The organism is Streptomyces sp. NPDC048606, from assembly GCF_040650855.1.
Taxonomy (GTDB): Bacteria; Actinomycetota; Actinomycetes; order Streptomycetales; family Streptomycetaceae; genus Streptomyces.
The window spans coordinates 1-46,293 of sequence record NZ_JBEZIB010000049.1; the positions used below are offsets into that span (position 1 = coordinate 1).

The window sequence follows — 46,293 nt, forward strand, 5'->3', positions numbered from 1 at the left end:
TGCACAACCTCGCCCTCGCCGGATAGGCCTACGGGCGGTACAGCAGCCCACTATCCCCGAGGCAACTCAAAGATCATTTACGGGACAACCCTTAGTCGGCCGGCCCCGCCGCCCTCGCGGCCACCCGCCCGTACCCCCGTCCCGGAGCTCCCACGCCGCACGCCGGCCCTGTCGGCGGGGGAGCGACGTGCGCGGCGCGGGTTGAATTCGAATCACGAAAGGCCGGAATCCGGAATGTGGGGGAGTAGCGAGATGCGGAGTGGTGGATCTGGAGATCAATACGGAATTCGACCCTCAGGTTTGTTCAGCGCACAGTCGGCCGTACGGGCTTCACCCCTCTTTTCGCCATGTCTCTGTCCTGTTTCGATGCTTACGGAGATCCGGACCCACGGCTACGCTCCATCCGGCAACGGGGGGAGCCGTCGCGGGTGGGAACACCCGGAATATTTGCTGCCCCTTTTGTTGGAAGCGGTCCGCCTCGCGCACGAGATCAGACGAAGGAACTGCCATGCCCATTTCTCGTCAGCGTCCCGCGTGGACCGCCCGTGTGGCCGTGACCACCCTCGCGGTCTCGGCCGGATTGGTGAGCCCGCCCGCCGCCCTCGCGGCCACCGGCCCGGAAGCCGCAGCCGGGCGGTTCCCCTCCGTCGTGCGGCTGGCCATCGGAGCGGAAGCCGACTCCCGTGCCTGTACCGGCGTCGTGGTCGAACAGATGTGGATCGCCGCCGCCGCGAGCTGCTTCGCCACGACCCCCGGCTCCCCGGTCCCGGCCGGCAGACCCGCCCTGAGGAGCACGGCCACCCTGAGCACCGGCCAGACCGCCGAGGTCACCGAGCTCGTCCCCCGTACCGACCGCGACTTCGTCCTGGCCCGCCTGGCCGCGCCCGCCACCGGCGTCACACCGGTCAAGCGCGCCACCGCCGTACCGCCTGCCGGCACCGAACTCACCACCGCCGGCTTCGGACGGACCAAGACCGAGTGGGTCGTCGACAAGCCCCACACCGGCACCTTCATCATCGGCTCCACCGACGCCACCACCCTCACCCTCAACGGCCGGGGCTCCGACACCATCTGCAAGGGCGACGCCGGTGGCCCCCTCCTCGACCCGGCCGGCGACCTGATCGGCGTCAACAGCCGCTCCTGGCAGGGCGGCTGCCTCGGCACCCCGTCCACCGAGACCCGCACCGGAGCCGTCGGCTCCCGCACCGACGACCTCCACGCCTGGATCGAGGAATCCGTCCGCCGGACCACCCCGCGCGACTTCGACGGCGACGCCCGATCCGATGTGGTGATGGCCTACTACCACCAGAACGGTTCGGTCGGTTTCTACACCGCTTTGGGTGGAGCGGGCGGCGGTTTCGGTGACTTCTCCGTGGGTTATACGGTTCCGCCGGTGAGCTGGGATCGGTCGTCGATGAAGTTGTTCGCGGGTGATTTCAATGGTGATCGGCGTGCTGATGTGGGGATGATGTACCGCTTCGGTGATGGTGCGATCGGTATGTTCACGGGCTTGTCGGACGGTGCGGGCCACATCCAGCCCTTTACCGCGAGTGCTCGGGTGCCGGCGAGTGCGGGTTGGAACTGGGATGCGATCGATCTGTTCCCGGGTGATTTCAACGGTGATGGTCGGTCCGATGTGGTGATGGCCTATTACCACCAGAACGGTTCGGTCGGTTTCTATACTGCTTTGGGCGGTGTGGGCGGTGGGTTCGGTGATTTCTCCGTGGGTTATACGGTTCCGCCGGCGAGTTGGGATCGGTCGTCGATGAAGTTGTTCGCGGGTGATTTCGACGGTGATCGGCGTGCTGATGTGGGGATGATGTACCGCTTCGGTGATGGTGCGATCGGTATGTTCACGGGCTTGTCGGACGGTGCGGGCCACATCCAGCCCTTTACCGCGAGTGCTCGGGTGCCGGCGAGTGCGGGTTGGAACTGGGATGCGATCGATCTGTTCCCGGGGGATTTCAACGGTGATGGTCGGTCCGATGTGGTGATGGCCTATTACCACCAGAACGGTTCGGTCGGTTTCTATACCGCTTCGGGTGGAGCGGGCGGTGGGTTCGGTGATTTCTCCGTTGGTTATACGGTTCCGCCGGCGAGTTGGGATCGGTCGTCGATGAAGTTGTTCGCGGGTGATTTCGACGGTGATCGGCGTGCTGATGTGGGGATGATGTACCGCTACGGTGACGGCGCGATCGGTATGTTCACGGGCCTGTCCGACGGCGCCGGCCACATCCAGCCCTTCACGGGCAGTGCGCGCGTCCCCGCCGGTGCGGGCTGGAACTGGAACGCCATCCAACTCCCCTGACCACGCGGATCACACGCCCACGGCACGTCGTCCTCACGAAGGAAGAGACATGTTCGTACTTTCCGCACGCACGGCTCGGGCCGCCGGTTTCCTGGCCGCCACGGCCCTGATCACCCTCGGCGTCGTCCCCGCCACCCCGGCCGCCGCGGCGACGGGACCCGAGGTCGCCACGGGCAAGCACCCCTACGCGGTACGAATCGCACTCGGCGGCGAAACCGACGGTCGAGCCTGCACCGGGACGCTCGTCGACCGGTACTGGGTCCTGACCGCCGCGAGCTGCTTCGCCACCGTCCCCGGCACCACCGTCCCCGCCGGCCCACCCGCGATACGTGCCACCGCCACCCTCGGCGACGGCAGGACCCTCGGCATCACCGAGCTCGCGCCGCGCGACGACCGCGACGTCGTCCTTGCCCGACTGGCCTCACCCGTCGTCGGCGCCCCGACGGCGAAACTCGCCACCTCCGCCCCGACCGCAGGCGCCACCCTGAGCGCGGCCGGATTCGGCCGCACGAGGACCGAGTGGGTGCCCGACAAGCCACACGCCGCGGCGTTCACGCTCAACAGCTCCGACGCCACCTCCCTCACCCTCACCGGCAAGGGGACGGACGCGATCTGCAAGGGCGACACCGGCGGCCCCCTCCTGAACGCGGCCGACCAACTCGTCGCCGTGAACTCCCGCTCCTGGCAAGGTGGTTGCCTGGGCACCGCCACCACCGAAACCCGCACCGGCGCCCTCTCCGCCCGCGTCGACGACCTCGGACCCTGGCTCCGAAAGGTCACGCTCACCACCGCCTCCATCGTGAACACCCTCAGCGGCAAGTGCGCGTACGTCAGCTGGCGCACCCCCGAGAACAGCGCACCCGCCGTCATGGTGGACTGCGACCCGCAGTACACCGACCAGATCTGGAAGTTCGTGCCCGTCCCGGGCGGCGGTCACCTGATCCGCAACGAGTTCACCGGCCGCTGCCTCTTCGTCTCCTGGCGCACCCCCGACGACGGCGCACCGGTACAACAGTTCGACTGCAACCCGCAGTACAACGACCAGATCTGGAAGTTGGAACCGGTCCCCGCCGGCGGCTACCTCATCCGCAACGCCCAGACCAACCGCTGCATGCTGGTCTCCTGGCGCACCCCGGACAACGGCGCACCCGTCGTCCAGGTGGGCTGCGACCCGCAGTACATCGACCAGGTCTGGAAGCTCTGAGAGCCCGGAGGACGCGGGGGACCTGACCGGTCGGATGAGAACGCCGGCCGGTCGGGTGTCACGTGCCGAGACAGTGGCGACACTTTACGTGGTCCCCTGTCTCCGTACGTCGTACGTCGTACGGACGTCGCAGAGTGCGGCCCGGGCCGTCGCTCCCACCCGGGCCGCCCCCTCGGCCCTGTGGCTGTCAGAGGCGTCATGCACAGTGGAAGAGGCGATTCCTCGACGACCGGGGTGACCTCATGACACACGCGATCAGAGCGGAGGGTCTCACCAAGGCCTTCAAGGGCACCGCCGCGCTCAAAGGACTCGACCTCGAAGTCCCCCAGGGCACCGTTTTGGGCCTGCTGGGACCCAACGGGGCCGGCAAGACCACGGCGGTCCGGATCTTCGCCACGTTGCTGCATCCTGACGGGGGCCATGCCGAGGTCGGCGGCTACGAAGTGGTGCGCCAAGCCCGCCAGGTCCGGTCCCTGATCGGCCTCACAGCCCAGTCCTCCGCGGTGGACGACAACATGACGGGAACCGAGAACCTGGTGATGATCGCGCGCCTTCTCGGCATGACCCGCCCCGACTCGCGCGCACGGTCCGCCGAACTGCTGCGGCGCTTCCACCTGGAAGAGGCCGCGGGGCGCGCCGTGAAGACGTACTCCGGCGGGATGAGGCGACGCCTCGACCTCGCGGCGAGCCTGGTGGGGCGCCCCCGCGTCCTGTTCCTCGACGAACCGACCACCGGGCTCGATCCCCACAGCCGCGGCGAGGTGTGGGGAATGCTGCGTGGTTTGGTGTCCGAAGGCATGACCACCCTGTTGACCACGCAGTATCTGGACGAGGCCGACCGGCTCTCCGACAGCATCGTCGTCGTCGACCAGGGCACCGTCATCGCCCAGGGCGCTCCTGACGAGCTGAAGTCGCAGGTCGGTGGGCAGGTCCTCAGCGTGATGCCCGTGGAGGCCGCCGAGCTGGCGAGGGTCCGCGCGCTCGTGACGGAGGAAGCCGGCGCTCAGGCCGTGATCGAGGATCATCGCGTCATCGCCCCCGTCACCACCGACACGCTCATGCCGGGGGTGGTGCGACGCCTCGACCAGGCGGGCATCGCCGTGGCGGAGCTCACCCTGCGCCGCTCCTCGCTGGACGAGGTGTTCCTGGCCCTGACCGGTCACAAGGCACAGGCGGCCGGCCCGAAGGCGTCCGACGACGACCACACGCCCACAGGAGGTCCGTCATGACCGCCACGAACCTCCCGGGGGCGACTCCCCGTATGGGCAACCGCGTCCACGTGGGCGCGGCGCTGAGGCAGACGGCCACCATGGTGTGGCGGAGCCTGATCTCGGTGAAGCACAACCCGTTGGAACTCGTCGACTACAGCATCACGCCGATCATGTTCGTCTTCCTCTTCACGTACGTCTTCGGCGGACAGATGGCAGGCTCGCCGCAGGACTACCTGCAGTACGCGCTCGCCGGGATCATCGTGCAGAACACCCTGTTCATGAGCGTGTACACCGCGATGTCGCTCAACGCCGACCTGACGAAGGGGGTGTTCGACCGCTTGCGCAGCCTCCCCATCGCCCGCGCGGCACCCCTTTACGGACGCATCGTCGCCGACCTTGCGAAGCAGCTCTGGGCGATGCTGCTGATGATCGGTCTCGGCACCCTGCTCGGGTTCACCCTCACGGGCAGCGCCCTGGGCTTCCTGGGCGCGACGCTCCTTCTCCTGACCTTCGCCGCCGCCGTTTCCTGGACGGCCGTCCTGATCGGCATGCTGGCGGGCGACGCCGAGAAGGTACAGGTCTTCGCCTTCACGATCATCTTCCCGATCACCTTCGCGAGTACCGCCTTCGCCCGAGTGGAGACCATGCCGGGGTGGCTGCAGGCATGGGTCGAGTTCAACCCCGTCACGCACCTCTCGGACGCCTTCCGGGGGCTCCTGCTGGGCACCCCGGTCGGCTCGTCCGTCATGTGGTCACTGCTCTGGGCGGCGGGCATCACCGCGGTCTTCATGCCGCTGGCCCTGCGCGTCTACAACTCCCACGGCCGCTGACACCACCTCTCGTCCGACCGCGCTCGCGGCAGCCGATCCTCGTAGGAGCCGCGCTCGGTCACGAGTGGTCAGGCGGCGGCCGGTCCGTGCATGACCGGAGTGATGTCGCCACCGTCGCTGTGCTGCGGATCGGCACTCAGGTGGCCAGGGCGGGGACGGGAGTGGCGCCGGGGAGGTCGAGGAGGGATTTCGAGGGGAGGATCAGCTTGCCCGCTCGGGAGCCGCTGCCGACGAGGACGTGGGGGATGGCGAGGAGGCTCGGGTCCAGGAGGAGGGGCCAGTGCGGCGGGAGGCCGATGGGGGTGACCCCGCCGTACTCCATGCCCGTCGTCTCCACCACCACGCTCAGCGGCGCGAAGGAGACCTTGCGGGCGTCGAGGGCTTTGCGCGCCGCCCCGTTGAGGTCCGCGCGGGTTGCGGAGGGGATCAGGCAGGCCGCGTACCGGGTTTCCCCGCCTCGCTTCGCCGCCGCGACCACACAGTTCGCCGAGACCTCCAGCAACCCGCCGCCGTAGTGCTCCACGAACGTCGCCGTGTCCGCCCACTCCGGGTCGGTCATCGCGTGGATGATCTCCGAGGCGGCGGCGGGCCCCTGCCATTGGCGCAGGGCGGTTGCCACCGCCGGGACGAGGGCGTCGAGTCGATCCGTGGCGGGGGCGAGGTCCGTGAGGCCGTCGAAAACCGGAGGCAGGATGATCATGCTGGCCATACTGCACCACGCTCGCTGCTGCCCGCGGCTCGCGTGGTTCGACTGCCTGGTGCCAGGGTGCACTTCATGGATCGAGCAGAGGTATTGCTCATCGGAGGGCGCGCGGGCGCCGGCAAGACGACGGTGGGATAGGAGGTTGTGGCGTGCCTGCCGCAGCCGGGACGGCAGTGTCCCGGACCCGGAGGCTTTTCTCCAGGACGTAGGGTCCTAGTTGCTCACGCGGTGCGCCAGTACGGCCGAGGAAGCCGCGGCGACCTGTCTCTTCGTCCTGGCCGACGCCTACGTCACCGGCACCACGCTCGCGAAAGACGGCGGCGCGGCACTGGTGTGACACAGGCGCCACAACAGCCCTGAACGCACTCCCGCGGTGGTCGAACCGGCGCAGAAGCCACCAGGCTTCGGCACGTCGCAGCTACGACCGGCAGCGCTTCTCCGCCCCTCCAGCGCATGGAACGCGAAGTCACACTGGAGTGCTGGAACTAGAAGGGGTCCGCATCGATCACGAGCCTGCCGGTGGCGGCTGAACAGACTTCCCAGCGATCGCCGGTCCGGCGGAGGTCCAGGACGACCGCGATCGGTCCACCCGTCTTCGGCTTGAGGTCCACATTGACGGAGGCGCTGTCGCCGCTCGCGGTGGAGGAGACGATCTCGTGCTCGAAGACGGGAGTTGAGAACCCTCGGAGGGCGACCGCCGGGTCCTGCTCCACCTGCGGGCAGCCGCTCTCCGGCCCGCGCATCGGTGCGGCCCCCTCGCCACCCACCGTGTCCAGGTAGGAGTCCACCGCCTGGTGGAGCGGGCTGCGCCCCCACATGTCGGTCCCCGCGAATACCACGGTCACGACGATCGCGGCCACCACCAGCGGCACGCCCACCGAGAGGGCCACCAGCCACCGGCCGGTCCCTTGCCCACCCCGCGTCATGTATGCCCCCTTACGTCGGGACCTCGCGCCCCCGCACCCACTACCCGCAAGGACGCGACCGGACCCGCCTCCGTTCCCGCCCCGGGCTGCGAAGCGGTCCCGGCACGGTCCGGGGCGCATCCGAGCCGAGCCCCGGGCGGAAGGCCGGCTGTCCCGTATGGGGCCTCCATACCCTCGCCGCAGGCATCGGCCGTGACCGCGACGCCGTCATCGCCGGCCTCACCTTGCCCTGGAACTCCGGCGTCGTCGAAGGACACGTCAACCGGATCAAGATGCTCTAGCGACAGATGTTCGGCCGCGCAGGCTTCAACCTCCTGCGCAAACGGGTCCTGCTCGCCCCGTAGCCGTGTTGTCAGTACGTGATGCAAGGATCCGGGCGACCATACGCAAGGAGATCAGCATGGGCACCTGGGATACCGGTCCCTTCGACAACGACACAGCCGCGGACTTCGCCAACGCGCTCGACGAAGCCGAGCCCGAGGCGCGTGAAGCCCTGATCCGAGGCGTCCTCATTCGGACGATCGACGCCACCGGCTATCTCACGGAAGCGGAAGAGGCCGTGGCCGCCGCCGCTTTGATCGCGGCGCAATGCCCGGGAGGCGAACCCGTCGACATGTCCTACGGCCCGGAAAAGCCCATGCCCGTCTTCCCTTCCGACCTTCGGGTACTCGCCGACGAAGCCCTCGCCCGCATCGTCGACGACGAGGATGGGCCGGCCTCAAACCGGGTCGACCCGGAGGACTGGAAGCAGTGGCGAGCCATACTGACGCGCCTTCGCGCAGTGCTTGCCCCGCCACCCCCGTCCATTGCTCTCTTCGACGTCCAGCCGTAACGGAGCGTCACTCAGCACGGAAGCTGAGTCAGAACCACAACCCGTGAACAGAGCCATGCCGGAAGGCCACCGCAGAGTGTCCAGACAGTAGTTGATGCGGGCGAATTCAGCGGGGACAGGCGGGCGACGCCCTCGCCGCGCATCTCGGTGACGACCGGGATCTTCAACCTGCTGTGGGCGTTCTTCGTCGTGCTGATGATCGTGTGCCCCGGGTCCACGACGAGGGCGTGAACGGCATGTGGGACAAGTCGCGGCGTTCCGATGCCGGACGCGCACCCGGCGTTCATCAATCGACCGGTATATGTACGATCTGGAGTACGACGCCATCGTGGCGGCACGATCAAAGACGATCGCCCACGGGGTGGTACCCGTATACCCCGACGCCACCCCGTCCCTTCGAAGAGCCGCATCAAGGTGTCGATGCCAGTGGCTACCGGGCTCGACTGCAGGCTCTCCAAAAAGGCCCAAAGCGAATATGACTGCATATAGAGGACTTCCGGTGGACTTTTCTCATGTCATTAGCCTGCTGGGCGAGCCCCGGTTCGGCGGATTCTCGGACGCTCCCTCCGACCCGGCGTGGGATCGGCTGGAAGGCGAACTGGGGACGGTCCTCCCTGAGGAGTACAAGTCCTTCGTGTCGGCCTACGGTCCGTGCGTGCTCCACGGGACGTTCTACGTGTCGCACCCTCGGGGTGCCGCACTGAATCTCCCGGGGTTCATCAGCCGCGTGTCCCGGGAGGCGCGGGACTCCCAGGGTTACCACCCCGAGGAATTCCCGTACGCCGTCGCCCCGGAGCCCGGGGGACTGGTCCCCGTGATCGCCACGTTCGACAGCGACCTGGTGTTCCTGCGGCCGCCCGGCGACGGCGCCGACGAGTGGACCGTGATGATCCGCTGGGACACGTTCCGGTGGGAATGGCACCGCACCGGCTTCGTCGCGTTCCTGGAGCGCGTACTCGGCGAACCTGAGGAGATCCCGCTCATCAGCCGGGAATCCTTCGAATGGTCTGAGGTCCCGTACGAAGTGAGCGAGTACCAGGAAGCGGACACGCCGTCCTGAACTTCTCCGTTCCAAGACGCACGAAGACCCCGCTCAGTGGCGGGGTCTGAGAGGTTGGATTCGTCCGATGTTCCATCCCGAGATGAGCTGTGTGATGGCCTTAAGGGGGAACTCCAGGTGAGAACTACCTCTAAACGGCCGCACATCCTTGGGCCTGTGGGCCGTTCGCTTGTCCATCAGAAGGGAGGCTCGAGATCGCCGCGGCCATCGCTGTGTGGCCCGCAGTCCCAGGGCTCCTCCTGGGAAGGTTCAATTTCGGATACGTCGTGGCCCCATGCTTCGAGGGCCTTCCAGGCAATTCGCCGGTCAGGGGCGTCGCTGCTGGTGTCCAGGATGCGGCGCGCGTGCACGGCGAGGTGATCGCGGTGTTGGGCCAGCGCGGGGTGCTCGGCGAGGATGAGCGCGGCGAGGCAGGCGGCGTCGCGCACGGCCTCGTGACTGTCCTGTAGAAAGGGCGCGACGGCTCGGTAGAGCATCGGACGCAGGTCCCGGAAGCCGGCCACGAGGGTGCCGGGGGCGAGGAATCCGGGGAAGTACTGCCCAACGCGGTCTACGAAGTCGTCGGAGGCGTCGTAAACCATGGAAGCCAACCAGTTCAACAATGTCGCCCGGATGGGGACGCTGCGATACGGCCGGAGCGTCATGGTCGCCGGGTGGGTGAGGATGCCGGCGACATACGTGGCAACGGGGGCGGTGGCTTCGTAGATGGTGTTCTGGTGGCCGACCAACTCACTCAGTTCCGACAAAGCGGTGACCTGCACCTTGGGATCAGGCTCCAGCAGCCGTGCGAGGACTTCGGGCAGGCACTCGCCGTTCCCGAAAGCTGTCTGGAGCGAACGCCAATCAGTCTCCGCCAGAACTACCTGGTAGGGCGGCAAGTCAGGCTCGCGGGGCGCCCCGGCCGTGAGGCTGCTGTGAATCACAGGCCAAAGCTAGACCAGAATTCTGACACGAGTCCCGTCCGGGCCAGTTGGAAGCCGCTGCCCTTCCGGGGTGACGGGTGCGTCTGGGCCAAGCCCGGACGCCATGACAGCGCTCGTCGTCTGGCTCGACGACGCGGCTGCGAACAGGGCCGGCGCGGCGGACGACATGGTGATCAGCAACCAGGACCGCAGGTGGGTGGCGGTACGTGCGGAGCGGCTCCGTGCCACTCGCCTATATGGTTCGGATTTGATCATCGGACGGTGTGAAGAGTGAGGGGCGCGGGCGTGCGCGGTTGGAAGAGCATCATCGGAACTTCGGGGATGGTTGTGGTGCTTGCGGGGTGCGGTGGCGGGTCTTCGGAGTTGACGTCCGAGCCGCTCGGCAAGGACACGGGAATCCGTTACGAGGAGCCGCGGGTGCCCACGGTGAAGGGAATGACCTGCGACCGTGTTCGGGGTTCGCTCCGGTACGGGCTTCGTGCCCGTACCGCCGACACGTTGCCCAAGCACCAGGGCAAGAAGGATTCCGAGGAGTACACCTGCTACGGACCGGAGCGGATCAGTCTCGCCGTCCAAGGGCGCACCGTGGCCGCACCTCACATCGCCGCCGAGTACAACCTGTACGCAGCCGTCCCGGACCCGCTCAAAACCGTCAAAGACGTGTACACCAAGTCTCTGGCGCAGCAGAGCGAACGAACCCTGGTCGGCGAGGCGACGACGGTCACCACGCAGACGGCCGCACTCACCTGCCAGCAGAACGTGTGGAACTCGCACCCCATGACCACCTGCTTGTGGGCGAACCACGGAGCGGTCGGTGCGGTAGACCTCTTCCCGCCCGCCGGCCGCCACCCCGACATCTCGGAAGCGGTCAACCGCACCAAGGAACTCATCGCGACCGGCCTGGTCGAATCCCCCCGCTGACCGCATACGACCGCGGCGGACCGCACGAGCGTGCCCGCCGGCCAGCCTGATCCGCTCTTCCTGGCGGGCGGGTAGTGGTTCCTGCTCGCTGCCGTGGCCCGCCCGCCGGCCCTCAGGCGACCCCGTGCGCCAGGCGGGCCGACTCCCGCCCACTCGGCCTCGGCGACCCTTCCGGCGTATATGTCGACCACGGCACGCTGAACCTGCCCACGGCGCCCACCATCGGCGCTTCACCCCTTCATCGCTCTTACCGAGAGGATTGACATGCGGCTGCGCTGCGCTGTGCTCGACGATTTCCAGGACGTGGCCACCGTGGTGGCCGACTGGACTCCCGTGCAGGACCGGGTAGAGGTCACCACGTTCACGGAACACTTCACGACCGAAGACGAGTTGGTCGCCGCGGTATCCGACTTCGACATCATCGTGACCCTACGCGAACGCATTCCCTTCCCGGCCTTCCTACTGGAGCGGCTGCCCCGACTGAAGCTGCTCATCGCCTCGGGCATGCGCAACTCCGTCATCGACTACGCCGCCGCCACACGACACGGCGTCACCGTCTGCGGCACCGGCAGCGCCTCCACCCCACCGGTCGAGCTCACGTGGGCGCTCCTGCTGGGCCTCGCCCGCGGCATCGTCACCGAGAACAACGCCCTGCGCACCGGCGGCCCCTGGCAGTCCACCGTCGGCGCCGACCTGAACGGCCGCCGCCTGGGCCTGCTCGGCCTCGGCAAGATCGGCAGCAAGGTCGCCCAGGTCGCCCTCGCCTTCGGCATGGAGGTGACGGCGTGGAGCCACAACCTCACCAAGGAACGCGCGGACGAGGTCGGTGTCCACCTGGCGGGCTCGAAGGAGGACCTGCTGCGCACCAGCGACTTCGTCTCCGTCCACCTGGTGCTCGGCGACCGCACCCGGGGCCTGCTCGGCGCCCCCGATCTGGCCCTGCTCAAGCCGACGGCCTATCTGGTAAACACCTCGCGCGCGGACATCGTCGACCAGGACGCGCTGCTGGACGTGCTGCACGGGGGCCGGATCGCCGGGGCCGGCATCGACGTCTTCGACATCGAGCCGCTGCCCGCCGACCACCCCATGCGCACCGCACCCCGGCTCCTGGCCACCCCGCACCTCGGCTACGTGTCGCAGAGCAACTACCAGACGTACTACAGCCATGCGGTCGAGAACATCGAGGCCTATCTGGCCGGCGCACCGATCCGACACCTCGGCTGACGCCCGCTCCCCGCCGGTGGGTGGGTGTCCGCCGGCCCGGGTACGGACTTGAATACCCTTGGTGGGGGCGGACGTTCTCCGCCCTTGCGGATCGGGGGGAAAATGCGTGTAGCGGTGTATCTCGCACATCCACGTGCGGGGAGTTTCAACCATGCTGTTTTCGACGCCGTGGTGGGGGAGTTGCGCGAGCGGGGCGCCGAGGTGGTGGCTCATGACCTGTGCGCGGAGGGCTTCCCGGCGGTGCTGTCCGCCGATGAGACGGGAACGGTCGAGGAGGCGGTGCGCGCCCAGGAGGGGCAGGTGGCCCTGCACCGTGCGGAGGTGGCCACGTTGGACGCCATGATGTTCGTCCACCCGAACTGGTGGGGTATGCCCCCGGCCGTTCTCGCGGGCTGGGTGCAGCGCGTGCTCGTGCCGGGTGTCGCCTACAAGCTGGGCACTGCGGAGGGCGAACCCGTCGGGCTTCTGAAGGTGGGCAAGGCCCTCGTGCTGAACACGTCCGATACTCCGATCGAGCGGGAGGACGGAGAGTTCGGCGATCCCTTGCAGAAGATCTGGTCGGCCTGTGTCTTGCCGTACGTCGGGGTGAGCGAGGTGCGCCGGGTCGTCTTCCGGACGGTCGCCGACTCCACGGAGGAAACGCGTAGGGACTGGCTGGACCAAGCCCGTCAGCAGGCGGCCGCGCTCATGGCCTGAACCGGCAGCGGCCACCGCGGGCCCATTGCCGGATTGCGGCCCTGGTGGTCAGGGCCGCACCCCGTACGTCCGAACGTACTCCGGGGCCGAACCCACCGGCGGGGCTTTTCGCCGGCGGCCGTGGACCGCCGCCTCATCCGTTCGCGTGCGGCCAGGTGCCAGTGGGGTGCGACGGGAACGGGTGGGGGGGGGTGATGGGTGGGTGGCGGTCATCGGACGGCTGACCGAGTCGCTTGGCGCCGCGTTCTCCACCTCGGGCGCAACCGCCGGGCAGCTGGGGTGGCAGTGGATCTGGGTGTTCAGCACCGCGGTGAAGAACCCACCTGTCGAAACGGGCGTCCTTCGACTGACGGCTTTCCGACAGGATGCCTCGGCCGCCGGCGCCGCCCGGTGCCCGGCGGGCCTCTCTGCCCGGCCGGTGCTTCATTCGCCGGCCAGTCGTAGGGTCCACGCGCCGAGCGCTGTGACGTCGAGGTAGTAGGGGCCGGGTCCGTGGAGTCGGCTGGTGGCGGTGGACCGGTGCTCGCCGGCCGTGTTGAAGGGCAGGTCGACCAGTCCGCCGTCGGCGTCGAGGACGCGCACGATGAAGTGGCCCGCGCCGGTGTGGGAGCCTTCGAGGCGCAGGGTTCCGGTGGCGGTGAACGGTCCTTCGAGCCGGTCCCCGCGCCCTGCGTAGGCCTGTGGCAGGTCGGCGGGGGCGCCGCCGGGCGGTGGCCCGAGCCGTACGGTCCACGCGGAGTCGGCGTCCACCTTCAGGTAGTGGGTTCCGGGCGGGAGCGTGGCGGCGCGGGTGCCCTCGTAGGGGCCGAAGGCGGTCACGGGAAGATCCTCGGCGCGGCCTTCGGAGTCGAGGACGGTGACGGTGAAGGCGAGGCGGCAGGCGGGGCAGGAGGCGGTGACGAGGGTGAGGCCTGCGGACGTGGTGAAGTCCCCGGTGGACTGGTGCCCGGTGCCGGTGAACTCGGCCGCCACGGCTCCTGGGGTTTTGCCGGGTGCCCGCGGGGTGCCTGTGGTCGGGGTCGGCGGCGGTGCGGGGGAGTGGCCCGCCGTGGCGGGCGTGGCGGCTCCAGGAGGGTCGGGGGAGGCGCCCCGGTCCGGGCCTTCGCCGGTACGCGTCAGCAACAGGCCGGTCACGGCCAGCGCGCACAGCACGGTGAGGGCTCCCAGGAGCAGGGCCCACGGACGTCCGCGGAGCCCGTTCCGCCGCGGTGGGCGGTCCGGGTCCCGGGCCCCGTCCTGGTCTGAGTCCGGCGCGGGGCCAGGTTCCCGGTCCGGGTGCTGCAAGGGTCCCCGCGGGGGGCCGGAGGGGCGGTCCATGAACCCACGATGCGCCCTCCCGCGCCGCCCGCAACCGGGGTGGCGGTGCCGCGGCCGGCCCGGACGCCTATGTCGTCGGGCGTGGTGGCGTCCGCATCAGTGGTCGTCTCGTCGACGCGCGAGTTTCGATGGCGTTCGAGTTGGGTGGTTCCCCTGGCGGTCGGTGGTGCCGCAAAGCCTTGGGGGACACGTGGGGGGAAGCCTGGGTGGTGCCCCTATGTGGTGGGTGCCCGGCGGGAGGCTGTCTGGCACTCTGCCTGCCATGAGCGATGAAACGCATGTGCAGGAATCAGCCGAGGAGGGCATGCGTCCGTGCGCCTTCTGCAATCACCCTGTCGTGATCGACTGTCGCGACGAATGGGATTGCCAGGTGTGCGGCGTGCGCGATGAGGATCAGGTTGAGGTGGCGGGCCGGGATGCGTAGAAGGGTTCCCTCGCGGAGCATCGCGAACAGGACATCGGCCCGGCGCCTGGCGAGGCAGAGCAGGACCTGGGTGTGATGCTTGCCCTGCGCGATCTTGGGGGATGTCGTGGTGGGACGGTCCGGGTGGTGTGGGGGTCGTGGAGTAGGTCGTGTGGCTGGCCGCGCGGCTGTGGGGCCCGTTCGGTAAAGGGACGGCTTGGAGCGGGGCCCTGCGGGCCTGACGGCAAGTCTGGCGGGTCCCCTTGTGGCCCTCGGCAGGGTCCGCCGCTCCTGCGGGCCTCTACGGCCTTCTGAGCTTGAGAATCCTGAGAGGTATGTCCTCACCGAAGAGGAAAACGGTGAGCTGGAGGCAGAGATCGCTACGCTGCGGGATCGTGGCTATTGCTGATGGAGGACTGAGGGTGAACCGGGCCGTGGTGACAGATGTTTTCCCCTTCGCTCAGGGGGATAGCGCAGTTTATGTTGATCCCATCGATGGAGACTTCCGTACTGAATATCACGTGAAAATCATCCGCGGGGGAATTGAAGCCGCCGAGGCAGTCATCTTCCCTCGTGATGGGAGCGTGGCATCTGCCGGTCGAACCGGACGACGTCCGCATGCGCTGGTGAAGGGATTCGTTTGCGCGGTCGGCGACATCGTCGAAGCCGGCTGAATTCTCATCCAACTCCCGAGCAACCGATCAACATCGCGGGCACGTCTCTCCAGGCCACTTCCTTCCGCAGGACATGGACGATGCCCGCCAGTGCCACCCGGTCGGGACTGCGCGTTCGTCCAGGGGATCGGTGCCTGCGCGCCCGCGGTGCCGGCATCAAGGGCTCGACACGCTGGCACAGGTCATCGGGAACGAGATCGTCAGTCACGGGTCGAGATCTCGGCCTGGTCGAAGCGACATGAGTGCTGTGACGTCGGGCGGTCCCGGTCAGTGCACCTCGCTCGCAGGGCCGGAGCGGGCGCGGGCTGAGGTCGTCGGCGGCGGCTCCCGCAAAGCTTCAGTACAACGATGCTGGTGGGGACGGTGAGGATCATCAGGGCACCGCAGCCGACGAGGACAGCGGGTGCGCTGGTCCGGTCGAGCAGGAGGCCTCCGACGGCGGCTCCCAGAGGGGAGGCGGTCAGGAGTAGGGCGCTGCGCGCTGCCAGGACCGTGGTGAGGGAGTCGGCGGGTGCGCGGTCCTGGATCAGGGTGAAGGAGATTGCGGAGTAGGGGCCGTAGACGAGTCCGGCGAAGGCGAAGCCGAGCAAGGAAGGGACGGCGGTGTCCGCGAGGGCGAAAGGGAGCATCCCGATGCCGTGGCCCGCGATGATGCCGAGCATGGCCGGCCACAGGGGAAGCCGTTTGGCCGCGCCCAGGGCGAGGGCGCCGATGACGGCTCCGATCCCGAAAGCGGCCCAGTAGGTGCCGAGTAGCCCTGCGCCGGCGTCGAGGTCGTCGGAGACGAACAGCGGCAGGGCGACTTCGACGGGGCCGAAGGCGAAGTTGAACACCCAGGTCACGAGGAGCAGGCCGAACAGCTCAGGATGGCGGCGCAGGATGCTCAGGCCGCGTTGTGTGCCGCCGGTCACCGGGGGCGCCGGCGTCCGGGGCAGGTGGGTGCGGCCGGCCTGAAGCGCGAGCACGGCGAACGTGGCGGCGTCCAGGCCGATGATCCATGCCGGGGATACCCCTCCCACGAGAAGGCCCGCCAGGACGGGGCCCACGATCGTCGCGGTCCAGAGGCTGGTGCTGATCACACTGTTGGCCGCCAGGCGCTGGTCATCAGGGAGTAGAGGTGCGAAGAGTGCGTGCTTTCCGGCCTTGCCCCAGGCGTGCAGCAGCGAGGAGGCGCCCAGAAGCCCGACGTACACGGCCGGGGTGAGCAGCCCTGCCATGTGTGCGAGCGGGACCGCCCCGAGCAGTACTGCACGTAGCGTGGAGTCTGTGACCAGGAGTTGCCGCGCGGGCAGGGGCTCATCCACCTGCCCAAAGCCAGTGCTCCCAGCGCGCCGGGCAGGACGTAGGCGGCGACAGCGATGCCTGCCAGTGTGCCCTGGCCGCCGTCAGGGCCCAGTGCGAATGCGAGCCACGCGACCGCGACGACGGTCATGCCGTCCCCGAGGTCGGACAACGCGAAGACCGGCATCAGCCGTCGAAAGGTGCGGTCGGCGAACAGCGAACGGTAGGGGGCGGGCAAAAGATGTCCCGGTGCGACTGAGAACATGCAGGTCACCATCGCGCTTCAAGCGCGCTTGAAGTCAAGACCGGACCGAGAAGGAGGCAGGCGTGCGCTATCTACCCATCAGCGAGCTCGCGGAGCAAGCCCGTGTGCGTGCCTCGGCGCTGCGCTACTGGGAGGAGCGCGGTCTGCTGCCCGGCGCACGCCGCGAAGGCGGGCGCCGGGTATGGCCCGCCACAACCGTCCGCCGGGTAGCCCTGATCAAGATGGCGCAGCGGGCCGGCTTCACCCTCGCCGAGATTACGCAGCTGCTGGCCGAAGACACCTCACCGTCCGCAACTCGTCAGTGGCGGGAGATGGCTACACGCAAGCTGCCCGAACTCGATCGTCACATCGCGCAGACCCAGCCCCTACGCCAGGCAGTTGCGGACTGTCTGGAGTGCGGTTGCATGAAATTCGATCAGTGCGTACTGCTCGACACCACGCACATGGAGTCCTGACCGCAGACACTCGACGGCCATGCAACTACCCGGCGACCTGCTGAGCCTTGCGCTCGGCGGAGTTGGCGATGTCGGCGGCGAGGGCCGTGGCCTGCTGCAGCGCGGTGCGGTGGAGTTCGAGCGGTGCTGTGATCCGCAGGGAGTGGCCCTGGCCGCGGCGGATGGTCCGGCCGGAGGCGAGCGCGGTGCGGATGGCCTTGTCGCCGCCGGCGAGCAGATGGTCGGCGAGCAGGCCGCGCGGGTCACGCCCACCGGATTGTCCTGGCTGGACTTGGTGGCGCGGTGGTTCGCCGAGCTGGCCAACAAGCAGATACGGCGAGGCGTTCACAAGTCCGTCCAGGCCCTGGAGAAGGACGTCCGGGACTGGATCGCCACCTGGAACAGCGACCCGAAACCCTGCGTCTGGACCAAAACCGCGGACGGCATCCTCGAACGCCTCGCCGGCCATCTGAACGGAATTCCAGACTCAGAACACTAGAAGTAGCCCTTCGTGCCATCGACCAGCTCCCGGACGATGTCCGCGTGACCCGCGTGCCGCCCGGTCTCCTCGACGAGGTGGATCAGGATCCAGCGGAGGTTGGCGCTGCTGTCGCGGAAGTCGGGGTGGCGGCCGACGTCGTCCAGGGAGGCCGCGGCAACGATCTCGTTGCTGCGGGCGCACTGGGCCTCGTACTCCGTGAGCAGCTCTGCGAGGGGACGGCCGCCAGCGTCCCAGTCGGCGCCCTCGTTTGACTCGTCGAACGCCGGGTTCTGCTTCTTGTCGCCGCCGAGGAACACCACTTCCAGCCAGACGTGCTCGGTCCAGCGCATGTGGGAGATGAGACCGGCCATCGTCATGGCCGGTGAGGTCGGGATGACCGCGCGGCGCGCGTCCTCGTCGCTCAAGCCTTCGCATTTCCAGCGCAGGATCTGCCGCTGCAGGTCCAGCCAGCCGATGAGCGCAGTGCGTTCGTCCGCTTGGCGCGGGGGGCGTTCCAGTTTCCATGACATGCCGGCGCACGCTACCAGGGGGTGCGGAGCCGGCGTCGGGGTGTTACTGGTGATCTTCGCGTGACACCGCGCGGCAGCCCTCGTCTTCACAGTTCAAGGCATCGACCCAGCGACATCACGCATCAATCTCAGTAACCGCGTTCGCGGATGGCAGCGTAGAGAAGCGCGGCGTCGGTGCAGCCCTCGTTCCAGCGTTGGTGCAGATAGGCGAGGTATGGCTGGGCGCGTCCCGAGCGGGGTTTCCGGTTCCGGTCGGCGGAACGTCGTCCACGCTGGCGGCGTGCGCGTAGCGCCGGACTGCAGAGCCGCGCGCCGGGACGGCGGGCGAGAGCCAGGGCGATCCGCTCCAGCGTCCGGCGAAGCCCCGGCGTCCGACGCGCGAACGGCTCGGGCAGGTCGACCTTCTGCTTGACGAACGTCCGCCGCGCGCAGTCGCGCTGTGGGCACAGGAACCGTCGTACCAGGAGGTCAACCACGGTCGCCCGCCCGGCCAGGGTCACGTCGGCAATCCGCCTCGGGTACCCGCCACGAACCCGTGCCGAAACCGCTCCGCAGTCCGGGCGGGCCGCCTGCCGCGTAGTGCTCCGCGCGGAGATCGTCACCGCCTCGTCGTAGACCGGGACCTCGTCCACCGACACCGACTGGAGGTGGGCGAAAGCGCCCCTCAGCACGTCACAGTCACACGATCGGCGACCCTCCCACGTGGCTATGACACTCTGTCACCGCTCCACACAGAGTGGATCAGAACCGAAGGAGTTCCCCGCTCGCGGGCAGTTGATCTCCCCACTGGTGGACTCAATGTCCCGGTGGACAGTTGATCTCCCCGGTTGTGGGTCAGGCGAGCGGGACGACTGCCGCGTCCGGTGGCTGTCGCCCTGCGTGACGACGACGTGGGCGTGGTGCAGGAGCCGGTCGACGGTCGCGGTGGCGAGCGTCTTGGGCATGATCTCGTCGAAGCCAGACGGATGAAGGTTGCTGCTCAAGGCCGGACTCCACCGTTCGTAAGCCGCATCGACCAGGCGATGGAAGGCATCGGCGGCGTCCGGAGAGACGGGCAGGAGCCCGATGTCGTCAACGATGATCAAATCGGTTCGGGTGATCCGACCGATGGCCTTCGAGATGGAGTCGTCGACACGGTGACGGCGGATCAGAGCCCCGAGGTCCTCGATGGTGAACCAGGCGACCGTCATCCCGGCATCGACCGCGGACTGGCCGAGCGCCTCGCTGCGTAAGGGCGACTTCCCGGTCCCGGAGGGGCCGGCGACGCAGAGGTTCTCGCGTCGGCCGACCCATTCCAGGGTCCGCAACACGGACTGCGTGGGGACCGGGATCGAGGACGCCTCCTCGTTCCAGATGTGGAAGGTCTTGCCGGTCGGGAACGCAGCCCGAGTGCGGCGGGTGCGGAGATTGGCCGCGTCGCGGCCGGCGGCCTCCTCCGCGAGTAGGGCCCGGACGATCTCGGCGGGATGCCGGCGCTGGGCTTTCGCGGTGGGGATGATCTCCGCCATCGCTCGGCGGATGTGCGGCAGCTTCAACCTTCGGGTCAGGGCGATCGCCTCGTCGAACGCGGCGCCGGACGTCGCGGCGAGCGCCGACGCGGGTGCCGCCGGCCGGGGCGGGCCGGCGTCGTGGCTGCTGGAGTGCCGGTCATCGGTGCTGTCTTTCGTGTCGGAGGGGTCGGATAGGTTGCGGGGCATGGCAGCGCCGAGTGAGGAGAACGGGGTGGCCGAGGCCGAGCGGCTGGCCGAGCAGGTCCGTGACGAACTCACGGCGGCCGGCTTGCCCGTCGCTTCTCCCGGCCTGGCCCCTGAACCGGCCGTCGGCGCGTTGGTCCGCGTCGACGCGTGGAACCACCACTTTCACGGCGAAGAGATCGAGGTCGTCGTGAGCTGGAAGGGCAGCTCCCGGCTGCGGAGCAACGCGATGCGAGACGCGCGGCAGCACCGAGGGGTGACTCCGGCGATCCGGCAGTACGGCGAGACCCAGATGGCGATGGCCGCCGCGGTGATCGCCATCCTGTCCGCGGCCGGATTCACCGCCCGGGACCACGACAACGACATGAGCCCGTTCGACGTGCGGGTTCTCGCCGGCCCTGAGGCGGGCCGCAGGCCTGCTTCGGCCTTCCCGGACGAGGACCTGGTTCCGCCCGGTCCTGCCACCTGACGCGCCGGCGAGCTCAGTTGCCGAAGCCCGACCAGGCGACGTACGTGGCCGAACGCGTCGGGGCGGTCGTCTCGACCGGCACCGTCCTCGCCCAGCTCGACCGCGACCCGGCCGCCTCCCTCGTCGCCGCCCGGCACGCGGGCTGACGGGCCGTCGCGCCGAGGGCGGCCCGCGCGGCCGCCCTCGGCCGCGTCGGCCGTTCCCTCAGTCCAGCGGGATCGCCGCCACCCGGTCTGTCGCCCGGGCGTACAGGCGGTCGCCGCGACGGGCGAGGAGCTCCGCGCCGTCGGACATGCCCACCGTTCCCGCGGACAGGGTCCACACGGTGCGGCGGTCCGTCGGGTCCACCGCGACGACGGCCTGCCCGTCGCCGCCCACCGCCGCATACAACTCCCCGCCTTACGGGGTGGGGGCGCGATCTGGCGGACGTACGCGCCCGGGTCGTGCGTCCACAGCTTGCGCCCGGTCCGCGCGTCGAAGGTCTGCCACGTCCCGTCCGCGACGTGGACGGCGCCGTTCACCCGGAGCAGCGCGCTCAGCAGCCGGTCCCCTTCCGGCTCCGGCTTCCGGGCGCAGGCAGAATCGAACCCGCCATGAACACACCAGCACTGTCAGCGCCGCTGCCAGAGGGTGAGCCGGGTGGCGTAGTCGGGCAGGGTTCCCTTGCTCGTGGTGATGTCGGTGACCTCCAGCATGGCCAGCCGGCGATCGCTCGTGACCGTGCACAGCAACGTCCCGACGGGGACGGTCGTACGCAGGTCCTTCGCCTCGATCTCGGCCGGCAGCACGTCGCCCTGGGCGCCCTGGAGGCACTGCTGCGCCGTCTTCCCGGCGCTCTTGCCCATCGGCGTGTAGAACCTCCACCGGCCCCCGGAGATCTCGCTGAGCTCGATGTCCCGGCCCGTGGAGTCCTGTACGACCTGCGGGACGTCGAGGTCGAACTCCACGATGTTGGCCCCGCTCGGCGAACGCAGGGCGAAGGGGCGGTCCTGGAAGACGGCGGTGTAGAGGGAGTCGTCCGAAGGGGAGGAGGACGAGGAGGGCGAGGAGGCGGAGGACCTCGGGCCCGGGTCGGCCGATCGGTTCGGCTGGTTCGACGACCGGCCCGACGGGCCCGCGCCGCCCTGGTCGCGCGCGGTGTCCGAGTCGCCGTCGGAACGGGTCACCGTCCAGGTCAGGAGCACCGCCAGGGCCACGGCGACGGCCGCGCCGACGACGAAGCGCGTCTGCGGACGTTGCGGGGCGGCGGGCGCCGTCGGGGCGTACGGGGCCGGGCCCGTGGTGGGGGTGGCGGCGAAGGTGGGGGAGTGCGGCGGCCGCGGGCCCGGGCCGGTGACCGTCGGCTCGGGCGCCGGCGCGAGCGCCGCACGCCTACGGGCGGCCAACTCCTCGGCCAGCGCCCGCGGCAGCACGGCGGCGAAGTCGCCCGGGCCGCCGCCCGCGGCCCGCTCGCACAGCGCGGCCAACTCCTCGGTGCCGATGCGCTGGGCCGGGTCGGGCGTCAGGCAGCGTTCGAGCAGGGGGCGCAGTACGTCGTCGTAGCCGTCCAGCACGGGCGGACGCACGGCGGTGTTGGCGATCTGCGCGGCGAGGGTGAGGGCGCCGCCGTCACCGTAGGGGTGGCGTCCGGTTGCGGCGACGGCCGCGATCAGGCCGAGCGAGAAGACGTCGCCGGCCGGTCCGACAGGATCGCCCAACGCGTGCTCCGGGGACATGAACTGCGGGGTGCCGACGATGCCGCCGGACGCGGTGAGCTGCGTCGCGTCGGCGGCCCGCGCGATGCCGAAGTCGATGACGTACGGGCCCTGTTCGCTCAGCAGGACGTTGCTGGGCTTGAGGTCGCGGTGCACCACGCCGGCGGTGTGGATCGCCGTCAGGGCCCGCGCGATGCCCCCGACGAGCCGGAGCACGGCGGGCAGCGGCAACGGGCCGTGCGCGACCGACGCCTCGTGCAGGGACAGACCGGGGACGAACGCGGCCGCCAGCCAAGGCTGTTCACCGGTGGTGTCGTGGTCGAGGACCGGGACGACGTGGTAGCCCTGGACCCGACGGGCCGCCTGGACCTCCTGCTCGAAGCGACGGCGGAAACCGGGATCGCCCCCGTACTCGCGCCGGATCACCTTCAGCGCGACGGGCTGCCCACCCCGGGTGTGCGAGAGGTAGACGGTGCCCATGCCGCCCTCGCCGATGCGCGCCAGCAGCCGGTATCCCGCGATCTCCCGGGGGTCATCGACCCGCAGCCGTTCGCCCACCCCGTGCGCCACCATGCCCGACCGGCCCCCATCCCAAGATCGTCTCGCGCAAGGGTAGCCGACCCCGACCGCGCCCCGACGCGCGAACGGGCCTTGGGTGGCAGGCCGTTGTGTTCGCTGGGTGGGCGCCCTCGACCCCGCGGCGCACACCCGGCCCGCGTCAGCGACCCACCATCACCAGCCCGGCCCACAGCGCCGGATCGGCCGGATCGTGGCCGGTCTCCTCCACCGCCCTCAGCAGCTCCCCGACCGTCCTGCGCACCGACTCGGGGAAGGCACGCTCCACGTTCCGCGCGGGATCGGCCATCCACAGCTGCGCCGCGCGCAGCGCCGGTATTGGGGCGTCGCCCTCCCGCATGCGGTGGTGGAAGAGGAGGTCGACGAGGGCGGTGGCGTGCAGCCTGACGGGCCAGAGGGAGCCGAGGACGCTGGAGGCGCCGCCCGTGAGGAAGGCGGCGGCCATGGTGAACGACTCGTCGTGGTGCCGGCGGACCACGTGGTTGACGCACGAGGCCAGCGAGACGCACAACCCCGGCCCCGAGGACGGTACGGGGAAGCGCTGGGCGGCGATGGCCTGGGCCGACAGCCGGTTCGCGTGCGGGGCCGGACCCTCGGCGCGCTCGCCGTCGGGGCGGCCGAAGGCCAGGTAGGAGCGCCAGCTCTCGGACGGGTCGGGCATCAGGTGGGCGGCCACGTCCACGATCCCGTGCTCCCCGCAGGCACGGCGGATCTCGCCCAGCACCGTATCGGGCCGGGTGTCGCCGTCCTCGCTCCCGGCCGGGGTGAGCAGGCGTACCCGGTGGCCGTACAGGCTGTACAGGGCGCGGCTTGAGGAGACGCGGGCCTCCTTGCCGGTCAGGCCGAGGACGAGCAGGGCCCGGTTCCCGGCCCGCGCGGCGGGTCGAGCGGCGGCCAGGGTGAACATCCGCGCCGACGGGGCCGTGGACAGGAGCAGTTCGTCGACCGCGAGCCGGGGCCGGCCGCCGACGTGCGGTCCGGGCACGGTGGCGGCGGCCCACGGGACGGCGGCCAGGGAACCCAACGGCACGAGCACCAGGTGGGGCGGACGGGCGGGCTCGCGACGGCGCCCGCCGGGCCCGTCGGCGAGCAGCGGGGCGACGACCGTTGTACCGGCCCACGCGCACAGCGCGGCCAGCGCCGTGCGCCAGGACCGACGCACCGTCTCGGAGCCCGGGGAGGCCAACCGGGCCTCCAACGCGCCGAGGTAGCTCTCCAGCGGCCAGGTGTCGGCCTGTCCGGGCATCGGCGTCCACCGCACCCGGCCGTCCGAGCCGACCCGCAGGGCCCCGCCGGAACGGGGCCCCGAGTCACCCGGGAGCAGGTAGACCAGTTCGTCGGCGCCGGTGGCCCGCAGCGCCGCCGCGATGTCCGGCACGGGGACGGTGGCCGACAGGGCGTCCAGGGCCCCGTGCTCCTCCAGGGCCGCGCGGACCTCGACCCCGAGTTGCTCGGGGACGGGATGGTCGGTGTACGAGTCCCACGGGCCCGGATCCGGAGCGTCCTCGCCCTCGCGGGTGCGGTCGAGCCAGGAGGCCCGCCAACGCTGCCAGCGAGCGGCCAGATCGGCCCGGCCGAGCCCGGTGAGCCGCTCCGCGACGTCGACGGAGGCGATCTCGGTGTGCAGGGCCAACGCCCGGCCGCTTTCGAGGATGTCGACGGCCTCCTCCAGGGCGCCGTCCTCGACGCACCAGCCCGCCACCTCCCGGGCGATGCTCCCGGCCCGCTCGGCGGTCAACACGGCGTCGCCCGGCGAGTCCTGCACCAGCGTGCGCGCGGCCAGCAGCCGCAGGACGGACCGACCGATCTGCCGGGCGCGGGTCGCGTCGGCGGCCGTGGGCCGGGCCGTGGGACCGGAGGGGGCGGCGAGCCGGCCCAGCAGCAGCCCGAGCGGGCCCGGGAGGCTCACGGGGGAGGCCTCGGGGGTGCGGTAGGCGCGCGCCAGGTGTAGCCGGAGTTGGAGGGCGGCGACGTGCACCTCGTCGGGGCGCTCGGCGCAGCGGGCCTCCAGCGCGCGCAGGACGTCGGCCCGGGCGGGGGTGGCGAGGTGTTTCGGGGTCGTCGCGTAGGCGTGGACGCCGCGCAGGATCTGTCGGAGTTCGGGCCGGGCCGCGACGTCGGGGCGTTCGGCGAGCCGGCCGAGGGCCTCGGTGTGGGCGCGGTCGGCGGCGGCGTCGCCCCTCTGGCGGGCTTCGACGAGGGAGGCCAGGAGGTGGTGCAGTTCGCGGCCCGCGAGGTGGGGGGAGGACGGGTCCGTGCGTTCGACGGCCTCGCGTAGGGCGGTGCGGGCCTCCGTGACGAGCGGCAGCCGGTCCGCACCCCGGTGTGGTCCGGCTCCCGGCCCGTCGGGGTAGGTGGCGGCGAGCAGCAGGGACTGTCCGAGCACCTCCAGGACGAGGTTGAGGGGTTCGGGGGCGTGGTCGGTGCGGTCGGCCAGCGACCGCGCCGTCCCCAGGTGCAGCCGCAACTGTTGGTGGACGCGGGCGGAGTGGCCCGTACGGTCGTCCGGGTGGGCGCCGTCGTCGCCCAGGGCGGTGCAGTCGGCGTCGTCGGCGGCCGTGTGGAAGTGGAAGCGGGCGTGGACGCAGGCGAGGGCGGCGTCCACGTACAGCCGGTGCAGCGGGTCGGTCAGGTCCTGGCGCCGGATCCGGCGCAGCAGGGCGAGCGCGGAGCGGACGTCGGCCAGGGAGCCGCTGTGGTCGGCCCGCCTGCTCAGCAACTGGGCCAGGGCCAACAGGAGCGGCAGCATGAACTCGTGACCGGGCGGCAGGATCGCCCGGGCGGCGTCGAGCCGCCTGATCGCCCGGTCCGCCTCGCGTCGCGCGCTCACCTCGACGGTGATGGCCTGGCTGTGGGCGAGGGCGTGGGCAGCGGCCGTCTCCGGGAAGTCGGGAGATTCGGGGTCCAGATCGCGGACGGCCCGGTCGAGGGCGTGGACGGCGTCGTGCAGGGTCAGGCCGGGTACGGGGACACCGAGTTGGACGGCCCGGAACAGTTCGGTGCCGTAGCGGGCGGCCGTCAGCGGGTCCGCGTCCGACGCCTGCCACACGGCGCGGTGGTGCAGGACCAGGGCCGGGAGATCCGTCGCCCTGGCCGGATCGCCGCCGGTCTTCTGCCGGGTCGCGAGGGCCGCCGCCACCGAACGGGCGTGCCGGCGCTGGTCGTCGTCGAGGACGCGGCCCGCCTCGGTGAGGGCCTCGGCGAGCGCGAGCGCCTCGTCGATCGCGGCCGGCACGAGGGGCGGCCCGTACTCGGACACGCGCAGGGTGGTGAAGGCGTGCCACAGCAGCCACTCGTCGCGGCGCAGGTCCCCGGGCGGCAGCGCGGCCAGGGCCTCGGCGGCCAGCGCCCGGTGCGCGGCGCGACCGGCCGCGAAGCGGGCGTCGGCCCGCTCGGGGGTGATGCCGTCGCGGCGGGAGGCGAGGTAGCGACGCTGACGGTCGGCCTCCTCGTGGACGTGGTTCAGCCTGGCCAACAGCTCCAGGTGGAGTGCGCGGTCCGACTCCCGGTCCCGGGCGTCGCCGTCGGGCCGCAGGGCGAGCGCGCGGAACACGGCGAGGCACTCGCCGGCCCGGCGCAGCCACGCTTCGAGGGCGTCGGACACGGCCAGGGTGGGCCGGTCCTCGCGGGCGCACGCGGCCCCGCAGGCGGCGCCGACGCTGCCCGCGGCCTCGTACCACTCCTCCAGGACCCGCAGCCGCTCCTCGGACGGTTCCGCGCCGGCGGGGAGGGGGCCGAGGGCGAGGACGGCTTCGGCCGCAGGGCCGGTGCGGCGCAGGAGGGAGACGAGGTCGGCGTCCGGATCCGGGCCGGGGCCGGGTTCGGGTTCGGGGTCGGGTTTCGGGGTGCGTCGCGTGTAGTCGATCACGTCGGGGGTTCCTCCCGGGGTGGCTCGGGGCGTTCGAAGACCACCGTGAACGGGTCGAGGTCCTTGCGGGTCAGATAGGCGGTGAACGTCTCGCCGCCCGCCCGTTCCGCCTCGGTGTCGACGGGCAGGGGCCAGCCGGCCGAACGGTAGAGCGCGTCGCGGTGACGCAGCACGGCGGCCTCGACGCGGTCCGCGTACTCGTCGACGCTGTTGCCGAGGCCCGCCAGCAGGAGCGCCGCCACCACGCCGGCCGCCACGGCCGCGACGGCGACGGGCCGGGCGTCGACCCGTTCGAGGGGGCCGCAGGCGAGGGCGGCCACGACCGTGGCCAGGGACCACAGCAGGTTCCGGGCCCGGCCCAGGACCTGCTCGGACGCCTGATCCACCTCGCGCCGCGCCGGCTCGTCGAACAGCTGCTGGAGGACGGGCCAGCAGAGGTTCGCGTCGATCCGGTGCCGGGCCCAGACTCGCTCGGACATCGCCGCGAAGCTGTTGCCGATCCGGGTGGGCACCAGGGCCTCGTCCCGCACGGGCAACCGGCGCAGCGCACCGAGTGACCGCGCGACCGCCGGCGACGGTGTCACGGTGTCGCCGCGCTGCCCGGAGCGCGACAGCAGGCGCGACTTGCGGCGCCGGCGCAGGGCGAGCAGCAGCGCGCCGGGCGGGCCCAGCGGCACCAGCGTCCCGGACAGCAGCCGCACCAGGGGGAACGCGAGCGCGGACACCACCAGCGAGGCCCCGGCGGCGGCGACGAACAGCAGGACCGCGCCGGCGGCCAGCGCGGTCGTGCCCCCGTCGCGCAGATCGCAGGCCGCACGGGTCAGGCCAGTCCCCGGGCAGGCGACGGTGGGCGGGTCCCAGGGACGCAGCAGCAGGACGAGCACGGCGGCGAAGGCGTACGCGCCGCCGCTGATGAGGGCGGTCCAGCGTTTCGCGGGACCGGAGGCGAGTGCGGAGATGACCCCGATGGCGGGCCCCCTTCGGGTGGTTCACGTGGGACGGCGGGCCGGAGGATGTCGGACACCGTCGGGCCGTACGCCGTCGGGCCTCGGATCGCGTCAGGCCGGGCGGCGGGGGCGGTAGACGAGCGACCCGTGGGCGCAGGTCCCGTCCCCGTGCTGCGGGAAGTCGACGCTGCCCGGCACGTCGACGTCACAGCGGGCGACGTCGACTTCCTCCAGGCGGCACTGCCAGCTGTAGCGGGGCCGGCCAGCCGCGGCGATGGGCGGGGGAGCCAGGGCGAGGTCGCCGTCGGCGGCTTCCGCGTCGATGGGGCCGTCACCACCGAAGGGGTCGTGCCCGTCATACCTTTCGTACCCGTCGTGCGGGTCGTTCTCGCGGATCTCGTCGTGTTCGTCGTGCTTCGTGTTCTTCTCGTGCACGTCGTGCCTGTCGTCGTTCACCGGCATCCTCGGAGTCGGTCGGGCCCGGTTGCCGACAGCAGTGTCGCGGACCGCGGACTACATGGCCCATGAAGCGGAATCAATCCTTGCGATTGCGCTAACCTCCTTCGCCGTGGCGGGAGTTCACCGCTACCCGTACCGAAGGGGAGGGGACGGCATGGGGGTTCCGGATCCGGCGAAGCCCGACGATCTCGTCGAGGCCTTCCTGGTCAGCGTGTTCGGGGGCGACAGCCTCGTCCTGTACGTGTTCGTGCTCGTTTCCTGGGCACTGGCCTGGTACGCCCTGGCGGCCTCGGCCCACCGCCGGGCCCGCGGGCTCTACGAGCGGGTCGCGCGGACCCCGGCCGCGGTCCGGTCCGAGGCGGCGATCCGTACGGTGGTCACCGCGCTCGTGCAGACGCTGTACCTGGCCCTGAGCTATTTCATCGCCGGCCACCTCAACCACACGTTCCGCGAGTCCCACGGCCCGGCCGACGTCGACCTGACGCGCTGGTTCGTCCCTCCCTCCGACCCGCTGGGCGACCCCGTGTTCTGGATGTGGTTCACCGTCGCCGGGATCCTCGTGCTGTGCGGTTGGTGGAGCGGCCTGGGCCTGGACGGGGACATCACCCCCTTCCACCCGGTGGCCTGGTTCCTCTTCTCGTGCGGTACGGTCGCCGTCCTCATCCTGCTGCCCCTGCACCGGGAGATGGGCCTCCTGGCCCTCGTCTACGTCGTCAGCGCCGTGCTGTCGCTGTACCTTCCCCGATCCTGTACCCGCGTGTGGCGCCGAAGCCCGGCCTGACGCCCGGTGCCGTCCCGCGCTCCGACGGGCCGGACCTCGATCGCCGCTCTCCCGACGCCATCGCCATCGGGTGACGGTCGACCAAGCGCGCCGGCGCCCGCCTGCACGGAGCGGGGAGAGGGATGACCGAGGGCACCGCCGCAGATCCGATGGGGACGGCCCGCCGGATCACCACCCTGCTCGAAGGCGCTGGCCCCCGGAGCCGCGACGTCCTGCGCGTGGAGGGCGAGGGCCGACTCTCGTACGCCTCCGGGCTGCCCGTGGAACGAGCGCGCAGTGGCTCGGGGCGGCCCCGAACCTCGATCACTCGGCCGGGATCGCGGGCGCGCCGTGCGTTCAGTTGGCCGGGGCGGCCTTCTTGCAGGCCGCGCTGTTCAGGGCCAGTTCGGCGCCGGCGTTGTAGCCGTTGGTCCAGTTGGGATCGGGAGCCGCCATCTTCGGGGGTTCCTTCTTACAGGTCGCCTGGGTCTCCTGGAGCCCCTTCTGGTACCCGGCCGAGTACTGCTCCTGCGCTGTCTTCTCGTCTGCCGCGCCACCCGCACAGGCCGCGCTCTTCAGGGCGGCATCCGCGCCCGCGCCGTAGCCGGCCGTCCAGTTGGGGTCGGGGGCGGCCGTCTTGGGGGGCTCGCCCTTCTTACAGGTCGCCTCGGTGTCGGCCTTCCCCTTCTCGAAACCCTGCTTGTACTGGGGGGAGTTGGGGTCGACTCCCTGAGGGTCCTTCGCGGGGTCGTTCCCGGGTGCGTTGACCTTGACCGGGCACGGAGTGTCCTTGCCATCGGAGGTTTTCGCGACGAAGGTCGCCTTGACCGCGTCCTCGGGCTTGGCGCCGGTCAGGGGGAAGCTGAAGGAGCCGCCGGCGTCGGTGACGGACTGCGCGGCACCTGCCTTGGGGTTGAAGAGCGTCATCTTCTCGAACGGCGGGAAGCCGGACCCCTCGATCCGTGAGGTGCCGTTGGCCTCCACGACCAAGGTGCAGGTCCCCATCGGAAGAGACCGCTCCGGGCCTCCCGGTGCGAACGCGATGGTTCCCACGAGTGCCACCGGTACGGCGGCGAGCGTTGCGAGCCTGGACAGGTGATTCATGACGTTTCCCGTATGAGGACGCGAGGATCATAGCCTTCCACTGGTCACCTTCATCGTCGCGCGCTTCGGGCGGTCGAGCGACTCGAGTCCGGACCCGACCGGCGCTCAGTACGGGCGCACCGTACATCCCGCGCGTCACGGCGGCCTGACCACGACCGAGCAAGCTCCCAGAGCGCGGCGGTCAGGCCGTACGCCGGCCGCGGCCGGCGTGGGCGAGGGCATCGGCGAGCCGGCCGCGGTTCATGGACGAGCGGCCCGAGATGCCGGTCGCCGCCTTCGTGCAGCTCCGTCTTCGTCAGCGCCACCAGCTCCCGGCCCTCTGCCGCAGGCCCGGAGCGCTCCCGTTTCTTGGCGTCCGGAGCCTGCCGTTGCGTCGGTTGCTCCCGCCCCGCCGCCGGGATGTCGGGGCCGTGGCGGAGGTGGGGCAGGCGACGTTCCTGGCCGCGGGCGCCGCCGTATTGGTGGGGGTGGTGGTGGCCTTGCCCTTGTAGTGCTGGGTGAGGGTGCCGGTCCTGTCGATGGTGATCTTCAGGCCGGAGGGCAGGGTGACGGTGGGCCGCTTCGTGGCGTGGACGCCGTCGAGGAAGGCGCTGTGGCTGTTGCTTCGGAGGGTGGCGCCCCAGGTCTTGTCGAGGCCCTTGTCGAGGAGTGCGGTGTTGCCGTCGCGGAGGGTGATCTTGGTCTCCTGTTTGAGCCGTCCGCCGTGCTGGAGGGTGACCTTGAGGCCCGAGCGCAGGGTCTTGGTGGCGCCGGGGCGTTCCAGGGCGCCCTGGGGCTTGTCGTCGCGGTCGAAGAGATCGGCGCGGGGGGTGCCGAGGATCCAGTTGATCTTCGCGGTGCCGCCGTCGCGGAGCTTGAGGGTCCGGAGGCTGTTGTACAGGTGGGCGACGTATCCGCCGGGCAGTTGCTTGTGGCCCGCGGTCACTCGCCGCACCTGGCCCTGACCGTTGTCGACGTCGCCCGGCTGACCGCCGGTGTTGTCGGGCGCCGGTCACCGCCGGGACGGCCGCCGTTGTCCACGTCAGAGGTCCCGCTCGTTCCGCCGAGCCGCCACCCGCTTCCGGCGTCGGCTCCGCTGCCGGGGTTGCCGGCGTCGGCGGTGGTGGCGGACAGGGCCGTTGCGGGGGCGTGGGCTACCGCGCGCCGACGGGGAGGGTGACACCGGCCAGGACGGCCGCCGTGACGGCGGCGGTGCGCAGGTTGCGGGGGCGGGAGCGGTGCGTGGAGCTCATGAGCGGGGATTCCTTGATTCGTTCGTGCGGTGGGGGCGCCCGCGCCCGGCAGTCTGTGCGTGTGCCGGGAAGCGGTGTGGTCTCCGCGTTACGAACGCAATATGTTGGCAAACCGTCGGTAACGTAACAAGCAACCCGAAAAGGCCCGACATCCTTAACAAAGGTTACTCAGGGTTTCGGTGTCGTCGCCCGACGGGAACGCCCGCTCACGCATCCACGGCTCCCGTGTCAAGTGCGTCCGACGGGTCCGGCTCGCGACCTGGCGGGGGCGAACGCCGCGGGCGGACCGGCTTTCGCCCACAGATGCTGCGGGCGGCGAACTCTTTGCGGACGGCCTCCGCGAGGTTGTGCCACAGGTGCCGTCGGTCGCTGATCTGGACCGCGTCGGGCAGCGCTCGACGGACCGCCTCGGCGTAGGTGGCCGACCCGTTCCGGCACACGGCCTTGATGCCCGCGCAGCCAGGCTTCCGAAGTGGCGGCCTCGCGGCCAGGCAGTACCTCGATCCGCTGGCCGGTCTCGGCGTTGATGATGATCGCACCGTCCGGCCGTGATACCTGTGGACCCTTCCCGTCAGCACCCCACATACCGGACAAGGAACGGGAACATCCCGGGTCCGAGCCGAAACCTGGACCATCCCGGCACCGTCCGCCACATCCTCGATGGCCAACGCCGACGACCCCGAAGACAGCGTTCCCGCAAGCGCGTTCGCATCACACATGCCCGATGATCACGGGCGAGCACTCACCGTGACCGCCGACTCCGGAACAGAGCCGAGAACTTTGCAGACCCGTACTTGGAGGGTCGCTGCGCTGCTGCCGAGCGCAGGGCGCCGGGGAAACGGACCCACCGTCCGTGTGATCATGGACGCTTCACATTCCTTCGCCCGCGAGGTGATCTTTTGACGAAGGTGGCACTGCGTTCCTACGCACTGTTGCCTCGGCAGTACGACGAACGGAAGGTACTGGCCTCCACGATCGATCCGTGGGGCCGTGCTCTCTGGCTGATCTGCCCTGACACCCGTTTCCCCTACAAGTGGGCCGGCCGGGATGTCCCCGCGCCCACGCGCCTTCCCTTCGACGCCCTCGTGGTCATCAGCGACCAGGGCGCGATACGCGAACAACCCCTCCACAAAGTGGCTGTGGACCCGGGTGCCCTCGACGCCCTCCCCGGCGGTGGATTCGTCGTCTCCGGCGACGAAGGGCCGAACGCGCGATCCGGCCAGATCTTCGGCCCCGACGGCCGCTCCCGGCGCCGCTTCCCCCTGGGTACGCACCTCACGCACCTGGTCGCGGACCGCCGGTCCGGCTTCTGGACCGGCTACGCCGACGAAGGCATATACAGCGACGATCGCGTCAGCGCGCAAGGGCTGGTCCGCTGGGACGACAGAGGCAATCACGCATGGGCCATGCGTCCCCCCGCGCCTTACCACCACGTGGCGGACATCAACACCATCAACGTCTCCGACACCACGGTCCACGCCACGTACTGGCCGGCGCCCGTACTCGTCGAAATGGGAACCGGGGGGATCCGCCGCATCCGCCGCATCCCGGTCTCGAACCCGTTCGGCCTCGCGATCCGCGGTGACCGGCTACTCCTGCTCGCAGGAGACGAACCGGGCAGCGGGACTCCCGCCCGTCCGGATGCCGTCCACCGGCTCCGACTGACCGACGACGGAGCCGTCGTCACCGCCCGCGAGAACCTCGTCTTCCCCAACGGCGACCCCGTCACACGCTACGCCCGCCCCGTCTCAAGGGGTCCCCACGTCTTCCTGCACAGTCTCCGCACGCTACGGCAATGGTGGGTACTCACCGCGCCATAGCCCTCGGCACGTACGGGACGGTGCGACCGCCGCGCACCGTACCCGCCACACAGGCCGGCAGACCTGACCCGCCGAGGAGGCGCACGCCGAGCCGTAACGAGGTCCCGGCCGCGCGGCGGGCGGAGCCGGGTACGCACCTCCCTCTTTCACCGCGCCCGGTCGACCCCGACTGCGGCGACGCCGGCTGGCCGGCGTCGAGGCGGAGCGTCCGCCGACGCCCCGTGAAGCGGCGCCCAGAACTGTTCGGGGAAGGCGACGACGAAGAGGCCGGTGAGCCGGCTGCCCCCCGGTCCCGGTCCCTCAGGGGTCTGCCTTCTCCCCGCGGCACACCCTCGGGGCGGCTCCGGTGCAGGGCGTGGCGGTGACCGGCACGGACAGCGGCCTGTGGCGGCGGTCGTGGCCCTGGCGGAGGGTGCTGCGGCGCCAACCCTTGCGTGGCGGGAGGGTCGGGGCCGGTCCCCGGCCGCCGACCCCCTCACCCCCGCTCCGGACCCGCGCCCGGCCTGACCGCCCGTCTGGAGGCCCGTCTCGGTCCGGTGCTCTTCTTGTGGTGGGCGGTCCGCGCGTACGCCTCGCCGGTGGCCATGACTCTGCCGACCTCGTAGCGGGTGGCGGCCCGCTTGTTCTTCGAGCCGGGCGGCCGACCGGGGCCTGGGCGGGTGGGTTTCGGCGCTCGCGCTGGTGAGGGGGCCTTCGTGTGCAGGTTCCTGAACCCGCGCCGGAGGCGGGCGGGGTAAGCCTGTTCGGTTCCGCCGGCTTCTCCCAGGGGTGGCGGAGGTCGGCGACGAGCGGGCGGGCGTCGCGGAGCCGGGTGTGAGCAGCGATGACCAGCCAGGTCCAGCGGTCGGCGGTTTGATTCGGTATCAGCGCGTCCACCACTCAGGGGGAGGGTCCGAGAGACCCGGATACGGGCAGCCGCCGAGACGAGTTCGTGATCAACCGCCGTACAACCAGACCGTCCCAACAGCCGTCAACGGGGCATGACATCCCACCAAGTACTCGTCAGGCGCAACTCGTCAGCCACGCTGCGCCCCGACCGCCTGAGCATCGAGCAGGAGAGGGGCCGGGTACGCGTCGAAATTCCCCTCGCGGCTATCCAGGAGGCGGCCCGGGACGGCGAAACCTCCATCAGGATCGTCCTGACCGACGGGGAACTGCGCTCGATCCAGGGCGGCAACCCCAACGCCACCGAAGCATTCCTCACCGCCCTCAACACCGCCCTCCCCGAGGAACGGGACCCGGCCGGCAGCGCACTGGTCACCACCGAGGAGGACTCGTCCACCTTCAAGAGGTGGCACCTGTTGGTGGGCGGCGGTGCCGTCCTGCTCGCCTATGTCGGCTATGTCTCCTGGGTCGGCGGCACGTACGGCATCCCCCACGCCTTCATCACCACCGTGTCCATCCTGGGGGCGCTGTTCGGCCTGCTCTTCGCCGGCGCCTTTGTGGGCAGCTTCCTCGACCGGGTGACGCTCGCCCGACGCGGCATCACCGTCGTCGCCGCCCGGGGCCGCTACCCGAACGGGAAGCGACACGGCTACTTCACCTACACCGACCCCAGCGGCAACGAGTACCACCACTTCAGCGGCCGGTCGTCGCCGACCCTCCACCTCGTGTACGACCCGCAACGGCCGGGCGCCAACGCCGTCCGGCAGACGTTCGCATGGATGACGGTGAAGCACGTCCTCGGCCTGGCTCTCGCCCTCGGGATCGCCTGGCTCGGCGTACTGGGGATCGCCGCCCCCTTCCACTGAGCTTCTTCGAGTTGGCCACCGATTCCCCATGGTGTTGTCAAGCGGCGGTGGTGACCCACTGTGGTCGCGTCGCACAGCTGTCCCGCCTGCGCGGGCCGCAGCGGTCTCGAAGAGCTTGCAGTCGAGCAGTAGGGCCCACAGCACGTTCGGGCGGCGCGGGCGAGGGCCAGGACGGCTTGCTTGCGGGATGTTCCCGCCGCGCGTTCGTGTGAATGGGTGGGGTGGTGGCACTGGGTGGGGCGGTCAGTCAGGGCGAGAGGGCTGTCGCTGCTCACCGTGCTCAGTGTTGGTGATCATGGCTGTCACGGGGTGACCAAGCCGCTGCCGTCAGACGCCCGTCGCGAGGGCGGATGGCTGTCATGAGCGTGCCTGCTCACAGCTGCCTTGGGACTTGCGCGTGGACCCGGAAGTCGTTCGGGCCGCCGTCGACGACCGACCCGCCGCCGACCCGGAAGGCGCCGGCCCGCACCGCACCTCCTGGTAGCGCGCGGCCGGGCAGGCCGGCACCCCGACACCGCCGGCTCCGACAGGCCGGCCGCCACGGCGCTTGCGCCCTCCCCCCTCGGGACCCCGGGGCGGAGGGGCCGTCGTTTCCCACGATGACGGGCCCGGCCACCCGCGCCGGAATGTCACCGCCCCACTCGCCGGTCGGCCGGTTTGCGCCTCCGTGGGCGCTCCGGCGCCGTATTCCGCCCACCTTGCCGCCGCCTCTTGCCGCGGGTCCGGTCGGCGAGCGTTCATGGACACACCGCATCCGCCCCGGCGCCGGTGACCCCGACCGATCACCGGCCAGTCCACCCGGGGCGCGACCGGCCCCCTCCCACCGGCGCTTGCCGCCCGTTCGAGTACGAGGTGATCCCGATGGACGTCCCCACCGTCTACACGGTCGAGGTCCCCATGACATCCGAGGACCGTACCGGCCACGGCTACCACGTCTTCACCGGCCCCGCAGCCAACGCCCGCCAAGCCCTGGAAGCCGCCCGTACCGCCTGGCAGCGGGCCCAGGAGCAGCTGGCCGCGGGCGGCGAGGTGCCGCGCGCCGGCGGGATGCACTGGTGCGCACGTGCCGCCCGCCCGGGCTGGACTCCTGACTGGGACCGGGCCGCCGCCCGGATGCGGACGCTGTTCGCCTTCGACACGGCGTTCGAGACCTGCTGACCGTACGCCCTCACACCGGCGGGCCGGTGAATCCCGCCCGCTTGTAGCTCCTCATCAGCAGGGCGGTGTCCGAGACGCAGTCCACCCCCTTGAAGACCCGGGCCGCGAAAGCGTGGAAGTCCCGTAGCGTGCGGTGGCTGGAGTAGCCCAGCAGCATCATCGGTCCCGACGTCACCATCAGGTACCTGATCGCCGGCTCGGCGGCCAGCAGACGCACCGCCGCGTCCAGGCGGCTGTACGGCACCCCGAGGCGGAACCGCGCCTCGATTGGGTAGCCGAGGAACGCCGGCTCCGTGTGCAGCCGCAGATGCAGTACATGGGATCCCAGCAGCCGGGCCAGGCGCCGCCGCGCGGTGGTCTCACCCACATTCAGCTCCGCGGCCAGATTCTTCGTCGGCATCCGGGCGTCCCGCAGCAGCAGCCCCGCCAACTTCCGGTCCAGCACATCGAGTTCCGGCGGCTCGGGTAGCGGACGTCCCTCCATCGCACACCGGCGGACCTCCGTCGGCTCATCGTCGTAGGGTGCCCAGTCGCCGGCCGTCATCAGCAGCTGCAGCATCAGCGAGCTGGTCACGCCCACCACCCCCGCCATCCGGCCCACCACCCCGTCCACCAGCTCCAGCAACTCCGCATGCGTGCTCACGTGGAACTCGGTGAAGACGTCCAGTGACCCGGTCGCCACGTCCACCGAACGTGTCTCGGGGCGTGCCGCGAGCGCCGCGGCGACCTCCCGCACCGATCCGGGAGCGCAGCGCACCGCCACCTCGGCGGTAACGCCTTCCCCGAGGTACTCCGGGACCAGCCCCGCGGCGAAGAAGACCTGCCCGGTCGCCAGCATGCGGTCCAGCCTGCGCCGCACGGTGCGCTCGTGCGCGCCCACGACCGTCGCCACCTCCGCGACGGCGGCCCGCGGACCGCGGTGCAGTGCCTTGAGGACCGCGTGGTCGAGCTCGTCCAGCCGCAGATCCCCTTCGCCACCCTCTCCTCGCCCTGTGCCCTCCATGCACGACTCCTTTCCGATCCGTCGTGTGCGTCGCGCCCCACGATCGAGGCGGCACCCTACGAGACCGTGGAGGCCGGCCGAAAACATCCGTCCGATAGTGATCGCGCGGCCCCGGCGGGCGCCGGATTGCGCCACCCGGAGCAGGCGGACGCGGCTATCCCCCGACTCCGCCGGGGAGTCTTGCCGCAGGCAGGGCGGGACGGCGACATTGTGTGCGGATCCGCCCCCGAGCCCTGGCAGGCCGATGACCGCGGGGGCGGGTTCCGCTCATTCGATCCGCCTGCGGTCCGCGGGCCGCACTTCCCAGGTGATACGCATGATCCGTTCCTCCGTGCCGACCGGCCACAGAGCCGGCCCCGCCACCCGCACCACCCCGGCAGGCCTCGTCCTCGCCTCCGTCCTGCTGGTGGAACTGGCCAGTGGCGTCATCCAGGGATTCCTGTCCCCGCTCCTGAAAAGCCTCACCGACGTCCTGCGCGTGACGGCGGCCGACCTGAACTGGATCAGCGTCGCCAACCTCGTCGCCTCGGCCGTGTTCACCCCTGTCCTCTCCCGCCTCGGCGACGTGCACGGCCACCGCCGGATCCTGCGGGCCAACCTCGCCCTGGTCCTCACCGGATCCGTCCTCGTCGGCCTCAGCCGCGACTTCACCACGCTGCTCATCGGGCAGATCCTCCAAGGAGCCATCGCCGGCTTCTTCCCGCTGCTCGTCGGCATCCTGCGCAACCGCCCCGGCGGCGGGGACACCGAAAGCCGTCGCGGCATCAGCGTCATGGTCGCCGCCCTGGTCGGCGGGCTGACCCTGGGCCTGTTCGCCAGCGGCGCCGTCGCCGCGAGCGTGGACAGCCCCACCGCAGCCCTGTGGGTACCGGCAGCCGCCGTCGCACTCGCCTTCGCGGTCAGCTGGCCGCTGCTCCCGGAGACCGTCTCCCGCCCCGGCGGCCGGGTGGACTGGGCCGGCGGCCTCCTGCTCTGCACCGGACTGGTCGCCGTCATGCTCGGCCTCGGTCTGGGAGGCACCCCCGGCTGGGAATGGACCTCGGCCCCCACCCTCGGCGCCCTCCTCGGCGGAGCCGCCACCCTCGCCATCTGGGTCCGCGTGGAGCTGCACACCCCCGACCCCATGATCGACGTACGCATGTTCGCCCGACGGGGTGTGATCGTGGTGTCCCTGGTCACCATCACCTTCAGCTTCGCCATGTTCGGCCTCCAGATCGCCAACCCGGTCTTCTACGGCACCAGCCGCACCGAATCCGGCTACGGCCTCGGCCTCGACCCGGTCGGCATCGGCCTCGCGATGCTGCCCTACCTCTTGGCCATCGCCCTCGGAGCCCTCCTCGGGCCCGCGGTGGCTGCCCGGATCACTGACCGCGGCACACTCGTCACCGGATCCCTCCTGATGGCCGCCGGCTACGCCCTGTCCGCGACTGCCCACGGGTCCGCCACGGCCCTCGTAGCCGTCAACGCGGTGGCCGGCCTCGGCATCGGCCTCCTCCAGCATTCCACCCGCACCCTCGCCGTCGAAGCCGTCCCGCGCGACCGCACCTCCGTCGGCTCGGGCATCAACGAGCTGCTGATCAGCGTCGGAGGCTCGCTCGGCGCCGCCGTGGTCCTCGGCATCTCCACCGCCCACACCCGGCCCGGCGACACCCTCCCCGACCTCGGCGCCTACACCACCGCCTGGACCCTGTGCGCCGCCGTCTCCGCCGCCGGAGCTTTGTTCACCCTCCTGCACCGCCCCGCTTCCAAGGAGTCCCGATGACGCCCGCCGGCCCGACCCCGGACACCCTGCGCGAGCGCGCCCGCACCGCACTGACCAGCGTCCAGGACTCCGTTCTCGCCCTCAGCCACGCACTGCACGCCGACCCGGAACTCGCCTACGAGGAACACCGCGCCGCCCGCCGCGTCGCACACCTGGCCGAGCAAGCGGGCTTCGACACCGAGATCGGGGCCTACGGCCTGCCCACCGCCGTACGCGCCACCGCGGGCTCCGGCGACCTGGTCATCGGGATCTGCGCCGAGTACGACGCGCTGCCCGGCATCGGCCACGCCTGCGGCCACAACGTCAACGGCGCCGCCTCGATGGCCGCCGCCCTCGCGCTCGCACCCCTCGCCGACGAACTCGGCATCACCGTCAAACTCCTCGGCACGCCCGCCGAGGAGTCCGGCGGCGGCAAGGTCGACATGATCCGCGCCGGAGCCTTCGACGACCTGGCCACCGCGATGATGGTCCACGCCGCCCCCATCGACGCCGTCGGCATGACCTCCCTGGCCATCAGCAGCCTCGACGTCGCCTACGACGGCGTCCCGGCGCACGCCGCCGCCATGCCCCACCGCGGGGTCAACGCCGCCGACGCCATGATGATCGCCCAGGTCGCCATCGCCGCCTACCGCCAGCAGCTCGTACCCGAGGCGGTGATCTCCGGCATCGTGACCTCGGCCGGCGAAGCCGCCAACGTCATCCCCCACCGGTCGACCGCCCTCTACGACTGCCGGGCCCGCACCAGCGAGGAACTCGCCGAGCTCCAGGCCCGCGTCCGCGCCTGTTTCGAGGCGGGCGCCCTGGCCACCGGCGCCGAACTCGCCCTGGAAACCGTCGGCAACGACTACGCCGACCTCCGCCAGGACCTCGCGATCAGCGGAGCCTACAAAGCCGCGGCCGAAAGCCTGGGCCGCACCATCGCACCCCTCGACCCGAACCTCCGCGCCGGCTCCACCGACATGGGCAACGTCTCCCACCTCGTGCCCACCATCCACCCCACCATCGGCTACGACTGCGGCGACACGATCATGCACCACCCCGACTTCACCCGCTACGGCACCACCGACGCCGCCGACCGCGCCGTCCTCGACGGCGGCCTCGCCATGGCCTGGACCACCATCACCCTGGCCACCGACCCCACCCACCGCGCCCGCCTCCTGGCCCGCGCCGCGGACCGCACCCGCCACGTCCGCCGTACGGACCGGCGGGACTGACCGGGCAAAGGCGCCCGAGCAGCTGTCAGGTCCAGGGTGTCGACAGGGAGGGAGCCGCTCACTTGTCGCCGTGGGCGTGGTGCATCGGATGATCCGTAGGTCCGCGAACTTCGTGAGCGGCTCCAGTCCGGGGCGCCAGAGGCGGTCCTGGAAGGCGGCTTCGGCCACTACGGCTGAGCCGGCCCGTAGGAGGACGCGGATGCTCGCGAAAAACGTTTCCAGGGCCGGGAGGTTGAGGGGGGCGTCGCCGACCTTGATCTCGTTGCGCAGGAGCGCGGGGCAACCCAGACGCTGGGCGAGTGCGCGGGCGAGGGGGGTCTTGCCGGATGACGACCGTACTACTGGTCGTCGCTTTCGCGAACGCCATCACCGCGGCAGGCTCCCCGCGGACTCTCGGCGGCCTTTTTCGAGGCAGTTGGTGACCCGACCTCGATACCGATCAGCGCCGGGTGCCCCATCGGAGCGCCCGGTGCCTTGGCCGCGTACAGCGGCATCGCCGTTGGCCGTACGGCACTTGGAGGATGCCGCTGTCTCGGAGACAGTCCGCCCCCTGCCACATCCCGGTTGGACGGGCCCGCTGGGGCGGACCGGGCTCACAGGATTCGCACAACGATGTTGAGCCTGGCTGCAGCACGCGGTCGTGTGCAGGTCAGTCGGTGCAGTAACGCTTGATCGCCGCGTTGAAGGCTGCGTCGAAGGCCGCGTCGTGTGCTTCCTTGGCGGCCTTTTGCGAGGCCGCGTCGGGCACGAGTCCCTGTGGCATCTGCTTGGCCTTGGGCTTCGCGTCGCAGTTGCCGGCCTGCGCCAGTTCCTTGCCGATGGTGAAGCCCTCGGTGGCGCCTGCCTTGCGTGCGGCGTCGACGGCGTTCTTGTTCACGGCGTCCTGGGCCGCTTGGCCGCCGAGGCAGGTCGCGTTCAGTCCGCCGCCGGCGGCGGTGTACTTGCCGTTGGGTTGGTCGGCGACCGCGAACTTGCCGTCCTCGCCGACGGTGACCAAGACGCCACCGGGTCCGTCGGTCTGGTCGACGGTTACTTTGGTGCCCTTGGTGAAGCCTTCACCGGTGATGATCGACTTGGTTGCGTCGCCCGGCTTCGCCTCGACGAAGCATTGCGCCGAGGGCAGGGTCTGTGGGGCGGCTGCCCATACGGCTGCGGCGGCCGGCCCGAGGGCCAGCGAGCAGGCGAGCAGGGGGGTGGTCAGGATGACGCGCGTGCGCTTGTTCATCTCGGTTTCCTCACGCCTGTGGGGCGAGGGCGGTGGCATGAGGAACGGCGTAGCCGCTGTGCGGCAGGGGGACGACGTAGGCCACCGGCTGTCGCGCAAACGGCAATGACGCGTACGTTCCTGGCGCTTGCCGAGTCACCCCAAAGGGAGTCCGGTCCATCAATTCATCCTCCCTCTTCCGTCCGGAGGTGTCGAGCTGAGCCGAGTTCGTGGGCGGTGTCGACCGGCAGCAGTTCGGATGCGGTGCGCGACATCGTCCGCGATCGCGCCGCCCGGGAGCAAGGCGGATGAGGGCCCTGAATAGCGGACGGCGATGGCGGGATGGCCGTGAACAACGCGAAATCGAAGTCCCGCTGAACACCGCCGCAACGTGGGTGGTGTCGTCGGACATCCCGTGACCGTGATCGAAGGTGATCAGATCGGACCACGGGGATGAGCTCAGCCGCGTTCCGGCGATTTGACGACGGGGAAGAGGGCTTTCGTTCCGGTGATCTGCAGGAGGCGTTGAAGCTGGGGGAGGGGGCCGCCAGGCGGATAAGGATGCCGAGTTCCCGGGCTGTGTGCCGTGCGGCGAGGAGGATGTTGAGTGCCGACGAGTCGCAAAAGGTGAGGCTGGTGCAGTCGACCGTGACGGGCCTGGTTGCCGAGGCACGGCGTATGGCCTCGGAGAGGGCGAGCCGCAAAGCGGGCGCCGTGCCGATGGCGATCTCCCCCACGGGCCTGATCGTGATCGCGTGTTCCATGACCTCCACGGCGATCTCGTCGGGGCGAGCGTCGGCGGAGGGAACGTGTTCGGTCATGGCGGTCACTCCTTCGATCTGCGGGCCCGTTGGCTCTGGATGTCCGAAGGCGGACTGATGACACAGGGCCATGGGCTAGCTGTTGCGCTGGTCGTGGGTGTCCTGGCGCAGCCGGTCGGTGTGCCGGGTCATGACGTCGATGCGGTCGGCGAGGTCGGTGTCCTCGGGCCGCAGGTGGGCGCGGGTGTCGGTCAGGGGGCGGACGAGGCGGGCGGCGTCGTTGTCGGCAAGGGCCTGGTTCAGGTCACCGATCGCGCCCTCGGCGCCGGCGGGCAGGCCGGTGAGTCCGGTGACCTGTCCGGCGAGGCGACGTAGATCGGCCGCGTTGCCGCGGGCCCAGGCGGTCACGCTGCGGTCGGCGGCGCGGGTGTCGCGGGTGGCCTGGACGCGCTCCTCGCCGGTACTGCCGGCCTTGCCGGGTCGAAGGCGTCGGGGGCGTCAGGAGGTCGTCGGCACCTGGCTTCGCCCAGGATGCCCGGGCCTTCAGCCCGGGGAGGGTGGGGTCCTTGGGCGGCGTCGTCTCGGGGTCCGAGTCGGCGCCGGCGCGCAGGGCGGCGAAGGCGGTGAGGACGTCGGAGGATCCTCACGGTCGCGGGGATGGCGGGTAGGTGGACTGGGGACTGGTGAGAGGTGGCGAGCTCGTCCGCACACGTTCTCAGGCTTGCCACTGCCGCCAGCGCGCAACGCATCGTCCGACGGTATGCCGCCTCTGGTAGGTCTTGCGGTCGAACGCCGGCGGCCGGCCTCTGCGTGAACCGCGCCTCGGCCGGTGACGGACCAGGTGGATGTTCGTACCGAGCCCTCCGCGAGCGTGCCCGAGCGCACGGTCGGCCGGCTCGCCTCGGTCGCGGTCCGTATGGTCAGAAGTCTCCGGTGCCCAGGGGGAAGGCCGCTCCGTCGCGTACGGCGCGGACGACTTCTTCGTGCAGGGCACGGCTCGCGGCATCGGTGGCACAGGCTACGGGGCTGCCGGCCATCGGCAGCCACTCGGACGCCCCGCTGTACTGCACCGTGACCTGCGCCAGGCCCTCGGCCTCGATCCACGTGGTGTGGATGTCGAGCTCGCCGGTGAGCACGGGGCCCTCGCCACCTGTATGCACACCGTCACGCCCGGCGAAGACTCCACGCGTGGTCCATGACGCCCAACTCATTCGGCCTCCTGGTAGCCCCTTGTCCCGACAGTGTGCCCTGCGAGTTGCGATCATCGAGCGCGCCTGGCCAGGGAAGGCTGCTGGTATCCCACGCGTGGGTAGCAGCTGGTGTGTGTGGTGGGTCTGGTCCCCCGGCTGCGCCTCGCGGCATACGTCGAGATCGCGCGTTTCGCGGTCGGAGCACATGGTCGGAGGGCGGATGTCTCCGTGGGCTACGTGGTCCGAGATCGGCGAGACGCCGGGATGGCTAGGGTTGGGCCAGCTTTTGGAAGAGTGCGCCGATCTCGTCCCGGTCGGCGATCAGTGGGAGGGTGTCGAAGTACAGCTCCCACTCACCGCCCGGGCCGAAGCGTTCCACGATCCCGAACGGGATGTCCTTGCCCTTCGGTCCGGAGACCGTGCCGTGCCACTCCACGTAGGTCGTGGTGCCGCCGAAGGCGACCTGGCCGGCCTTGAGGCGAACCTCCGCCGTGTCGAAGAGGCGTTGGAGGTAGGCCCGCTTGCCGGCCTTGGTCTTCAGGGGCGCGTCCAGCCCGGGTCCCGACAGTCGTGCGTTGCCCGTCCGGGCGAGCAGGGCGTCGATGTCCTCCCCGTTCCATGCCGCCAGGCGGTCTCGAATTTCAGCGGCCCTGAAGCGTTCCGGGTCCGGACCGCGGGAGGCGACGGGACCGGAGTCCGCGATCCCCTCGAACAGGGCCTCGGGCGCCACCTCCGGGACGGTGTCCCGGAACAGGACGTAGCGGTCGTAGTAGCGGCGGGCCTGGAGGGTCTTGCCGTCGTCCCCCAGGACGTTGCGCGCGATCTGCGGGTAGGCCACCCTGTGGCCCTTGACCGTGACCTCGTTCCACTGGCCGAACATCATGACCGCGCCGTCGGCCACCACGTCCGTGCCCCGGTAGCGCAGGTCGGGCACGAGCCTGAGCGACCCGGTGATGGAGTTGCCGATCACGCCGTGGCCGCGCTGCGGTGCGCCGCCCGCCTCCCAGAGAGTGGCGTCCTCGTCGAAGATGTCGAGATAGGCCTTCACCCGGGGGTGGCTCAGCTCCCCGGCGGCCGGCGGGGTACCGGTCGGCGCCTCACCGAAAGCGATCTGACGCCGCATGAACGCGCAGACGTTCGGGGTGATCCGACCCTCCAACCGCTCGACCTTGGCGCGCACGTCCCGGCAGTCGCCCCCGGTGGCTCTCTCCTCGCCGCCCGGTAGCGCTGCCGCCGAGGTCGCCATCCCCGCGACGACCGCCGCGACCGCCATTGCCACCACACCACGCCGTCCCACGAACATCCCGTACCCCGATTCGCTACCACCGCATGCGGCCGGCTGCCGCTCGCCTGGAGACCATGCCCGCTCGTCGAGGCAGGGGTCGATTACTCGTGGGGTAATGGCCAGGTCGAAGGGAGGAGAGCCCGTGCTCAAGACATCCCTGGGCCGCCGAAAGAGTCTGTGGTGCAGCGGCTCGTCGACAGCTGACCGCAGACCGTATCGCCGATCATCGGAATCAACTTCGTAGCCGTACGGCTGGACCGCGCGGCGGGCTTGCCCGGGCTTCGGAGCGGCAGCCCCGCGCCGCCGCGCGAACGGCTGAGGCCCTCTATCGGCATGCGGGCGGCGGGCGGAGTTTCGGGGCCTTGTTGATTTTCCGCGCATCTTCCATACCCGGCGCGGTGGCAGGAGAGCGCCAGGTCCGGCCGGTCTCCGGGCCACGAGGAGCGTGGACCATACCCGGCTGAGGATCCGTCACCGGCGGACCAACGGACGCCGAACCGGCACGTCGCACTCACGGATCCGAAAAGTTCACGACGGTCAGGACGAGGGGCAGCTCGTCGGTGCGGTCCTGTGGCTCGGGCAGTCTGCCCTGCAGGAAGGTGCCGCTCAGGTAGTCGTCAGTGGCCAGCCAGGTCGGGTAAGGGATCTGCCCCCGGTAGGTGAAGCGGTCGATGACATAAGGAACAGCGTCTGCCTCCAGCAGTGACGGGGCGTTCATCAGCTGGAAGTGCAGATGAGGGGCATTGGAGTTGCCCGTGTTCCCCAAATCGGCGATCTTCTGTCCCCTCTTGACCTTGTCTCCCGGCTCGACCAGCAGACTGCCCTTGACCAGATGTGCGTACATGGCCCAGACACCGCCGCCGAGGTCCTGGATGATGTTGTTTCCGTCCACGTTCTGGACAGTGAGCTTCGGACCGAGAACGGGGTCGTTGGCGGGCAGAATGCCCGGAGTGCCTGCCTCGACCGTGTCGAGAGTCGAACTCACCGTGCCGTCGGCGACGGCGTACACCGCCTCACCGTAGTCCGCGTAGCTCTCGTTCTTCGTCCTGTCGCCGCTGTAGAACTTCCCCTCGTCGGTGAGCTTCATCCAGTCGATGGCAAAGCGCTGGGAGTTGGCCAGCTTGCCGTTCAGGGAGTTGAGCGAAGGACGGTGCGGACTGCCGGTGCCGCAGCAGCCGTTCGCGGCGACCCAGTTTTCCCCTCTCAGCGGGGGCGCGATGCCCCGTGGCTTGCCGGAGGAGATGTCGAACGGCGCGGCCAGGTAGCTGATCGGGCTCGGCTCGGTGGCCGGGGGGACAGCCTGCCCAGTGACGAACAGCCGGTGCATGACCTCGGCGGGAGCCTGGTTCAGCGTGTCGAAGGTCAGGTCCACCATCAGGGCCCGGGACTGACCGGGGGGCATCACGGTGTCGGCGGCGTTCGACGAGGGCAGCATCCGCAGCAGGTTGCAGGCTCCGTACTCACAGTCGGGATCGGCCAGCTGGCGGCGGGAAAGGGTGGCGACGACAGCATCGGGGTGTTCGGCGTCGACCACCTGCACCATGGTGAGCGTGGCCGGCAGCCGCGAGGCGTTGGTCAGCTGCAGGTCGTAGGAGACGTGGTACTTCTGGTCGCTGCCGAGCCAGGGGAAGGTCGGATCGCCGACCGGTGTCACCACCACGGGGCTGAAGCTGTCCGGCACGGTCGCAGCGGCCCGTACCCCGGTCGGCGCGGCTTGCTCACCAGACCGTGAGGAAGCAGCTCCTTCCGCAGAAGTGGAGCCCGCGACGAGCAGCACGGCGGCCAGTATCGCGGACAGTGTCATCGGGCGCGGTCGCCGGGCCCCCAGGTGCGACCGCACGCGTCGTCGCGCACGCCCTTCTCGCGACGACAGCCGTTCGGAGACACTGATCGGGTCCGGACGGGAGCGTTGTGCGTTCATCACTCCACCTCGCTTGGCCGGCTCGTGCTGATACATCGGCGCTCGTCGCGAAGGGACGGGTTCGCCCTCTGGCGGTTGGGACGGAGCCGAGGTGTCAGCAAGGCCTAAGGGTTGTCCCGTAAATGATCTTTGAGTTGCCTCGGGGATAGTGGGCTGCTGTACCGCCCGTAGGCCTATCCGGCGAGGGCGAGGTTGTGC

At 70.5% G+C, this 46,293-nt stretch carries 43 protein-coding genes and 4 pseudogenes; 21 read left to right on the top strand and 26 right to left on the bottom strand.

Annotated elements, in window-relative coordinates; all coding sequences use genetic code 11:
• The first annotated feature begins 508 nt into the window (after window positions 1-508).
• From AB0D01_RS35335 to AB0D01_RS35350, 4 genes are all read left to right on the top strand, one after another.
• Window positions 509-2,308 (top strand): FG-GAP-like repeat-containing protein, encoded by a 1,800-nt coding sequence (locus AB0D01_RS35335; RefSeq protein ID WP_363062695.1) that lies wholly within the window; start codon window positions 509-511, stop codon window positions 2,306-2,308.
• A gap of 49 nt (window positions 2,309-2,357) precedes the next feature.
• A complete protein-coding gene (locus tag AB0D01_RS35340) occupies window positions 2,358-3,512 on the top strand; it encodes an RICIN domain-containing protein (protein ID WP_363062697.1) in 1,155 nt (384 codons plus the stop codon).
• 242 nt (window positions 3,513-3,754) lie between these two features.
• On the top strand, window positions 3,755-4,741 hold the full coding sequence (locus AB0D01_RS35345; protein ID WP_363062699.1) for an ATP-binding cassette domain-containing protein: 987 nt from the start codon (window positions 3,755-3,757) through the stop codon (window positions 4,739-4,741).
• Window positions 4,738-5,553 (top strand): ABC transporter permease, encoded by an 816-nt coding sequence (locus AB0D01_RS35350; RefSeq protein ID WP_363062701.1) that lies wholly within the window; start codon window positions 4,738-4,740, stop codon window positions 5,551-5,553. The genes AB0D01_RS35345 and AB0D01_RS35350 overlap by 4 nt, the downstream gene beginning before the upstream one ends.
• Before the next feature lie 136 nt (window positions 5,554-5,689).
• Here AB0D01_RS35350 and AB0D01_RS35355 read toward each other — a convergent pair whose 3' ends face one another.
• Entirely contained in the window at window positions 5,690-6,253 is a 564-nt protein-coding gene (locus tag AB0D01_RS35355) for a YbaK/EbsC family protein (RefSeq protein ID WP_363062703.1), read from the bottom strand.
• Between the two features lie 488 nt (window positions 6,254-6,741).
• Complete coding sequence (locus tag AB0D01_RS35360; RefSeq protein WP_363062705.1) at window positions 6,742-7,182, bottom strand: hypothetical protein; 441 nt, start codon at window positions 7,180-7,182, stop codon at window positions 6,742-6,744.
• A 400-nt stretch (window positions 7,183-7,582) separates the two neighbouring features.
• Here AB0D01_RS35360 and AB0D01_RS35365 point away from each other — a divergent pair, with 400 nt between their 5' ends.
• Together AB0D01_RS35365 and AB0D01_RS35370 are read left to right on the top strand one after the other, a co-directional pair.
• Window positions 7,583-8,014 carry a DUF4259 domain-containing protein gene (locus AB0D01_RS35365; RefSeq protein ID WP_363062707.1) on the top strand — a complete coding sequence of 144 codons (432 nt, stop codon included), beginning with the start codon at window positions 7,583-7,585 and terminating at the stop codon, window positions 8,012-8,014.
• Window positions 8,015-8,513: 499 nt separating this feature from the next.
• Entirely contained in the window at window positions 8,514-9,074 is a 561-nt protein-coding gene (locus AB0D01_RS35370) for an SMI1/KNR4 family protein (RefSeq protein WP_363062709.1), read from the top strand.
• 176 nt (window positions 9,075-9,250) lie between these two features.
• Here the strand turns inward: AB0D01_RS35370 and AB0D01_RS35375 are convergent, their stop codons facing one another.
• The gene (locus tag AB0D01_RS35375; RefSeq protein WP_363062711.1) at window positions 9,251-9,997 is read right to left on the bottom strand and encodes a hypothetical protein; all 747 of its coding nucleotides are present in this window, start codon (window positions 9,995-9,997) and stop codon (window positions 9,251-9,253) included.
• Between the two features lie 285 nt (window positions 9,998-10,282).
• Between AB0D01_RS35375 and AB0D01_RS35380 the strand changes: the two genes are divergently transcribed.
• The 3 genes from AB0D01_RS35380 to AB0D01_RS35390 all read left to right on the top strand — a co-directional run bounded on the left by AB0D01_RS35380 (window position 10,283) and on the right by AB0D01_RS35390 (window position 12,838).
• The gene (locus tag AB0D01_RS35380) at window positions 10,283-10,918 is read left to right on the top strand and encodes a hypothetical protein (RefSeq protein WP_363062713.1); all 636 of its coding nucleotides are present in this window, start codon (window positions 10,283-10,285) and stop codon (window positions 10,916-10,918) included.
• 264 nt (window positions 10,919-11,182) lie between these two features.
• On the top strand, window positions 11,183-12,142 hold the full coding sequence (locus tag AB0D01_RS35385; protein ID WP_363062715.1) for a D-2-hydroxyacid dehydrogenase family protein: 960 nt from the start codon (window positions 11,183-11,185) through the stop codon (window positions 12,140-12,142).
• A gap of 102 nt (window positions 12,143-12,244) precedes the next feature.
• The gene (locus tag AB0D01_RS35390) at window positions 12,245-12,838 is read left to right on the top strand and encodes an NAD(P)H-dependent oxidoreductase (protein ID WP_363062717.1); all 594 of its coding nucleotides are present in this window, start codon (window positions 12,245-12,247) and stop codon (window positions 12,836-12,838) included.
• A gap of 48 nt (window positions 12,839-12,886) precedes the next feature.
• Here AB0D01_RS35390 and AB0D01_RS35395 read toward each other — a convergent pair whose 3' ends face one another.
• Window positions 12,887-13,144 carry a hypothetical protein gene (locus AB0D01_RS35395; protein WP_363062719.1) on the bottom strand — a complete coding sequence of 86 codons (258 nt, stop codon included), beginning with the start codon at window positions 13,142-13,144 and terminating at the stop codon, window positions 12,887-12,889.
• Window positions 13,145-13,261: 117 nt separating this feature from the next.
• Window positions 13,262-13,810, bottom strand: a complete 549-nt coding sequence (locus AB0D01_RS35400) for a hypothetical protein (protein WP_363062721.1) — start codon at window positions 13,808-13,810, stop codon at window positions 13,262-13,264.
• Window positions 13,811-14,417: 607 nt separating this feature from the next.
• Between AB0D01_RS35400 and AB0D01_RS35405 the strand changes: the two genes are divergently transcribed.
• The gene (locus AB0D01_RS35405) at window positions 14,418-14,579 is read left to right on the top strand and encodes a hypothetical protein (protein WP_363062778.1); all 162 of its coding nucleotides are present in this window, start codon (window positions 14,418-14,420) and stop codon (window positions 14,577-14,579) included.
• A gap of 374 nt (window positions 14,580-14,953) precedes the next feature.
• Entirely contained in the window at window positions 14,954-15,232 is a 279-nt protein-coding gene (locus AB0D01_RS35410; protein ID WP_363062723.1) for a hypothetical protein, read from the top strand.
• Window positions 15,233-15,236: 4 nt separating this feature from the next.
• Here the strand turns inward: AB0D01_RS35410 and AB0D01_RS35415 are convergent, their stop codons facing one another.
• Together AB0D01_RS35415 and AB0D01_RS35420 are read right to left on the bottom strand one after the other, a co-directional pair.
• Window positions 15,237-15,440 (bottom strand): transposase, encoded by a 204-nt coding sequence (locus AB0D01_RS35415; RefSeq protein ID WP_363062725.1) that lies wholly within the window; start codon window positions 15,438-15,440, stop codon window positions 15,237-15,239.
• A complete protein-coding gene (locus AB0D01_RS35420) occupies window positions 15,433-16,449 on the bottom strand; it encodes an MFS transporter (RefSeq protein ID WP_363062727.1) in 1,017 nt (338 codons plus the stop codon). Before AB0D01_RS35420 ends, AB0D01_RS35415 begins: the two co-directional genes overlap by 8 nt.
• A 391-nt stretch (window positions 16,450-16,840) precedes the next feature.
• On the opposite strand from AB0D01_RS35420, the gene AB0D01_RS35425 reads away from it, so the two are divergent.
• Both AB0D01_RS35425 and AB0D01_RS35430 read left to right on the top strand, forming a co-directional pair.
• On the top strand, window positions 16,841-17,233 hold the full coding sequence (locus AB0D01_RS35425) for a MerR family transcriptional regulator (protein WP_363062729.1): 393 nt from the start codon (window positions 16,841-16,843) through the stop codon (window positions 17,231-17,233).
• Between the two features lie 244 nt (window positions 17,234-17,477).
• A pseudogene (locus AB0D01_RS35430) lies at window positions 17,478-17,711 on the top strand (IS630 family transposase); the annotation flags it as partial.
• Here the strand turns inward: AB0D01_RS35430 and AB0D01_RS35435 are convergent.
• From AB0D01_RS35435 to AB0D01_RS35445, 3 genes are all read right to left on the bottom strand, one after another.
• The gene (locus tag AB0D01_RS35435) at window positions 17,708-18,223 is read right to left on the bottom strand and encodes a DinB family protein (RefSeq protein ID WP_363062731.1); all 516 of its coding nucleotides are present in this window, start codon (window positions 18,221-18,223) and stop codon (window positions 17,708-17,710) included. The pseudogene AB0D01_RS35430 and the gene AB0D01_RS35435 sit on opposite strands and share 4 nt — an antisense overlap.
• A gap of 128 nt (window positions 18,224-18,351) precedes the next feature.
• A complete protein-coding gene (locus AB0D01_RS35440) occupies window positions 18,352-18,855 on the bottom strand; it encodes a transposase family protein (RefSeq protein ID WP_363062733.1) in 504 nt (167 codons plus the stop codon).
• 87 nt (window positions 18,856-18,942) lie between these two features.
• Entirely contained in the window at window positions 18,943-19,920 is a 978-nt protein-coding gene (locus tag AB0D01_RS35445) for an ATP-binding protein (protein ID WP_363062735.1), read from the bottom strand.
• 25 nt (window positions 19,921-19,945) lie between these two features.
• Between AB0D01_RS35445 and AB0D01_RS35450 the strand changes: the two genes are divergently transcribed.
• The gene (locus tag AB0D01_RS35450; protein WP_363062737.1) at window positions 19,946-20,386 is read left to right on the top strand and encodes a hypothetical protein; all 441 of its coding nucleotides are present in this window, start codon (window positions 19,946-19,948) and stop codon (window positions 20,384-20,386) included.
• A 17-nt stretch (window positions 20,387-20,403) separates the two neighbouring features.
• Window positions 20,404-20,532, top strand: coding sequence for a hypothetical protein (locus tag AB0D01_RS35455; RefSeq protein WP_363062739.1), 129 nt, complete (start codon window positions 20,404-20,406; stop codon window positions 20,530-20,532).
• Window positions 20,533-20,590: 58 nt separating this feature from the next.
• Here the strand turns inward: AB0D01_RS35455 and AB0D01_RS35460 are convergent, their stop codons facing one another.
• The 5 genes from AB0D01_RS35460 to AB0D01_RS35480 all read right to left on the bottom strand — a co-directional run bounded on the left by AB0D01_RS35460 (window position 20,591) and on the right by AB0D01_RS35480 (window position 27,927).
• Window positions 20,591-20,776, bottom strand: coding sequence for a hypothetical protein (locus tag AB0D01_RS35460; RefSeq protein WP_363062741.1), 186 nt, complete (start codon window positions 20,774-20,776; stop codon window positions 20,591-20,593).
• Window positions 20,777-20,997: 221 nt separating this feature from the next.
• Complete coding sequence (locus AB0D01_RS35465; protein WP_363062743.1) at window positions 20,998-22,653, bottom strand: serine/threonine-protein kinase; 1,656 nt, start codon at window positions 22,651-22,653, stop codon at window positions 20,998-21,000.
• A gap of 145 nt (window positions 22,654-22,798) precedes the next feature.
• Window positions 22,799-26,524, bottom strand: coding sequence for a CHAT domain-containing protein (locus AB0D01_RS35470; protein WP_363062745.1), 3,726 nt, complete (start codon window positions 26,522-26,524; stop codon window positions 22,799-22,801).
• A complete protein-coding gene (locus AB0D01_RS35475) occupies window positions 26,521-27,408 on the bottom strand; it encodes a hypothetical protein (RefSeq protein WP_363062747.1) in 888 nt (295 codons plus the stop codon). Before AB0D01_RS35475 ends, AB0D01_RS35470 begins: the two co-directional genes overlap by 4 nt.
• Window positions 27,409-27,582: 174 nt before the next feature.
• A complete protein-coding gene (locus AB0D01_RS35480; RefSeq protein ID WP_363062749.1) occupies window positions 27,583-27,927 on the bottom strand; it encodes a hypothetical protein in 345 nt (114 codons plus the stop codon).
• Between the two features lie 157 nt (window positions 27,928-28,084).
• On the opposite strand from AB0D01_RS35480, the gene AB0D01_RS35485 reads away from it, so the two are divergent.
• Window positions 28,085-28,711 (top strand): hypothetical protein, encoded by a 627-nt coding sequence (locus tag AB0D01_RS35485; RefSeq protein WP_363062751.1) that lies wholly within the window; start codon window positions 28,085-28,087, stop codon window positions 28,709-28,711.
• A gap of 336 nt (window positions 28,712-29,047) precedes the next feature.
• On the opposite strand, the gene AB0D01_RS35490 is transcribed toward AB0D01_RS35485, so the two are convergent.
• The 3 genes and pseudogenes from AB0D01_RS35490 to AB0D01_RS35500 form a co-directional block, all read right to left on the bottom strand.
• Window positions 29,048-29,695, bottom strand: a complete 648-nt coding sequence (locus tag AB0D01_RS35490; RefSeq protein ID WP_363062753.1) for a hypothetical protein — start codon at window positions 29,693-29,695, stop codon at window positions 29,048-29,050.
• Window positions 29,696-30,089: 394 nt separating this feature from the next.
• A complete protein-coding gene (locus AB0D01_RS35495) occupies window positions 30,090-30,719 on the bottom strand; it encodes a hypothetical protein (protein ID WP_363062755.1) in 630 nt (209 codons plus the stop codon).
• A 636-nt stretch (window positions 30,720-31,355) separates the two neighbouring features.
• Window positions 31,356-31,715: pseudogene (locus AB0D01_RS35500) on the bottom strand (transposase); the annotation flags it as partial.
• 210 nt (window positions 31,716-31,925) lie between these two features.
• Here AB0D01_RS35500 and AB0D01_RS35505 point away from each other — a divergent pair.
• Window positions 31,926-32,846, top strand: a complete 921-nt coding sequence (locus AB0D01_RS35505) for a hypothetical protein (RefSeq protein ID WP_363062757.1) — start codon at window positions 31,926-31,928, stop codon at window positions 32,844-32,846.
• A 475-nt stretch (window positions 32,847-33,321) separates the two neighbouring features.
• Here the strand turns inward: AB0D01_RS35505 and AB0D01_RS35510 are convergent.
• Window positions 33,322-33,701 (bottom strand): annotated as a pseudogene (locus tag AB0D01_RS35510) (transposase); the annotation flags it as partial.
• A 125-nt stretch (window positions 33,702-33,826) separates the two neighbouring features.
• Between AB0D01_RS35510 and AB0D01_RS35515 the strand changes: the two are divergent.
• Together AB0D01_RS35515 and AB0D01_RS35520 are read left to right on the top strand one after the other, a co-directional pair.
• Window positions 33,827-34,597: a hypothetical protein gene (locus tag AB0D01_RS35515; protein ID WP_363062759.1), complete on the top strand. Its 771-nt coding sequence runs from the start codon at window positions 33,827-33,829 to the stop codon at window positions 34,595-34,597.
• Window positions 34,598-35,458: 861 nt separating this feature from the next.
• A complete protein-coding gene (locus AB0D01_RS35520; RefSeq protein ID WP_363062760.1) occupies window positions 35,459-35,755 on the top strand; it encodes a hypothetical protein in 297 nt (98 codons plus the stop codon).
• A 10-nt stretch (window positions 35,756-35,765) separates the two neighbouring features.
• Here AB0D01_RS35520 and AB0D01_RS35525 read toward each other — a convergent pair whose 3' ends face one another.
• Window positions 35,766-36,758: an Lrp/AsnC family transcriptional regulator gene (locus AB0D01_RS35525; protein ID WP_363062762.1), complete on the bottom strand. Its 993-nt coding sequence runs from the start codon at window positions 36,756-36,758 to the stop codon at window positions 35,766-35,768.
• Between the two features lie 316 nt (window positions 36,759-37,074).
• Here AB0D01_RS35525 and AB0D01_RS35530 point away from each other — a divergent pair, with 316 nt between their 5' ends.
• Window positions 37,075-38,520: an MFS transporter gene (locus AB0D01_RS35530; protein WP_363062764.1), complete on the top strand. Its 1,446-nt coding sequence runs from the start codon at window positions 37,075-37,077 to the stop codon at window positions 38,518-38,520.
• Entirely contained in the window at window positions 38,517-39,734 is a 1,218-nt protein-coding gene (locus AB0D01_RS35535) for a M20 family metallopeptidase (RefSeq protein ID WP_363062766.1), read from the top strand. The genes AB0D01_RS35530 and AB0D01_RS35535 overlap by 4 nt, the downstream gene beginning before the upstream one ends.
• 649 nt (window positions 39,735-40,383) lie before the next feature.
• Here AB0D01_RS35535 and AB0D01_RS35540 read toward each other — a convergent pair.
• The 6 genes and pseudogenes from AB0D01_RS35540 to AB0D01_RS35565 form a co-directional block, all read right to left on the bottom strand.
• Window positions 40,384-40,959 carry a hypothetical protein gene (locus AB0D01_RS35540; RefSeq protein ID WP_363062768.1) on the bottom strand — a complete coding sequence of 192 codons (576 nt, stop codon included), beginning with the start codon at window positions 40,957-40,959 and terminating at the stop codon, window positions 40,384-40,386.
• A 164-nt stretch (window positions 40,960-41,123) separates the two neighbouring features.
• A complete protein-coding gene (locus tag AB0D01_RS35545) occupies window positions 41,124-41,759 on the bottom strand; it encodes an STAS domain-containing protein (RefSeq protein ID WP_363062770.1) in 636 nt (211 codons plus the stop codon).
• 75 nt (window positions 41,760-41,834) lie between these two features.
• A pseudogene (locus AB0D01_RS35550) lies at window positions 41,835-42,188 on the bottom strand (HSP18 transcriptional regulator); the annotation flags it as partial.
• A gap of 431 nt (window positions 42,189-42,619) precedes the next feature.
• Window positions 42,620-42,835 carry a hypothetical protein gene (locus tag AB0D01_RS35555; RefSeq protein WP_363062772.1) on the bottom strand — a complete coding sequence of 72 codons (216 nt, stop codon included), beginning with the start codon at window positions 42,833-42,835 and terminating at the stop codon, window positions 42,620-42,622.
• A gap of 322 nt (window positions 42,836-43,157) precedes the next feature.
• Entirely contained in the window at window positions 43,158-44,162 is a 1,005-nt protein-coding gene (locus AB0D01_RS35560) for a hypothetical protein (RefSeq protein ID WP_363062774.1), read from the bottom strand.
• Between the two features lie 523 nt (window positions 44,163-44,685).
• Window positions 44,686-45,951: a M23 family metallopeptidase gene (locus AB0D01_RS35565; RefSeq protein ID WP_363062776.1), complete on the bottom strand. Its 1,266-nt coding sequence runs from the start codon at window positions 45,949-45,951 to the stop codon at window positions 44,686-44,688.
• Between the last annotated feature and the right edge of the window lie 342 nt (window positions 45,952-46,293).

What these genes read in the sequence shown, in the direction of transcription:
- AB0D01_RS35335 (WP_363062695.1), top strand. Translation starts at nt 509, where the DNA reads ATGCCCATTTCTCGTCAGCGTCCCGCGTGGACCGCCCGTGTGGCCGTG.
- AB0D01_RS35340 (WP_363062697.1), top strand. Translation starts at nt 2,358, where the DNA reads ATGTTCGTACTTTCCGCACGCACGGCTCGGGCCGCCGGTTTCCTGGCC.
- AB0D01_RS35345 (WP_363062699.1), top strand. Translation starts at nt 3,755, where the DNA reads ATGACACACGCGATCAGAGCGGAGGGTCTCACCAAGGCCTTCAAGGGC.
- AB0D01_RS35350 (WP_363062701.1), top strand. Translation starts at nt 4,738, where the DNA reads ATGACCGCCACGAACCTCCCGGGGGCGACTCCCCGTATGGGCAACCGC.
- AB0D01_RS35355 (WP_363062703.1), bottom strand. Translation starts at nt 6,253, where the DNA reads ATGATCATCCTGCCTCCGGTTTTCGACGGCCTCACGGACCTCGCCCCC.
- AB0D01_RS35360 (WP_363062705.1), bottom strand. Translation starts at nt 7,182, where the DNA reads ATGACGCGGGGTGGGCAAGGGACCGGCCGGTGGCTGGTGGCCCTCTCG.
- AB0D01_RS35365 (WP_363062707.1), top strand. Translation starts at nt 7,583, where the DNA reads ATGGGCACCTGGGATACCGGTCCCTTCGACAACGACACAGCCGCGGAC.
- AB0D01_RS35385 (WP_363062715.1), top strand. Translation starts at nt 11,183, where the DNA reads ATGCGGCTGCGCTGCGCTGTGCTCGACGATTTCCAGGACGTGGCCACC.
- AB0D01_RS35390 (WP_363062717.1), top strand. Translation starts at nt 12,245, where the DNA reads ATGCGTGTAGCGGTGTATCTCGCACATCCACGTGCGGGGAGTTTCAAC.
- AB0D01_RS35405 (WP_363062778.1), top strand. Translation starts at nt 14,418, where the DNA reads ATGAGCGATGAAACGCATGTGCAGGAATCAGCCGAGGAGGGCATGCGT.
- AB0D01_RS35420 (WP_363062727.1), bottom strand. Translation starts at nt 16,449, where the DNA reads ATGGCAGGGCTGCTCACCCCGGCCGTGTACGTCGGGCTTCTGGGCGCC.
- AB0D01_RS35435 (WP_363062731.1), bottom strand. Translation starts at nt 18,223, where the DNA reads ATGTCATGGAAACTGGAACGCCCCCCGCGCCAAGCGGACGAACGCACT.
- AB0D01_RS35445 (WP_363062735.1), bottom strand. Translation starts at nt 19,920, where the DNA reads ATGCCCCGCAACCTATCCGACCCCTCCGACACGAAAGACAGCACCGAT.
- AB0D01_RS35465 (WP_363062743.1), bottom strand. Translation starts at nt 22,653, where the DNA reads ATGGTGGCGCACGGGGTGGGCGAACGGCTGCGGGTCGATGACCCCCGG.
- AB0D01_RS35485 (WP_363062751.1), top strand. Translation starts at nt 28,085, where the DNA reads ATGGGGGTTCCGGATCCGGCGAAGCCCGACGATCTCGTCGAGGCCTTC.
- AB0D01_RS35490 (WP_363062753.1), bottom strand. Translation starts at nt 29,695, where the DNA reads ATGGGGACCTGCACCTTGGTCGTGGAGGCCAACGGCACCTCACGGATC.
- AB0D01_RS35515 (WP_363062759.1), top strand. Translation starts at nt 33,827, where the DNA reads ATGACATCCCACCAAGTACTCGTCAGGCGCAACTCGTCAGCCACGCTG.
- AB0D01_RS35520 (WP_363062760.1), top strand. Translation starts at nt 35,459, where the DNA reads ATGGACGTCCCCACCGTCTACACGGTCGAGGTCCCCATGACATCCGAG.
- AB0D01_RS35525 (WP_363062762.1), bottom strand. Translation starts at nt 36,758, where the DNA reads ATGGAGGGCACAGGGCGAGGAGAGGGTGGCGAAGGGGATCTGCGGCTG.
- AB0D01_RS35530 (WP_363062764.1), top strand. Translation starts at nt 37,075, where the DNA reads ATGATCCGTTCCTCCGTGCCGACCGGCCACAGAGCCGGCCCCGCCACC.
- AB0D01_RS35535 (WP_363062766.1), top strand. Translation starts at nt 38,517, where the DNA reads ATGACGCCCGCCGGCCCGACCCCGGACACCCTGCGCGAGCGCGCCCGC.
- AB0D01_RS35540 (WP_363062768.1), bottom strand. Translation starts at nt 40,959, where the DNA reads ATGAACAAGCGCACGCGCGTCATCCTGACCACCCCCCTGCTCGCCTGC.
- AB0D01_RS35545 (WP_363062770.1), bottom strand. Translation starts at nt 41,759, where the DNA reads ATGACCGAACACGTTCCCTCCGCCGACGCTCGCCCCGACGAGATCGCC.
- AB0D01_RS35560 (WP_363062774.1), bottom strand. Translation starts at nt 44,162, where the DNA reads ATGGCGGTCGCGGCGGTCGTCGCGGGGATGGCGACCTCGGCGGCAGCG.